10 protein-coding genes are annotated in these 44,918 nt (G+C 67.1%); 6 read left to right on the top strand and 4 right to left on the bottom strand.

The window, feature by feature from the left end:
• Positions 1–59 precede the first annotated feature (59 nt).
• Entirely contained in the window at positions 60–1,712 is a 1,653-nt protein-coding gene (gene pgi / locus AB0L57_RS23445; protein ID WP_364966496.1) for a glucose-6-phosphate isomerase, read from the top strand.
• 31 nt (positions 1,713–1,743) lie between these two features.
• Entirely contained in the window at positions 1,744–2,169 is a 426-nt protein-coding gene (locus AB0L57_RS23440; protein WP_364965892.1) for a hypothetical protein, read from the top strand.
• A gap of 122 nt (positions 2,170–2,291) precedes the next feature.
• Here AB0L57_RS23440 and AB0L57_RS23435 read toward each other — a convergent pair whose 3' ends face one another.
• The 3 genes from AB0L57_RS23435 to AB0L57_RS23425 form a co-directional block, all read right to left on the bottom strand.
• A complete protein-coding gene (locus AB0L57_RS23435) occupies positions 2,292–3,671 on the bottom strand; it encodes a DUF1731 domain-containing protein (protein WP_364965890.1) in 1,380 nt (459 codons plus the stop codon).
• 307 nt (positions 3,672–3,978) lie between these two features.
• Complete coding sequence (locus AB0L57_RS23430) at positions 3,979–5,598, bottom strand: acyl-CoA dehydrogenase family protein (RefSeq protein ID WP_364965888.1); 1,620 nt, start codon at positions 5,596–5,598, stop codon at positions 3,979–3,981.
• Positions 5,599–5,602: 4 nt separating this feature from the next.
• Positions 5,603–6,250 (bottom strand): TetR/AcrR family transcriptional regulator, encoded by a 648-nt coding sequence (locus AB0L57_RS23425; protein ID WP_364965886.1) that lies wholly within the window; start codon positions 6,248–6,250, stop codon positions 5,603–5,605.
• 53 nt (positions 6,251–6,303) lie between these two features.
• On the opposite strand from AB0L57_RS23425, the gene AB0L57_RS23420 reads away from it, so the two are divergent.
• Together AB0L57_RS23420 and AB0L57_RS23415 are read left to right on the top strand one after the other, a co-directional pair.
• Positions 6,304–7,077, top strand: a complete 774-nt coding sequence (locus AB0L57_RS23420) for a crotonase/enoyl-CoA hydratase family protein (RefSeq protein WP_364965883.1) — start codon at positions 6,304–6,306, stop codon at positions 7,075–7,077.
• Positions 7,078–7,081: 4 nt separating this feature from the next.
• Entirely contained in the window at positions 7,082–8,308 is a 1,227-nt protein-coding gene (locus tag AB0L57_RS23415; RefSeq protein WP_364965880.1) for a hypothetical protein, read from the top strand.
• Between the two features lie 111 nt (positions 8,309–8,419).
• Here AB0L57_RS23415 and AB0L57_RS23410 read toward each other — a convergent pair whose 3' ends face one another.
• Positions 8,420–9,094, bottom strand: coding sequence for a pyridoxamine 5'-phosphate oxidase family protein (locus AB0L57_RS23410; protein WP_364965877.1), 675 nt, complete (start codon positions 9,092–9,094; stop codon positions 8,420–8,422).
• Between the two features lie 85 nt (positions 9,095–9,179).
• On the opposite strand from AB0L57_RS23410, the gene AB0L57_RS23405 reads away from it, so the two are divergent.
• Both AB0L57_RS23405 and AB0L57_RS23400 read left to right on the top strand, forming a co-directional pair.
• Complete coding sequence (locus tag AB0L57_RS23405) at positions 9,180–10,550, top strand: PLP-dependent aminotransferase family protein (RefSeq protein ID WP_364965874.1); 1,371 nt, start codon at positions 9,180–9,182, stop codon at positions 10,548–10,550.
• A 133-nt stretch (positions 10,551–10,683) separates the two neighbouring features.
• Positions 10,684–44,918 (top strand): LuxR C-terminal-related transcriptional regulator (locus tag AB0L57_RS23400; protein WP_364965871.1); only part of this gene is annotated, 34,235 nt, incomplete at its 3' end.

Raw genomic sequence — 44,918 nt, 5'->3', positions numbered from 1 at the left:
CACCGCTTCATCACGCGGGTCACCTGCGCGTACTGGGCGCGGTCTGTAATCTCGGCGAAGTGAGCAGCGACATCACCGCGACGGCGGCCTGGCGGAAACTGCACGATCATCACTCGGCGGTGGCTGATAGACATCTCCGCGATTTCTTCAGCGAGGATCCCGGCCGTGGACGGGAGCTGATCGTCGAGGCGGGCGAGCTGCGCATCGACTACAGCAAGCATCGCGTCACGCGCGAAACCCTCGATCTACTACTCGATTTGGCCGATGTCGCCGGTGTCGCCCGGCGTCGGGACGCGATGTTCGCGGGCGAGCACATCAACACGTCCGAGGATCGTGCGGTGGGCCATGTGGCGCTGCGACTGCCGGCGGGCGTCCGGATGCCGATCGACGGTTCCGATGCCGGTGCGGCCGTGCACGAAGTACTGCGCCGGATGGGCGATTTCACCGATGAGGTGCGGTCCGGGCGGTGGCGCGGCGCGACCGGTGAGCGCATCACGACGGTGGTGAACATCGGTATCGGCGGTTCGGATCTCGGGCCCGCCATGCTCTTTCAGGCATTGCGGCACTATGCGGACGCGGGTATCTCGGCGCGGTACGTCTCCAACATCGATCCGGCGGATCTGACCGCGAAACTGGACGGCCTCGATCCGGCACGGACCTTGTTCGTCGTTGCGTCCAAGACCTTTTCGACGCTGGAGACGCTGACCAACGCCACCGCCGCACGGCGCTGGCTGGTCGCCGCGCTCGGCGAGGAAGCGGTCGCCAAACATTTCGTGGCGGTGTCCACGCACGCGCAGCGGGTCGCGGATTTCGGGATCGACACCGCGAACATGTTCGAGTTCTGGGATTGGGTCGGCGGCCGCTATTCGGTGGATTCGGCGATCGGACTGTCGATCATGGTGGTCATCGGCCGGGAGCGGTTCGCCGAGTTCCTCGCCGGAATGCACAGTATCGACCAACATTTCGTCTCCGCCCCGCCGGAACGCAACGCGCCGATCCTGCTCGGCCTGCTGGGCGTGTGGTATTCGAACTTCTTCGGTGCCCAGTCGCGCGCGGTCCTGCCCTATGCCGACGATCTGGCTCGTTTCCCGGCCTATCTGCAGCAGTTGACCATGGAGTCCAACGGTAAGTCGGTGCGCCTCGACGGCAGCCCGGTGACGACGTCGACCGGTGAGATCTTCTGGGGCGAGCCGGGCACCAACGGTCAGCACGCGTTCTATCAGCTGCTGCATCAGGGCACTCGGCTGGTTCCCGCCGATTTCATCGGATTCGCCCGGCCCACCGACGATCTCGCGACGCGCGACGGTTCGGGCAGTATGCACGACATCCTGATGAGCAATCTGTTCGCGCAGACCAAGGTGCTCGCCTTCGGACGTACCGCGGCCGAGATCGAGGCCGAGGACGGTGCCGCTCCCGGCTTCGATCCGGCACTGGTGCCGCATCGGGTGATGCCCGGCAACCGGCCCTCGACGACCATCCTCGCCCCGCGACTCACCCCGTCGGTCGTCGGACAGCTCATCGCGCTCTACGAACACCAGGTCTTCGTGGAGGGTGTGATCTGGGGTATCGACAGCTTCGACCAGTGGGGTGTGGAGCTCGGCAAACAGCAGGCACTGGCCCTGGAGCCGCTGTTGACCGCCGCCGAGGAGCCTGCGCCACAGTCGGATTCGTCGACCGATGCGCTGATTCGGTGGTATCGCGGACACCGCTGATGGGCACCGCATCGTTGTATTGTCGGCCGCCATGACCTCCGTCGCACAACATCTGCTGTGGTTTCTTCCGATGCTGTGGCTCGGAATGGTGCTGGCGATCTCCTTTCTCGAGGCACCACTGAAATTCCGCGCACCGGGAGTGACACTGGCTCTGGGGCTCGGGATCGGGCGGATCGTGTTCCGCGCTCTCAACATCTGCGAGGGCATCCTGGCGGTCCTGCTGCTCATCTCCGCGATCGTGGTGCGGCCGAGCGGGGCCACCTGGGGCTGGTTGATCGGGGCGACGGTGGTGCTGGTACTCCAGGTCGCCGTGGTGCGGCCGCCGCTGACCCGCCGCTCGAACCGGGTGCTGGCCGGCGAGGACGGGCCGCGCTCGACCGCGCACTACTGGTACATCGGTCTGGAACTGCTCATGGTGGTGGGGTTGATCGGGCTCGCGATCGCCGCAGCGCCCTGAGAGCGGACGAGTGCCGGTACCCCGGCCCCTGGGCGAGGCACCCGCACTCGGCCATCCCGCTCATTTCACGCCGACACCCGGCACATCGGCGGCACACTCCTTTTTCCGCGACGCGTCGGCGATCATCGCGGGAGCAGATCCGCGAGTGCGTCGTCCAGTGTCGGATGACGGAATCGGAAACCGGTGCGCGCCAGCACTTCCGAGGTCGCATGGCGGCCGGTGAGGCCCAGGGCCGGGTCGGTGCGCAGGAAGACCGCGCCGATCCGCAGCAGCGGTGCGGGCGTGGGCGGTGCCGGTGGGCGGCGAAGACGACGGCGCAGGGCGGTCATCAATTCCCGATTGCGGACCGGGTTCTCCGTTGCGGCGACGACGATTCCGTTCGGCAGATCGATCTCGGGATCGAGTCCGAGCCCGGCACGCACGATGGCCAGCCAGTCCTCGATATGGATCCAGCTGAACCACTGATCACCGCGCCCGACACTGCCGCCGAGGCCCGCCTTGGTCAATGCGATCAGCCGCCGCAGTGCGCGAGCCTGCGGATCGAGCACGATGGAGGTGCGCAGGATGATCCACCGCTGCGCGGCGGCGCCCTCGAACGCCGCCTCCCACGGCTGCGCCACCCCGGTCATCTGAGGGAGGCCCACCGGGAGCGGAGTCGTTTCGGTACAACGCATTTCACCGGCATCCGACCAGATCGCGGTGGTGCCGGCCTGGATCCAGTAGTCGATCGGGCGGTCGAGGGTTGTCGAGGCGGTGACCAGTGCCGCGGTGGAGTCCACCCGGCTGCGGCGCAGCATCTCGACATTGCGTGGTGTGGGCCGGCAGTCGACGAGCCGGCCGGCCAGATTGATCACGGCGAGCCGGCCTGGTCCGCGCAGGGCGTTCACCCACTCGCCCTGCGTCCGGCCGTCCCACCGGATCTGCGGGAACGGTAGCGCGGGATCGGGGTGGCGGGTCAGGATGGTGACGCGTTGCCCGCGGCAGGCCAGGTCCGCCGCGATATGGCGGCCGAGCGCGCCGGTACCACCGGCGATCACGACGTCGATCGCATCGGGGGCCGGTGCGAGACCGGCGGCGAAGGCCAAGCGCGCGAAGCTGATTCGTATGTCGGTCTGCAGCCTCGAACCGATCACCTGCCAGAAGACCGGCGCCGAGGCACCGTCGAGTTCCAGCCGCTGGGTCAGTTCGGATCCGCCCGGCCGGGCCCGCAGCGTCCAGCTGATCCGCAGCGCGCCCGCGGGTTCGGGTTGTTCGATACGCAGTTCACGGCCGGGTTCGCAGGCGGTGATGCGAAACGGCCGCGCCAGCCGCCCGTGTACGGCCGCACTCACCCCGCCGGCGGGCAGATAGTCGCCGGTGACGCCCACCGCGGGCGAGGCGCGCAGCGCCACCGAGGCGACGGCCGGATTCCATTCCGGCCACCGCGTGAGATCCCCCAGCACCGCCCACAGCCGTTCCGGCGGCAGGGCGATGAACTGCTTGTACACCGTTGTACGAGACATACCTCGATCCAACCCACGCGACCCGGTTCAGGGAAGCGTGGGCTTGCTCACCGCACCGCGAAGGCATTCGCTGAGCACGAACAACTCGACCGGCACGGTGATACACCCCACCCGGTCGTCCACGTTCGACCACACACCGGCCGCCACGGCTCCCCCACCAGCCGAGCGTGGCGCGGGCCGTGCACCGGTTCGAAGGCGCGCGAGCGCCATCCCGGCCACACGCCCTGCCGCCGGGGGCGACGCGGTTTCGGCCGCCGAATCCGTGCGGCGATTCGGGCAGCGGGCTCACACCGGCGCACGAAACCCGCTATACGACAGCGCGTTCCAGAATGGCTTCGGTGTCCACACCCACCGGCAACGTCCCGAACGCGATACCCCAGTCTCCACCGAATCGACTGGCGCAGAACGCATCCGCGACCGCGGCGTGACCGTGCCGCACCAGCTGCGCGCCCTGCAGCACGAGCGCCATCAGCTCGACGACCCGGCGGGCGCGGTATTCGATATCGGTGAGATCGGTCAGTTCCTTGCCGATGCGGTCGATGGCGTCGTCGAGGTGATGGTTGGCGCCGCGGGCCAGCGAGACCTCGTTGAAATAGGCCTCCACGGTTTCGGGCTGGCGGCCCATGGCGCGCAGGGCGTCCAGCGCCGCCACATTGCCCGACCCCTCCCAGATGGACATGAGCGGCGCCTCCCGGTACAGGCGCGGCATCCCACTCTCCTCGACATAGCCGTTGCCGCCGAAACATTCCAGCGCCTCGGCGGCGTGGGCGGGCGCCCGCTTGCAGACCCAGTACTTGGTGACCGCCAGGGCGATCCGGCGCAGCGCGGCCTCGGCCGGATCGGTGCCGGCGCGGTCGGTGGCACCGGCCAGTCGCATCATGACGGTGGTGGCGGCATCGGATTCGATCACCAGATCCGCCAGCACATTGCGCATCGCGGGCTGGTCGATGAGCTTGGCGCCGAACACTTCCCGGTACCGGGCGTGATGGGCCGCGTACACCACACCGGTGCGCATTCCGGTGGCGGAGCCGATCACGCAGTCCAGGCGCGTCATGTTCACCATCTCGATGATGGTCTTGACCCCGGCACCCTCGGCACCGACCAGCCAGCCCACCGCGTTCTCGTACTCGATCTCCGAGGAGGCGTTGGACTTGTTGCCCAGCTTGTCCTTCAGCCGTTGCAGCCGAAGGGTGTTGCGGGTGCCGTCGGGCAGTACTCGCGGCAGCAGGAAGCAGGACAGTCCACCCGGCGCCTGGGCGAGGGTCAGGAACATGTCCGACATGGGCGCGGAGGTGAACCACTTGTGGCCGACGATCCGGTAGGTGCCGTCGGGTTGCGGTGTGGCCGTGGTGGTGTTGGCCCGCACATCCGAGCCGCCCTGCTTCTCCGTCATCGACATTCCGGCGATCAGGCCCGCTTTCGACGACGGCTCGCGCAGGCCGAAATCATAACTGCGGGAACCGAGTAGCGGTTCGTAACGCGCGGCCAGCTCGGGGTTGTGGCGCAGCGCGGGGACGGCGGCGTAGGTCATCGAGATGGGGCACATGTGCCCGGCATCGGCGATTCCCCAGGTGTAGAACTTGGCGGCGCGCGCGGCGTGCGCGGCGGGCCGCTCGTCGAGCCAAGGGCTGCCGTGCAGACCGTGCCGTACCGCGACATCCATCAGGTTGTGCCAGTAGGGGTGGAACTCCACCTCGTCGACGCGATTGCCGTAGCGGTCGTGGGTGTGCAGCACCGGCGGATACTCGTTGGCCAGCCGGCCCCACTCCTGCACCTCGAAACTACCTGCCAGCGCGCCCAATTCGCGCACCTCGGCCTCGGCCCAGCCGGCGCCTTCGCGGCGCAGGCCCTCGAGCAGCGCGGGGTTGCGGGAGAAGTCGAACGGGGTGATCGGCGGAACCTGGTTGAACACGTCATGAGTGGACATCCGATTACTCCTGTTCGTCCGCGCCGATATCGGTGCGATGGTTGTCGATGCGTTCGGGGTCGGTGACACCGAGGGCGCGCAGTGCGAAGGCGACCAGTTCCGGCACCACCGATTCACTCTGCAGGCCCTGTGCCAGCGGTCCGACCAGTACCTCCCCGATCGCCCCCACCAGCGCCGTGGCGCTGGTACGCGGATCCTGTGCCGGTAGCCGTCCGCCGGCGACACCGTCGGCGATCGCGGACTCGAAGGTCTCGGCGAAGGCGCGGCGGAAGCGCAGGCGCTCGGTGTCCACACCGGCGTCGACCGGCTCCGCCAGCAGGACATAGGCGAGTTTGGGATTCTTCAGCGCGCGCCCGGCGAAGGTCTCCACCGCGGCGCTGACACGGTCGACCACGCCACCCTCGGCACCCGCCTGCGCGACGGCGGCGACCTCGCGGGTCACCACATCACGGAAGACAGCGGTCACCAGCTCGGCCTTACCGCCGAAGCTCTTGTAGACCGTTCCGGTCGCGACGCCGGCCTCGGCGGCAACGGCGGCCATGGACAGCCCCGCGAACCCTTGTTCGGACAGCACCTTCATCGCGGCATGCACGATGGCGCGGGCCTGCGCGTCGAGGCGGGCCTGCACAGCGGGGGTTCTGCGGTACGCCACACAAGAAGTGAACCACAGATTCATTTCTTGACGCAAGGGCCGGGAACGGCCGTATGGTCGACGGGGTGAGCGTACGAATCGAACGCACCGGACCGGTGTTCACCGTCGTCCTGGATCGTCCGCAGGCCCGCAACGCGGTCGACGGCCCGACCGCGCGGGCGCTGGCCGACGCCTTCCGTACCTTCGAGGCCGAGGACGAGGCGGCCGTAGCCGTGCTCTGGGGCGCCGGCGGCACCTTCTGCGCGGGCGCGGACCTCAAATCGCTCGGCACCCCGGAATCCAATCGTGCCGAGGCCGACGGCGACGGCCCGATGGGGCCCACCCGGATGACACTGTCCAAACCCGTGATCGCCGCGATCTCCGGCTATGCCGTGGCCGGTGGCCTGGAGCTGGCGCTGTGGTGCGATCTGCGAATCGCCGAGCAGGACAGCACCTTCGGGGTGTTCTGTCGACGCTGGGGAGTCCCGCTGATCGACGGCGGGACGGTCCGGCTGCCGCGCATCGTGGGCGCGGGGCGGGCGATGGACATGATCCTCACCGGGCGCGCGGTCGCCGCCCCCGAGGCCCTGCAGATGGGCCTGGTCAGCCAGGTCGTGGGCCCCGGCGAGGCCCGGGCCACCGCAGAGCGGCTCGCCGCCGAACTGGCCGCACTGCCACAAACCTGCCTGCGCTCGGACCGGATGTCGGCGCTGGAACAGTGGGGGCTGGACGAGGCGGACGCGATGGCGGGTGAGTTCCGCCACGGCATCACCGCCCTCACCGACGGCGCACTCGAGGGCGCCCAGCGCTTCGCCGGCGGGGCCGGGCGGCACGGGACCTCGGCCTGAGGGCATGGGCCGGCTGAGCGTCGTCGACGAGATCTTCCTGCGGGGCCATCGCGGCCTCGGCACTCCCAGCGCGTTGCAGGGACTGTGGCGCACCGCGGACCCGGTCGACCGGCGGCTGCTGGAACGGATCCACACCTCGCTGCGCACCGGCCCGCTCGGACGGCGGGTGATCCGGTCGCGCGTCCCCGGCGCGCGACCGCACTGGCGGCGCAACGACGCGGCCCATCCACTACGTATCGCCGACGGCGCGATCGCGTCCGCAAACCTGCTGAGCTGGGCCGATGATCAGGGGCACGACCTCGATCCAGAATACGGACCGGGCTGGCGGCTGTCCGCGGCGGCACTGCGCGAGGGCGGGTCGGTGGTGGTGCTGACCTGTTCGCACGCACTGACCGACGGCCGCGGTCTCGCCCTGGCGGTCGACCACGCCCTGTCCGGGGCGCCGGTCACCGAATACCCTGCCCTGCGATCGGACTGGTCGGACGCGCGCGGGCAGTGGGCGACGGTGTTGTCCGGAACCGTTCGCGCGTTACGGCACGGCGCACCCGAGCGGCCCGGCCCCGTGGCGCCCCGCAGTGCCGCCGAACTACCGAGTGCCGGTGCGGTACTACAGTTTCCGGCGGCGGACTGGGACCTGGCCGCCACCGGACGCGGGGGAACATCCAACAGCCTGTTCCTGACCGTCATGAGCCGATTGCTCTGGGACAGTGGTTTTCCCGATCCACGCATCCAGGCCGCGGTCCCCGTCGACACCCGGAACGACCGGCGGGTCGACAACGACATGGCGATGACCGAGGTGGCGGTGGAGCTCACCGACACTCCGGCGACACTGCGCGAAAAGTGCCGGACCGCATACGAATCCGGCATCTCGGCCCCAGCCGGTATGCCGCCGGAACTTCTGCAGGTCCTCCCATCGCGGGTCGCCCACCAGCTGTCCCGCGGCGCCGGTGAACGCGACATCCTGTGTTCCAATATCGGCTCCCTGCCGACCGCGCTGACCCGGCTGGGCCCCCACCACTGCACCGGTGTCGCCGCCCGCGCCATCCACCCCGGACTCGCACCCACCGCACTGCCCCGGACCCGGCTCTCGGGCTACCTGTGCCGCATCGGGCACGACTACACCCTCGCCCTGGTGAGCCTGGACCCGGACCGGATCGAATCGCCCAGGGCCCTGGGCGATCTCGCGCGGGCGGCGTTCGACCGCCTGCAGATCCCGGTCACGCTCTGGTGAGCGCCCGGCCGTCGTCCAGGCGGGTCACCGCGACGACCGCCGACAGCCAGGGCGACCTGGCGAAACTGTGGGATGGGCCAAAGGTCTACACACGACAACCGCGCCGCTCGCTCACATCGCACGCGCGCGCGCTCGGATGTGGGCCGGGACGTCGCTCTCGTGCGCGAGATCGGCCGACGGAATCGGTGCGCCGAAGGTCGTGTGCACCGGAAGTATCCCCGCCCAGGCCGGGCTGTCGAGGTCGGCCGGATCGTCGGACGGGTCGCCGGTGCGGGTCTTGACCGACGCTTCGGTCAGGTCCAGAGCCAGCACGATGGTGGCCGCCGACTCCTTCTTGTCCGGCGGGCGCACGGTGTCCCATGCCCCCGGTGCGGAGTGTTCGACCACCGCCCGCAGCGCCGCCGTGCGCTCGTCGTCGTCGGTGATCTCGACGGGGCAGCCGTGGATCACGGCGGAGCGGTAGTTCATCGAGAAGTGCATGGCCGCGCGGGCGTACACGATGGCGTCGACCAGGGTGACCGCCACCGAGATCTCACCGGTCAGCGCCGCTCGAAGATTTCCGGCGCCGGTGGATCCGTGCAGATACAGGGTGTCGCCGATGCGGCCGTAGATCGTGGGAATCACCACCGGGGCACCGCGCAGGGTGACCCCGAGATGACAGATCAGACCCTGATCCAGGATGTCGTCGAGGGTCGCGCGGTCGGTCGCGGCTCGGCCGCGGAGGCGTCCGACGGTGCTGCGTGCTGTCGGGGACAGTGGGCTTCGGGTGGCCGCGGTGTCGGTCATACTGCCAGCATCTACGCTTGAGTGGCATTACTGAATATCCAATTCAGCAGGATTTTGGAAGTCCACTTCGACAGTAGGAGGCGCGGTGCAGGAACTGCCGCTGTCCATCGATCGGAGTGCGGCACGTCCGCTGGCGGTGCAGGTCGCCGACGAGCTGCGCGCCGCGGCCACGGCCGGCCGGTTACGTGGCGGCGATCGGCTGCCGTCCTCCCGGGCCCTGGCCCGGCAACTCGGCGTCAGCCGGACCGTCGTCACCGCCGCCTATGACCAACTGCATGCCGAGGGCTGGACAGCGGGACGCCACGGCTCCGGCACCTATCTGGCAGCGGCCCCCGCGACCGTTCCGGAATCGACCGAACCACAATTACTTTCGGGCCACGACTCAGGGCTGCTGGATCTGACTCCGGGCACCCCCTGCGCCGAGGTGATCGACCGGGCCGCCTGGCGCCGGGCTTGGCGCGCTGCCGGAGATCACGCACCGTCGATCCGGAAATACCGCGCCGGTGACCCGGACTACCTCGCGGCCGTCACCGAACATCTGCTGCGGCACCGCGGCCTCACACCGGGCCGGGAGTCAGCGATATCGGCAACCGCCGGAACCGGTTCCGCGGTCTGCGAGCTCGCCCGCGCCCTGCTGCGGCCCGGCGATGCGGTGGCCATCGAGGACCCCGGATATCAGCGGGCGGCCGGTGGTCTGCGCGATGCGGGCATCCAGGTGGTACCGGTTCCGGTGGATGCCGGCGGGATCCGAGTCGACCGGATTCCCACCGGGGTGCGCGCCGTGTACTGCACTCCGGCGCACCAGTTTCCGCTCGGTGCTCGCATGCCCGCGCGGCGCCGCGTCGAACTCGTCGACTTCGCCCGGCGTATCGGCTCCTGGATCATCGAAGATGATTACGACGGCGAATTGCGCTACGACAGCGCACCTCTGCCGCTGCTCGCCACCCTGGCCCCGGATCGGGTGATCCACCTCGGAACCACCTCCAAGATCCTGTCCACCACACTCGGGGCAGGCTGGCTGGTGGCACCCGTCGATGTCGCCAAAGCGATACTGGCCCATCGGGAGTCGACCGGAACCGGGCCGGCCGCCGCGGGCCAGCTGGTGGTCGCCGAACTCGCCCGGCACGGTGATCTGTCCCGCCACCTCCGCCGGCTGCGCCGCGATATGCCGTCGCGGCGAGCACTGGTGGTCGACGAACTGCGGGCCCGCGGACTCGATGTGCTCGGTGACCACGCGGGTTCCCATGTACTGGTACGACTCGGTTCGGCAGCGGCCGAACAGCAGGCCGTCGCCGGGACGCAACAACGCGGGGTCCAGCTGGACGCACTGGCGCGCCATCACATCGGACGTCCGCACATCTTCGGCACGCCGGTGGGCTACGCGGCGCTGCCCCGCGCCGAGCTTCGGCAGGCGGTGGTCATCGCTGCGGAATGCCTGGCGACCGTAGACAATTGAAAGGCCGGTCGCACCTGTCACGCAACGGACATTCCCAACCCGGGAAAGCGGCCCTTCCGCTGGGATGATTACCCCGTCGATCGAGTTGTGAACGGGTGCGCCACCGGTTGGGAGTGGCGAGGTAAGGCTGGCGATGAGTCTCGATGTGCTACGGGGGCTCCCGCCTGTCGTGGTCGAGTGCCTCATCGGCTATGTGCCGCGCGCCGACGAGAGTGCCCTGCGAGCGGTCGGCGATCACTGGGGCCACACCGCCACCGATTGCCGGGACAAGGCCGCGCAGCTGGACACACTGGCCGACCGGACCGCCGCGACGAGTAGCGGACAGACCAGCCGATCACTGGTCCAGCAGTGCCGCAACACCGCCGACAGCTTCCGCACCCAGGCCGGGTACTGCGACAGCCTCGCCAAACAAGCACACGAACAAGCCATGCAGAGCGAACTGATGAAGCTCCAGGCGTACGCATTCGGGCTGATTCTCGCGGGTTCGCTGGCCAGTACCGCGCTGACTCTCGGCGCGACCGCGGTACCCCAGCAATACTTCGTCCGCGAGGCGACCAAGCGATCCCTGTCGAACTGCTGGAAGGGACTGCTGGAAGTCATTGCCACGCACGGCCTTCGCTCTGCCGCGGAACGTTCGGCCATGCAGTTGGCGGTACGGGCGGGCGTCGTGGGGATGTTGCAGATCGGAGTCATCGACGCCGGCGTCCAGGCGTATCAGATCCACGAGGGTCACCGCGACACGTTCGACGAGAAGTCCTTCGCGGTGGCGGCGGGCGCGGGACTGGCCGGTGGTCTCGCGGGTGGGGTGGCGGGCCATTGGCTGGGAAAACGGTTGATGCCGAAGACCATCGCGCGAGCCGAACTGGCCACCACCGCACCACGACGAACACTCATCCAGCTCGGCGGCGCCGCCACCATCGGCGCCGGAGCGGGTCTCGTGGGCGGCCTCGCCGGAACCGTCGTCTCGATCGCCGCATCGGGTGGCGAATTCACCTGGAAGACCGTGTCTCAAGGCCTGCTCCCGGCCGTCACCTCCGGATTCCTCGGATCGGCGGCGTATTCGGCGCGCCAGATCCGGGTCTCCACTCGCACACCAGAACTACTCGCCCCGCCGACCGACCGCGCGGCGGCGACGCGCGAGGCGGAAGCGATGCTGGACGAGCACGGGCTCAATCCGGAGGTGGCCACACTCCTGGAACAGATCAAGGCCGCGCACGTGGAGTCGGGCGCGGCGCCGCGGGCAAAGGATACGACCTCCTACGGCGGACGCCGGGAAGTCGCGGGCACGAAGGCCCCGGCTCTGGGCAAGCTCCCGGCCCGACCGTGGTGGGAGAGCAACCGCACCGGCGAGCACGAGGGTGCGAAGGTCGCGAAGGCCCACGCTCCGCTGGCGGATCGCCCGATCAATACCGTTACCCCCGAGGACATTCGGATCAGAAAGCCCGAGGTGGAGTCGCCCGCGCCCGTGGCACCGGCCGAGCATCCCGCACAAGGGCAATCCAAGTCTGCGGCGGCCACATCCGCTCTCCCCCCGAACCGTTCCGAAGCACCTGTTGTTCCGCGCACGGTCGAAGCGGAAAACTCTGCGGCCGAACCAATTTCGGCGCCGAAGCCGGGAGACGAGGTCGGTGCCGGACCGGATCCCGTCAGCACTCCGAAGCAAGCCGATGGTGAAACATCGGAATCCGCGAACACGTCCGCGGTACAACCGAAGTCGACAGACGAGCCGACCCTGGAGGCGGGCGAGGGCACTCAGTCGTCCGAGCCCGCTGCGCCGACGGACGTTTCCGCACAACCGAAACCGGTGCAGAAGACCGACGCCGGGGCCGATGGGCCCGTGGTGCCGCAGTCCGCCGACGAATCCGGCAGTCCCGCAGTGCAATCGGTCAACAGCACCGCACAATCGGAGCCGGCGGCACCGCCGGTCATCGCGGATTCCACCGGCCCGGCGGTAGCTCCGGACGGTCCAACGGCGAAAACCCCTGCCGCCGGATCGGAGTCGCGTATCGCCGCGGCGGCCCCGCTGGGCGAGGGCGAGCCGTCGAAAACGTCGAAGTCCGGTGTCGAGCTCGACGGGCCGCGCAATGTCACACCGGTCATGGCCGATGTGAGCCGCGTCGGTCTACCGCCGGTCCAGGCCCCAGCCTCGGGCGGCGACCTTGCGCCGGTCCCGGCCGACGCCAGTCCCGCCGAGGCGAAGAAGCACGTCGAAGAACAGATCGCGCGTGAGGAGCAGCGCGCCGCCAAGCTCCGCGAACGCGAAGTGGACCGCCTGAAAGCGTCCGAGGAGAACCGAGATGACGCCGAGCGGGCGGTGGCCGAGAAGAAAGCCGCGCTCGAGCAGGCCGGTGAGCAGGAGGTATCGGCCCGCCGCGCGGCCGAGCAGGCTCAGACTGCCCGGGAATCGCGTGCGACCGAAGCGCGCGCCGCGGAACGCGCGGTACAGGAAGCGCGCCGTCGTGTCGACACCGCCGAACAGGAGGCGCTGACCGCCAGCGAGCAGCGCGGCGCTGCCGATCAAGAAGCACGTGCGGCACAGCGCCGCGCCCGCGCCGCGCAGAGACGGTTGCTCGCGGCCGAGGAAGCGGTGAGCGCGGCGCAGGAACAGGTGAGGGTCGCCGAGGAAATGCTGACCCGAGCGCGCGAAAATGCCATCTCCGGTGAGGAATCCACCACCAGAGCGCATGAGGAGGCTCGAGCGGCGCACGAGCGGGCGCTGGCCGAGCGCGAGCGCGCGTTGAAGGCCCAGGAACGGGCCCGGACCGCCGACGAGCGGGCCCGCAGCGAACGCGACCGGGCCGTCGCCGCCCGCGAGGAGGCGCGTACCGCACAGGTGGAGGCCTTCGCGGCTCGGGACGAGGCCATCGCGGCTCGCGAGCGAGCCGCCGCCGAACACCGGGAGGCAGAGACCGCACTCGCCACCGCCGTCGCCGAGCACGACGCCGCGGTCGTCGCCCACGAACAGACCATCGATGCCCGCGATCGCGCATCCATCGCACTCACGCTCGGGCAGGACGCGTATCGGGCGGCGGTCGCGGCCCGTGAGGTCACGATCCGAGAAGCCGTGATCGCGTTGGTGAAACTGTCCGACGAGGCGGGTGTGGCACTGATGCGGGCGTTCGAATCCGGTGCACTCCCCGATCGCAAGGCCGTGTTCGATGCGGTGGCGAAGGAGCGGGTCCGTGCCCCGCTGGCCGCGGCGCGGGCAATCGGCTCCATCCGCGAATTGTCCAACGCGATAGGTGATCACGGACCGATCGGCCAGACTCGCGCGAAAGAACTGATCGTCACGATCACCAGCGGCAGAATCGACGAGCGCATCGCGGCGATGACCGAATGGATCGCCCGCGGTGACGATCGCCATCGAATCGCCCGCGAGACCCAGGTCGCGACCTTCCTGGCGCTGGAACACGGTCCGGTCGACATGAAGACCGGCGAAGGCAAGACGCTGGTGATGGTGATGAGCCTGGTCGCCGACGCCATCGACAACGGCACCGCCCACGCCTGGACGAGTAGCGATCTGCTGGCCGGCGAACTGGCCGGCGAACTGCACGACTTCGTGGTGCGGCCGGACTCCGATGTCGGTGTCGATATCGTCCGCATGGACCAGGACGGGCCGCTGCCCGAGCTGCCCGAGGGCCGGCGTCGAATCGTCGTCGGCACCAAAGAGGACTATGTGTTCCGGGCGCTGAAGGTCGCCAACGAGATGGTCGACCAGCTCGGCGCGGCGGGTGCCTCCAAGAACGAGATCGATGCCCTGCGGATGTGGCTGAACGAGAAACCACCGCTGGACGCCATCAAGAAGCAGCTCGACCTCGCGGCTGCCGATCACGGGTTGGAGCAGCGCTTCGATCCGTTCCCCGGCGGCAGGCTCACCATCGACGAATTCGACTCCATCTACGACGGCCAGGTCGAATGCGTTCTCTCACCCGAGGCGGCCAAAGACGCCGGCCCCGAGCGTCGCGCCCTGTTGGAGAAGATCTGGACGAACCTGGAAGTCGCCGAACGCGACCACGGCCTGACCGCAGCCGATTTCGGCCGTCCGGAGAACACTCGCGGGATGTGGGCGTCGCGCACCACGGAGACCGCGATGGCCAAGCTCGAAAAGGCCGCGCGCGCGCCCATCACACCCGAGGACGCGGAGCTGTTCGCACACGCCGCCAATGCCCGCTGGGGCGTCGAGCGAGGAACGCACTACATCGTCCGCGAGGAGACGGCCGACGGCGAGATCGGCAGCGGCGCCACAGCGGGTGCGAACGGCAAGCCCGAAACCGTTCGCAGAATCGGTCCCTTGGCCTCCGAGACCACCGACAAACCACAGTGGGACCGCACGAAGTCGACCGAGGTCCGCTGGCAGGGCGTGGGACAATTCGTCGAGCTCAAAGAGGGCGCTACGATCCGGGCCGAGCAGGAGCATTCCATGCGCATGTCGCCCTGGCAGCTGATCGGCAGCAAGCTGCTGTTCCGCCCGAAGGGAATGTCGGGCACGCTCAAATTCGTCGAGAACGCGCTCTACGACGATCTGGGCGTCGGCCCGGTCGCGGAGATGCCGCGTTTCTACGAATCACAACTGCAACTCCTCGAACCCATCTTGCGGAACAACACTCAGGCCAAACTCGAGCAGATGGCGCGCGACATACTCACCGACGCCGAGATCGTCTTCGACGAGAAGACCGGTACCTTCCGCCAGACCGGGCTACCCCAGTGGGTGGTCATGCTGGACAACGGCGAGATCCGCGGCGACCCGCAAGCCGGGCGGCGGGGATTGCTCGACTGGATCAACGTGGTCGGGAAGGAGCAGTACGGCGGGGACTTCCAGCTGAAGTACGAGGTCGTCGACGCGGACTTCTATGGCGAACACGGCGGCAGCAATGCCCGGGCGGAGGCTCTGGTCCGCCAGAAGATCAAAGAATTCGGCGATCTCGGCACCATCTACATCACCAACAAGGACGGCACCCGCGGCGCCGACCCGACACCATCGCAAGCGGCGATCGACCGGGCCAAGGTGCCCACCGCGGACGGCGAGCCACGCGCACGGGGCGGCGTCCTGGGCAAAACCTCCGGCGGACCGGCGTATTCGGAACGAGTGAACCAGCAGGTCGACGGACGTCCTGCCCGCAGCGGCTCCGGCGACGACCGCGAGAACGGTGGAACGCCCGGCAGCACAGTGCATTACATCTCACCCGAGGACTTCCGCAGCACGGTCGCCGACAACGGTGTCGTCCAGCAGATCGTGCTCTACCAGAAGGCCAGCGAAAACCACACAGCCGCCGAACGCGTACTGCAGACACACGACTCAGCGGAAAACCGCGAAAAGGTCGCCGCCGCCGCCAAGGCCAAGGCCGCCGCCGAAACCATCCTTCTCGAGCAAGCCGTACCCGCTTCGAAGGCAGCCGTCGAAGCGAATCTGCTGGCCTCGCGCCACGGCTCGACCTACCAAGCTCACGCACCACCGGCGGCGAACCAGGACACGGCCCAGACTCCACCGGCACAACCACCCCCACAACCACCACCCCAGTCGTCGCCGGCCACGGGCTCGGCCGACCGCACACCGGCCACGGATTCCGGCCAGAATGCCGATCGTGGCGCGGACTCGACCCCCGATGCCTGGCAGCAGGCCCGGGAAGGCAAATCCGGCGCATTCGTCACCCTGCTGGTTCAGCACGGGCAGGACCTGCAGGCGAAGATCGCGAACACCCTCGGCTGGGATCCGAAGGGCTCCGCCCCCGCACCGGTCCAGCAACTCACCGAACGCCTCGTTCTAGCCGGATTCGGTGCGGCACAACGGAATCAGTGGATCGTTCCCGCTGATGCCACACCCGATTCCTGGCTGCTCGAACAGGCACAGAACGCACTGCTCGACGGTTTCGGTCAGTTGGCCGACACCGTGCCCATCACCGATGCGCTGGCCGCCGTACGGGCCGGTGCCGAACTCACCGCCCAGCAGAACAGCGCGATCACACAGCTCACCGAGGCAGTCGCCGAGCAATTCGCCGATGTCGACTTCCAGGCGCTGATCGACCCGACCGAGACGAAACCCGCTCCGGAAGCGACCCCGGAGAGCGATGATCACGAATCATCCACGGCCCCAGCTTCTTCCAATCAGTTCGGCGCCTCGCAGGCGAAGACCGACCCGGATGCCGCCCCGCCCGGGATGGACAGCGACACGGTCTGGAATCTGCGCACCCTGCGCCCACGACTGGTGGCGGCCTACCGCGACGACGACCAATTCTCCGGTGCGATCGCCCCCCTGCTCACCGTCCTGCCTCTCGCCGCACTGCAGCAGCAGCTGGAACAGCTCACCCCCAATCAGCGCGAGGCCCTGGACCTGCGTTATCGCCGCGGTCAGCGTGGCCTCAGCAATGAGCAGGCCGCGCATTCCCACAATGCCCACGCCACCGCGGCGGACCAGTGGCAACCGGCCACCATCCATGCCCTGACCGTCGGTGCGCTCCATCGCCTCGCCCGATCCCTGACCACCGCAACGGAAGTCACGTCGAGCCAGCCGATTCTCACCGAGACCGAAGCCGCCGCCGTCCAGCTCTTCGCGACCGGGACGCCGAATTCCGTCATCGCTCCTCAACTGGGTGTGCCCCACGAACAGGTACCCGCTCTCGCCTCGGCCATCGGCACCACATTCGGCACCACCACCATTGCCGGCAGTGTCACCGAAGCCATCCGCTACGGCTACGTCGACCCGACCTCCATCGAGATGCCGAAACGTCCCAGCGCACTGGATATCTCACCGATCCAGCAGCAGGTCGTGACTCGTACCGCCCAGGGCCGTGGCGCGGCGGAGACCGCAGCCGAACTCGACATCTCCGAAACGAAGGTCCGCAACTACCTCACCGATCTCGGTCATCGGTTCGGCACCCGCACTCCCGCGGCCTCCACGGCCACCGCCATCCGCTCCGGACTCATCGACATCTACGCACCGGACTGGCCACAGCACCAGCGGGTTGTCACCGCACCGGCACCGGCACCCGCACCGGTCGCAGCGCAACCGCAGGATCGCGACACATCCAACCCGGACGTACCACCCCGCGGCGCAGGTGACGACCGAACCTTCCAGCGCGCACTCGCCGCCGCGCACGCCACCCTCGACGACTCCCCCGAAGGGGTAGCAGCCCGTAGCGCTCTCATCAACATCCCCCAGGAGATGCTGCAGCGACACCTCGATCAGCTCCATCCCAGCCAGCGCCACACCCTGCTGCTGCGCTACCAGCGCGGAATGACCGAACAACAGATCGCCGCGGCACACAACGCCGACGCCACCACCGCAGACCACTGGCAGCCGAATACGGTGCGTGCCATCGCCAACGGCGCCCTGCACCGCCTGCTGCGCTCCATCACGACGGCATTGTCGACCACCGCCACGGGACCGACCCTCACCGACGAACACACGACTCTGGCCGGGCTACTGGCTCTCGGCACCCCCAATGCCGTCATCGCCCGAACGCTTCGCGTGCCGGCGCACCTCGTGCCGGACCTCATCCGGAAGCTCGAACCCATCCTCGGCACCACCACCATCGCCGGCACCGTGACCGCGGCCATCCGTCGCGGCGATATCGATCTCACCACCATCGCACCGCCGAAAAGCTCTCGCGCGCTGAATCTCTCGCCGAACCAGACCGCCGTGCTCACCGGCACCGCGCGCGGGCTGTCGGCGACCGAACTCGCCGGCGAGCTCGACATCCCCGAGGCAAAGGTCCGCGGCTACCTCACCGATCTGCGACACCGCCTGGGCACCAGCACACCCGGGGCCACCGTCGCCACCGCCATCCGTGCGGGGCTGCTCGACGTCCACGCCCTCGACGGGGTGCGGCACCAACCCGCTGCCACCGTCCTCGACGCACCGTCGGTGGCCGAAATCGAGGTCGGCGGATCACCGGACAGGACAACGAATTCCGAGCGTTTCGCGGTCGCCGCTTCCGAATCCACCGCCCTGCCGAGCCGCCGTCATACCGGCGCCAACCGGCCCGGCTATCCGGAGCCCGGCACACCGGCGCACGCCACGTCCCTCATCACACAGGCCATCGCCGCGCAGATATTCCGCACCTTCGATATCGAAGTCGTCGGCATGGACAAGGCGGGCATGACCGTGCACACCGCGTGGTCGATCCGAAACGCGATCACCGACGCGATCGCCGAAGACCCGACCCTTCGGATCGACGCCATCGTCGTCGGGCCAGTGAATCTCGCGGCCATTGCCGAGTTCGGACAATTTCGCTGGCTGGCGAAGGCCGATGATCCCGCTACCGTGGAAGTCAAGAGCGTCGTATTTCTTAACGAGGCCTACTTCTGCAATTCGACGTTCCTGCACGATTCTTCCCGCCAGGGCATCATCCAGGGATCCAAGCAGGAAAGCACCGGGAATGCCGCGTACGACGCACTTCGCCACGAATTGGCCCACGCGCAGGCACGAACCTCGCGACCGACGGAATCCGGGCCGCCATCGAAGTCGGTCCTGGACGAACTCCGGAAACGCCGGTCCGCCGACGGGCGGGACATCGAAGAACTCCCGCCGGATTTTCGATTCGACAACAAGCGCGTCTACCGAGATTGGCTGGAGCCACGAGCATTCCCGTACCTCTACGAATACTATCGAGGCCTGCTCGAGCGCGACGATATCGCTCGTGAAATCTCCTTCGAAAATTGGCTCGAAGGGCTGGTCGACTACAGCACGCACCGCTGGCGCAGGTCCGAGGGCGACTACCTGCTGGCAGCTTTCGACTCCTGGCTCCTGGAATTCGATCGCAAGATCCTGCCGGGGCTGAACTCGCTGCTGCGGGCAGCCGGCATCGCCGCGACCACCGACGATGAAGTCGGCCGCGACGCGCTCCACAACGCATGGTTCGAACAACTCGACGGCAGGACCCGCGAGCGAATCGGCGACGATGCGACGACACGAAAAGCCTTCGACGCATGGATGAACCGTCTGAAGACGACCCCCGACGAACCACTCCCGGCGAAGGCCGACGAAGAGCTCTACAACACCCCCGGACACCTCCAATTCCAGCAATGGGTTCACCCATATGCCCGCGAAGCACTCGATGCCTGGCTCCGCGACCACGGCATCGAGCCAATCGGCGCCGAGGGCACACGAATCGGCAGAGGCGAGATCTACGCAGCCTGGCTGAACCAGCTGGACCCGGAAACGAAGAAAGACCTGGAAAGCGCGGACGCGAACCTGGAGCGGTACCTTCCAGAGCAGACACTCGCCCTGGGCGACCAACGGGTATTCAACCCGACCGAAGCCGTGGCCGAGGCACACGAACACGGAAGCCTCGACGATCCGAAACAACCCTCCTACGCGCTGTATGCACTGCGCACCGGCCACACCGTGGCGGAGGCACTGGCGCGCGAACCGGAACGCAGGTGGACGGCCGCCCTGGCCTGGAAGCCGGAGCGCACCCGGCGAGACTTCACCGACGCATCCGGCGAAATACCGGCCGCCACCGAGTTCCGACCGAGTGTGGCCGAACGCGGATTCCTCGCGAGCTTCGCGAATGCGGTACGGGCCGGGAAGTACACCCAAGAATGGACCGAGGGTGTCGACGGCAAGAAGCGCGGCGATATCGCTGACATCTCCGGTTCGGTCGACCGGCAGCTGATCGCCGTGCACGGCGAGTTGCCCGTAATACCGACAGGATTCGCCGAGTGGGATGTAGCACCCGACATCGCGGCGGCTCGGGCCCTGCATGCCGTCGCCGAACTCGCGCGCCGGCGCGCCGCACTGCTTCGATCGGTGCGAGATGTGCTCAGCGACGACAACGGGCTGGCGGCGGCGCTCGGGCTCGGATCATGGGTGGCCACCGGCGCATCCACTGCCGCACTGGATCTCGCCGACCTGGAGCAACGGATCGGGGCGGTGGCTCTCCCCGATCAGCCGGCGGCCGTTCGTGATGCGCTGACCGCACTGACGAACGAGATCGAGGAGGCACGCGACCGGTGGACCGATCTCGATGCTCGCTCGGTCGTCGCGCGGGCCGCAGCGGCAGCGCTGGTCGTGGGCGATGTCGCCGCGGCCCTGCAGGGCGAATCACTCGGCAAGAACGCACGATTCGTCAACGGCACTCGAATCGAGGTGTTCCATCCTCCGGGCCACCCGAGCGAGCTTCCCCGGCTGCTCGCCGATCTGCCCACGCAGCCCGCGGTCACGGTCCTGGCCCGGCAGGTACAGGTGGACGCCGTCGGCCGAGTGCTGGTGCAGGACCGTCCGCCATCGGTTCGGGAATCCATGAAGCGACAGCAGGAACTGCTGTGGGCCGGCCGCGATCGGATCGGCAAGACGTCGTGGACAGCGATCCGGGCCGACGACGTACGCGGCCGGGCAATGCCGCTCCGGACGCTGTGGCCGAAGCTGGTGGGCACCGAAGCCGTGGGCAGCCTGCCGATCTGGGGCCAGCTGATCGACACGGCTTCGGGTCATCTCGCCGCGACCTGCCGCGAGGTGGACGAGCAGTTCCCGCTCACGCCGGACCCGGACCTGCTGACCGGGCCTCGGCAGTCGCGGCAGGCCGGGCTCCGGACAGCTCTGGAGATACGTTCGAACGCATTGCGGACCACCCGGATACAGGCCGCGGCCGATGCGGGCCGGCAGCTGCTGGATCGATTGCCAGGCGAGCGAATCGGTAACTGGGCCATCCTCGACGGCGACCGGCTCACGGTGGTCTCACCGTACAGCGATTTCAGCACCTTCCTGCCCGAGCAGATGTTGAATACCTTGACGCAGGCCGGAATTCAGATCGATTTCCAATTCGTCTCCGTCGACAAGCGGGGCGAGGCCACCGCACACATCCTCCGATCGCCGACGCCGCCGGATCCCGCCGTCAGCGCCCGCCGCGGAGAGTTTTCCGACGCGGTACGCGAACATGCCGCCGGTGTCTCGCAGCAGCTCGATGAGCTGCTGCGGCCACATGGGTTCGGCCTCGACGCCGAAGCACCGTCGACATACGCCGAAATCGAAAGCCTGCTCGACGCGCGGGTGGCCGAACGCGAACGCACCCGATCGGCGCGGGACCGGTGGCGCGCGGAGTCGGATCGGCTGGCGGCACTGCTGAATTCCGGTGCGGAGCAGAATCACTCGGAGGCCCGGACAGCGCAGGCAGCGGCGGAGGACCGGGCTGAACAGTTCGGTCGCGAACTCGACCGGCTCGATTCCGCTGTGGCCGCGTTGATGCTGCGGATCACCCGGATCGCCGAAGCCGAGCGGACCGACGGGGAGTCGGCCCGCGGCGAACTGCCGGCCGTGTTCGGAAAGCCGGGACTCTCCGGCATCGACGTATGGAAAGACCTGCAGGCCAAGCACATCGAGCGCATGTTGGATGCCGCCAGGGCGACCCTCGAGCAATCGAGGCGAACGGGAACGCAGGAGATTCTGAGCGCGCTCGAGGAGATCGATGAGCAGCTCGCTCCCACCCCGCCGCAATCATCGGACGAGAAATCGAGGAAGGGGACCGATTCCGCCGGCACATCGGGGCGGCGGTTTGACTCCCTACCGCTGACAGTCGCCTCCTTCGCCACCGGCGGAACAGCCATCATGCCCGCGGACGCCGACCTGGTGTTCGAAGGCCCGCTGGTGGCGGGACGATCCGACCCGCAGCCACAAACCCGCTCCTTGCCGCACAGCCCCGTCGCGCTGCCGAAACAGGTGCTCGATTGTGTGCCATGGGTTTCCCGCATACTCCACGCTCTCGGCAACGACGCCGCCCGGCCGTTCGCCGAACTCGGTCGACGACTACCGGCGGACCTCGAAAACAACATCGAGGCCGGACTGAGCAAGGTCCGCAACCTCGCACCCGGCGCGAAGGACCCGGTGCGAGCCGCCTGGGAAGCCGTCGCCCACGACCCCCGTGTCGACACCGCGGTTGTCGTCGTCGGACAGGGCGACCGAGCACACGCCTACGTGCTGACCGATATCGAAGGCGCCGTCTACGTCTACGACAACCTCATCGAGGGTGGTCGGCACCGGATGCGCCCGTACGAGGATTGGACGCCGCAGTACACCCATCCGGACTACGCCTACCAAGCCACCTTCGAGAATGTCGGCGGCAGCCTCGTCGCACGAAACGAACCGCACACCAGCGAAGTCGAACCCCGGCACGCGCAACAAGAAGTCACCGGCCCGGCCGACGAGCCCGAACAACCTCAGCCGCAACAGAACCCACCCACTGTCAGCCCCAGAAACCTGACGCGCTTCCTGGGGCTGAGGGCCCTCGGAACATTCGGCCGCACTGCGGCCAACGCCACACCTGACGAACGGCCCGATACCGCCGAGGTCCCCACCACGGAGGCCGACCCCGGCTGGAAGTCGCTGCGCAAGGATGCGCTCTACCGACTGGTGACCGCGAACAAACTGTTCAGTGCCATCGGCGAAAACATCACCGATGTCGGTGTGGGGATCGTCCTCATGGACACGGCCGGACCGGAAGCGGTCGGCGCGCTCGGTGTCGCCAGGCTCTCGATGATCGGCTGGCGGCTGGTTGCCGGTGTGATGGGAGCGCAGTACGGCCCGGTGACGATGATGCGTATCGGATCGGGCCTCAATGTGGTGGCAGGCGGTGTCGCCGCCGGGGCGATCGTGGGCGACATGCCGCATCTGACCGAAGTGCTGATCGGGACCTCCATTCTGAAAACCGGAGGCTTCGAGCTGTACAGCAGCGTCGCACAGAGACTGCAACTCACTATCGCCGGCGATGATCGGAAGAGCGCACACACCTCGATCAACCAGCGCCTCGACTTGGTGCCGAATGTGGTGGGCAAGACGGTCACACCGGCGCTCGTGTCCCTCGCGGCTCCGACGATATTCGTCCTCGACGCATTGGTGGCCGCGTGGGATGTGGGGACCAACCACAAATTCCGGCACGTTGTCGACCCCAAGGCGCCGACTTCGGGTCGGACCGGCCCGCTCGACGGATTCGCCGAGGCGCTACACGGCGTGCGCAATGATCGGGTTCTCGTCCGGCACATCCCCTCCCACATGGGATGGATGCTCCTTTTCGGCGTCCAGGGGGTTACCGTCCCCCTGACAGTCGTCCAGCAGAACGACTGGCTGAACGCGGCGCTGCTCGCCACGGTGCCGGTCGGCGCTTGGGTGGGAACGAAAATCGGTGAGCGACGCCTGAACAATTCCCGGACCAAGCCAATTCGGCTCGGCCCGCTCCGTGAGCCCAGCACCGTGGATGAATGGACCGTCGCCCGAACCATCGGGACTGCGGCCGCGGCCACAGCGCCACTTGTCGTCCCAGGCACCGGCGGTCTGGCCCTCAGTGTCGGAGCATTGTGGGTTACCGGGGGCGCCGCCGGGGCGGCCTATCTGCATTACGCCAACGCGGGCATGGACCCCGCGCTGCGCGTTCGCGCCTCATCGATCATAGCGGCGCCCGGAAATACCGTCACTGCCACCGGATTCGGGCTGGGCGGCCTCGCGGTCGCGTCGCTGGGCGTCCAGGCAACCAATTCGCTGACCGCGGGTGTCCTCATCGGCGCCGCCGCCATCACTGTCGCCGCGCACCGCAAACGCACCCGTCGACGTTCGCGCGAGGAACTGCTCGACGACGGCCTCGAGCGCACCGCACGAACCCTGTCGGCCACGGGCCGAGGCGTCGCGACCACACGCCGCGACAGGAAACGAAGCCGCAAGACCCTCGCCGCGCAGATCAAAGCCAACCTCGTCGAATACGACCTGTCCACACCGACCACCGACGAGCGATTCTTCGAGACCCCGGGCCTTTTCGGCCCCCTCATCGACGAGGTCAAGAATGCGGAAGCCACCGGCGTCGACACCCTTGTCGCCGTCGTCGACGGCAACAACGCCACGCACATCTTCACCATCGTCAACACCGGCCCCGGCAAAGCCCTCATTTTCGCCACCGACAGCGAGCACAGCGAAACCAGCACCGGCAAGACCGAACACCTCCGCGTCCGCCCGGGCATCGACGCCGACGAGTTCATCCACCCCTTCGGCGCCGTCCCTCACGTCCGTGTCGCCCGACTGCCTCGGACTACAAGGGCCGCACTCGATGACACCACGCAGGCACCGGCCGGAACCGTTGCACCCCAACAACAATCGGCCATTGCCACTCGGCACGAACTCCCCACCGAAGTGCTCGAGTGCATGCCCTGGATCACGCACATGCTCCGCGCCATCGGCATCGACAACACCGACCCGGGCAACGCCACCCGACACAACCGAATCAAAGACACCGAAGCCAACCTCGGCACCCACCTCAAACCCGTCACACTCACCGACTTCGACAACCCCGCCCGCCACGCCATCGAGAAACTCGAGAAAGACTCCACCCTCGACACCGTCGTCACAATCGTCGGCCACGACAAGAACAGGAAGACCGGACGAAAAGCCAACGCCCACATCTACTTCGCCACCCGAATCGGCGACCGGATCTTCGTCGCCGACAACCTCGTCCCTGGCGGCAACCACCGGATCCGCCCGGCATCCACCGACACCCCACACCCCTGGAGGCCCACCTACACCAACGACGACATCGAATACGCCTACACCATCGAATACCAGGGGCCCGAGACCGGATACACCCCCCACGAAGCACCCACCGAATCCCAGATCCCTCGCAAACACGAAAAACAAAAGGTCACCGGCCCACCCGGCGACAACCAACTCGAGGATCGCCGAGAATTGGTGGTTGCGCCGAAACAGGGCGATGCCGGCCCGGGCGCCGATGATCCGCTCGAAGCCTGGAAGCAGGAGCTGCGCGACCAGGGAATGAACCCCGGTAAAATCCTGGAGGCAGCCGAAAAGGTCTACGAACACCTGCGTTTCGACCCCGAATGGACTCTGACGCCTGCGCGCATCGCCGAACTGCTTCCAGAACTGGAACAGGACGGCAAGATCATCGTGCTGGCCTACGGCAGCCCGGAGGACGGGACGGCGGTCTACCTCGATCAGGTCGTCCGCATGCTCGGGCCGGAAAAGGTCGTCGTGGTGACCTCCGGATGGGACCGGATCCGCGGCGCGGCGACTGCCACAGCCATCAAGGCCGGCCAGAGCGCCGAGGACACACCGCAACGGCCGCACATGACCGAGGCCGCGCGCTACCGGCTGATGGCCGAGCAAACCGGGGCGCGCCCTGTGGCCTTCTTCCTGGAGCCACAGGCATCGAATACCCAGGGCAACATCGAGGAATCGATGAAGCTGCTCGAGACGAAGCTGGGACGCTCCGCAATCAAGGCCGCGGTGATTGTCAGCTGGCCAGGTCATCTACGGCGAGCCGTCAACACGAGCAAGTTCTTCTACCGGAAACTCCGGACGCTACGTGCCATCGCTCCGGAGATTCCCTTCGAGACTTTCATCCGTTTCGGAGCTCGCTCGGCAGTGGAGCCCGATCGGTCTCCGGCGGCGCTCACCGCCGCCATCCTGAGCGAGCTGAAGGGCCTACTGGAAGCCCCGTTGGACGGCAAGATGTTCGCCGAGGACATTCCGCTCGAGATCCTCGAGGCCTATCGCTACGCGGCCACAGCTCTGAATCTCCCACTCGCGAAGAATCTGGACGAGGAGATAGCGAAGCAGGTTCGCCGGCAGCGCATCGCCGAGGCGGTCACCCGGTTCGGTGACCACGCACCACATCAGGGCCCGACAGACGCCGACGACTACCGAGATTTCGTCCGGACCGTGGGCTCACCCCGGCACGAAGGCCTTCACGCCCTGGCCCAGGCCATCCGCAACGGCGAAGTACCGGCGCATCCGAATCCGATATCCGATCTCACCGCGGTTCTGAACGACCGGGAGCGACGAGTCCTCCAACTGGCCGTGGCGCGCAGGTCTCGGCAGGAAATCGCCGAATCGCTCGGAATCGGCCGCAGTACCGTGAACGGGGTAATCCACTCCGCTGTGCGAAAACTCGGTGCGCGCAGCGATGCCGAGGCCGTCGCCATGACCCTCGGCGCGCTCGATCGTGACGGCGTACTGAGCCTGCTGGTCCGCGACATGAACAGCAAAGCTGTTGCACGGGAACTGAATCTGGCCCCAGCACAGGTGACCGGCATCCTGCGCCGCCTCGCGGATGAATTCGGTCTGGAGTTCCGGATGCCACTCATCGTGGCCGAGGCGGTCCGTCGTGGGCTGGTCACCGTCCCGGAGGTGCCCGGCCTCGACGGTCTCCTGAGCTCCGCCGAGGTGAAGCTTTTCGTGCACCTGCTGCATGGCCGCGGCAGGGCCGAAACCGGGGCCATCCTCGGCATGTCCCGGAAGGAGGTCGCGAGCCGGATCATCGCGACCGCGCGCAAGCTCGGGGTCCGCACCGAAGCCGCGGCGGTCGCACGGCTCGTCTCGATCGTCGACGCCGAGGAACCGGAAGGGTCCGCCCTACGGACCGCCCCGGCCCTTCGGGCGCTTCCCCAGGACGTACTCGATTGTGTCCCTTGGATTTCGCGCATCATGTGGGCCATCGGCAATGACGACGCGCTCGCGAACCCCAACCCGGACGAGAAACTGGCTGCACACCTCGAGAACAACATCAAGGCTGGACTGCAACGCGACCACCACCTGCTCGACGGAGATCCCGTCCGGCGAGCGGCTCGAGCCCTCGCCGAAGATCCCACAGCGGACACCGCCGTGGTCGTCGTCGGCAAAGGCGACAAAGCACACGCCTACGTACTCACCAGGATCGGCGACACCACCTACATCTACGACACCCTCATCGCCGGCGGCCGCCACCGCATGCGTGAATTCGACCCCGGCACGTGGATCCCCAGCTACCCCGAACCCGACTACGCCTACCACGCCACCTTCCGAAACGTCGTCGGCCGTCTCATCGCCGACACCACGCCCAGCGAGACCCAAGTCGCGCCCGAACACGAAAACCAGAAGATCACCGGACCACTCACCCGTCGGCACAAGAGGTCCCGGCGACAAACCCAGCACCGCAACACCCGACCCGGCCGCGAACGACCCGAGAACCCCAGCACCCCACAGCAACCGGCCGGCCAGACGCCCGGCACGAGTACCGCCCAGGCCCCCCATGGCTCAACCGACCAGCGGCTACCACAGCCCGACTCACCGGCAACGGATCCCCCCGGGAAACAGTGGATTCTGGAGCGGATCCGCGAACGCCGCGCACGCGCGCGCGCCGCCCGTTCACCCGAGGCCAAGCACCTCGCCACACTGTTGGTCTCGTCCGGAGTCGCCGGTATCGGTAGCGCCGGTGTGGCGTCCTACGTTCCGATAGCCGTGCAGCAGATGAGCGGCTCGGTCGAAACGACCGCCTTCGCGAGCGCACTGACACAGGCAGCGGTATTGGGGGTGACGCTGCCCGCGGGGTCGTGGGCCGACAAGAACCCACGTGCGGCCATCCAATCCTCCACACTGACAGCGCTGGTGACGAGTGCGGCCGCAGGTGGCTGGATGCTCTCCGGGCAGCCCGGTGCGCTGGAGGCGCTGATCGGTGCCGGCGCTGTCGCGGCCGCCGCCCGCATGGTGAGTAGCGCGGGCCTGAATGTCTACGCTGCCGAGATCGCCCAGGCCGAAGAGCTGAAACGACTGGCGAACACCGGACTTCAGATCGATGCGCATGTATCCGGCACGGTCGGCAATTTCGCCGCGCCCCTGATGGCGAACATCTCTGCCGCCCTTCCGATTGTGGCCAACGCGATCGGTAGTGCGGGCTTCTTCGCGGCGATGCGCAAACTGCCGACGGTGAAGCCGCCGAAGCGGGCCGGAGCGCTGCGCGCTGCCACTCGAACAATTCTGAATGACACCTATTTCCGTGGCAATTTCGGGATTGCGGTTCCCTGGGGTGTCGGCCTCGGTGCTTCCGGTGTCCAGCTGGCTCATCTGATCGACGCCGCGAACTATTCACCGACGACCATGGCGCTCCTGTTCGCCAGTCCCGGCATCGGAGCCGGGCTGGCCGCCCCTGTCGCGCAACGGCTCGGCCCCCGGCTCGACATTCGGTGGACGGCCCCTGCCACCTTGGCCACCTGGGTGGCGCTGATGGGCGAATACGCGCTCACCACCGATCCGTGGGTCATCATCCCGACGACCGGCATGGTGGCCGCGGCCGTGATGATCAACAACGTCAAGTTCTTCGAACGTCTCCGTCAACTCATGCCGGATACGTACGGCAGCGGCTTTTCCGTGACCCAGATGACCAATGCCCTCAGTGGCATGGCCGGGGCGGCACTGGCCGGTCCGGCGATGGCGGCGCTCGGCCCCGTCACGACCGGGCTGGCCAATACGAGCATGTTCGCGGCGGCGACGGCCTATGCGGCCGGACTGGGTTGGGCCACCAGAACGCGCACGTGGAAGGACACGCGTACTCGGGAGGAACTGCTCGACGACTGCCTGGACCGAACCTGCCGGATCATGTTCGCCCTCGGCAAGGACGATGCCACCGCACCACGCGGTAAGAAGCGGACCTACAAAACCCTCGTCAAACACATCAAATCCACACTCATCGAATACGACCTGTTCAACCAACCCTCCGATCGGCAGGACCCCCGGACGGCCGAGGGACAGCCCGCCGAAACACCCGGGGTGTTCGGCCCCCTCATCGATGAGGTCAAGCACAAGAAGAACAAGGTCGACAGCATCAACGTCGTCGCCGACGACGGCGAAACCATGCACGTGTTCACCATCGTCAACACCGGCCCCGGCCAAGCCCTCATCTTCGACACCAATATCGAGCGCACCGAATCCGACACCGGCGGCGAAGACCCGATCCGCATCCCCCGGGTCATCGAGGCCGACGACTTCACCCACGCCTTCACCACGATCCCCCGGATCCACATCGCCCGAAACCGCCGAAGCGAAAAGGACGGGAGCCTCGAAGACGCCCACAAGGAAACCCCTCGCAGGCAACTCGGCACACGCCCCCGCAAGGGAAAGATCACCGGAAAACCCACGCCACCCGACAACAACAACGACCCGGCATTCGTCTCCACACTTCGCAGCTGGCTGCGCTGGAGCCACGGGCGCAGCGCGGGTATCGGCCACCGGCTCCGCCGACGGGGCAGCGGACGCACAACCGAAGCGCGCGACAACAATTCGAGTGCGGCAAGGATCGATCCCGGTCTCACCGAGCGCCCGGGCACGGGTGCGGCGGGGGAGCCGGACGCGCGGGTCTCGAAATTCCGCACCTGGCGAACATGGTTGCGCGGCCGCAAGACCGCCACTGCGCGGCCGGAAGGCACTGATCAGCAGAAGGATTCCGCCTGGCACCTGCTGCGCACGATTGCGGATCTCCGCTGGCGCTTCCTAGGCGCCAATATCAGTATGCTCGGCGACACGATCATGAGTTCCGCCCTCGCCATCTGGTCCATCGGATTGTTCGGAGCGGGCCCGGCCGGCGCGATCATGGCGGCGTCTCAAGTCCCGCACATCCTCTTCGCCCTTTTCGGCGGATACCTCTCCGATTCCGCCAGCACGACCCAAGTGGCCAAGTACAGCCAGTTGATCGGAGCCGCCGGGTCGGCCGCAACCACTGCGGCCATCCTCGTCGGGGCCCCTTTCTTGCCCTACATCGTCGCGGCCGCTCTGTTCGCGGATGCGGTCGCCTATCAACTGCGTCTCGCCACCTCCGCGAAAATCACCCAGCTGCTGATCGGCAAGGATCACGCGCTGTCGTACAACGCGTTCAACAACATGGTCGGCCCGATCATCTCGGCTCTCGGAGCCGCGCTGGGGCCGCTCCTGCTGTCCTGGTCGCCGGCGGCGGTATTCGCGGTGAACGCGGCCACGTTCGCGTTCAATTGGTGGACATATCACCGGCTCCCCGAGATGACGACCGCGCCCCAGCGCAATCGCACGGACAAGGCGCGAGAGTCGTTCCGCCAGATATTCGACCGGTTTCGGGGCAGCTTCGCCGAGGCCCGCCGATTCGCCAAGCGGAATCCGCTCCTGGGGCGGTTGGCACGTGGCGGAAATGCCGTAAATCTATATCTGGGATTCCAGTCGCTGTATTTCGCATCGCTGCTCCACGAAATGGAATTGACCGGCGCGCAGCAGAGTATCGCCAGTCTGGGACCGGCGGTCGGCAACTTCCTGGGTGCCGCGGTCAGCAAGCCGATCATCAACTGGGGGATGCGCCGCAGAACCGGAAATACGGTCACGCCCAATCAACCTCTGCGGATCAGCGCCACCGCGGTCGAGACTGCGAACACGGCCATGCTCGCCGCGGCCGCCGCGGTCGCCGCGGTGGAGGCCGCGGTGCCCAACCCATTCGCCGCGGCATTGGGCATGGCCGGCTACACGGCAACCTCGAGCGCCACCATGACGATCAGGGGCGCCTATTACCAGCAGGGGGTACTTCCCACGTACCTGGGACGTTGGGGCGGGCGGACCGGAGCCGCAAGTCGTACCACCTTCATGCTCGGTGGAGCGATGGCCGGGTTGTTGATCCCGGTGGATCCGGCCGCGGCCGGTTGGACGGCCGCCGCGGTCGCGGGGGCGTTCGCCGGGGCCGCGATGGCCGGGCAGGGGTGGCGCAGCGCCGTCACTTCCGCTGTGACGGAACGGATTCGCGGGTGGGCGCGCCGGATCATCGGAAGAACCGACCGCGCCGGCGTCACCACGGCGACGCCGGGAATTCTCGCCAACGCATATCGCGCACTGGAAGGCGTCGGGGCCGATGATCCGATCGCGGTCAAGCTCGGCACAGTCCCGGTCGCCAGGGTCCGAGCCCACCTGCCGCAATTGTCTCCATTGCAGCAGACAGCGGTCGCGGCGCTGACGGCCCACGAGGGCGATCTGGACGCAACGGTCGCGGGCTGGTCGCACCCCGATCCCGCACAAGTACTCGGCGACACCACGATTCGTACTGTCGTCGCCGGTGCGCTGCACCGACTGGCCCACCTGGTGGCCCGCGTCGACAACCTGCCGGACGCCGACGAGTACCTCACCGAAATCGAATGGGAACTGCTGAACGGCACGGTCGCGGGCCTGCCTCTCGAAAAGCTGGCCGAAAATCTGCACATCACAACGGATTCCGCCGAGGATGTCTTCACGGCGCTGATCGGGAAACTGGGTGCCGCCGATGCCGTCACGCTGGTCGTCGAGGCCACTCGCCGTGGGTATCTCGACATCACCGATCTGCAACCGGTAGATCGGCCCGGCGCGGTCACGGTGTCCGCCGAGGACACAGCGGTGCTGCGCCTGATGGCAAAAGGCCTGTCCGACATGGAGATCGGCACCGTTCTCGGCATCTCCGAAACGGAGGTCATCGGCCACCACACCACTGTCGCCACGCAACTCGGCACACACTCCCGCGCCGCTACGGTGGCACGAGGCATCGGCGCGGGCCTACTCGACATAACCGGCGAGCGCGCGGGCAAACGCCGGCAACCGGCCGAGGACATCGAGCCGACAGAGCGCCCGGCCGGACAGGTCCCCGAAGAGCTCCGCGTGTGCCTGCCGTGGGTCGTCGACATCCTTCGACACAACGGCCTGCGCACGACCACCCTCACCGGGCTGCTGGCCCGAAACTTCGAAGAAGCCACCTCCTCCGGACTGCGGCACCAGCCGAGCACCACCCGCGACCTCTCCGACGACCCCATGAAAAAAGCCGTCGACACCCTCCGCGGCAAACCCACCGGCACCTACGCCGTCGCCATCGTCGGCACAGGCACACGCGCACACGCCTACCTCATCACCCGCAAAACCGACCCTGCCACCGGACTCACCAACACCCACATCCACGACCAACTCACCGGCAACCAACCCCGCCCCTACCTCGACTGGAAAGCCACCTACACCAACCCCGAACACACCTACATCGCCTACTTCGAACCCACCGAAAACGACACCCTCACCCCCACCACCACACCCGACCAAACCCAAATCGACCCCACCTTCACCGATATCACAATCACCGGACCACCCGGCAACAACAACGAGCCGGCACGCCGATTCACCAAGAGGTTCCGCGATTTCCAGCCGACCACCCGCAATGACGCGGCCCCCACCGAACACCCGCTCGCCGCCGAAACGCGAGCCATTCTCCGACAGTATTTCGGACCGAGTGCCGACGCAGGCTCGCTGGTACAGACCGCCGATCCCGATAATGTGGTCGCCGCGTCCCGGGCACACACCCACAAGGTCGCGCAGGTGTGGGAGTCCTTGGGCACCGATCTCCCCAAGCGTTCCGGACTTCCCCCCTTGCAGGCCGAGCTCGGGCTCTCCGATCGGCAATACCGGCTGCTCCGCGACCGTCCATTCGAGATCGGCAATGCCGACGGCATCCCATTCACGGTGCGCGACAAAGCGAATCGGCTCGCGATCGACCGCAGGATCAAGGAATTTCTGCGACTCCTGCCCGACGACGCCGCGCACACCCTCACTCCGGGCAGCAGCAGGTACGAGCGCGCGCGACTGCTGCTGCGCCGCGCATCCGCCGAGGCGAAAGCGCGGGTTCCGAATCTCACCCCCACCCTCTCCAGAGCCGAACTCGCCGAACTGAACAACCTCCTGGAGGCCAAGAAACAGCTGGCGAAGATCGAGAGAGATGCCCAGAAACTGACCGGCCGGCCCGTTGTCCAGTTGCTGGCCTTCGACGCCGCGGCCCACGACGGCAACGGGCGGGTCATCGTCTCCATCGGCGACGCGGATTCCGCCGCCATCATGAACCGAATGACGTGCGGGTTCCTGTCCCGGGTCGAGGTGCTGCACAGACGCTCGAAGGCCGCGCAGGCGGTGCACGAGATGACCACGGTGCGCGCCAAGGGCGCCAGCGTCGCCACGATCATCGACATCGGGTATCACTGCCCGACCGACCTGGCGGTCGCCACTCCCCGATTGGCCGAGGAGGGCGGTGACGTCGTGGCTTGCGACCTCACCGCCGTCAACGCGACCCGCGAGTTCTATGCCGAACGCGGCGCAGCACCGGTACCTATGCTGCGCAATGCCATCGGCCACAGCTACGGTTCGACCACCCTGTGCAACGCGATCGTGGACAGCGCGGGGAACGCACGCCTCGCCGACGAAGTCGACCAGGTGATTCTCACCGGTTCCCCCGGCGCCGGTCGGCGGGTGAACCACGCCAAGGACATCGGAGTGCCGGTGTTTGCACTGAGCGAGGCGTCGGACCCGGTCGCAAACCTCGGCTCACACATCGCCGGTAAGAAGGGGCGGTACGCCGGTTCGGGTCTCGGTACCAGTCCCGCGGCGGCCATTTTCGACGCGGTACTTCTGACCACCGAGGTCCCCGCCGACGTCGCCGCCGTCGCGCGCCGGTCGCCGCTCATCGACCGCTACTTTCTCCTCCCCCACGGTTCCTATTTCGATTGGGAGGACGAGAACAACCGTATTCCGGGCCGCGGCCTGGACAACATCAGCTTGGTCCTCGTGGGGCGCGGTGCGGAGGCAGAACGGGCCGATTACACGGTAGTGCCACAACCTCAGGGCAGGCGCCGGCAGTTGTGGCTGCGCCGGGCCTTCCGGGCGGAGACTCGGCGCGGGATCAGCGCGGAGACTGCCACCGGACAGGCATTCACCCCGACCGTCGAGCGCGGATCGACATCGGCTGAATCCGCTGTTGCCCAGGCAGATATCGACGCAACCGTCGATGCCGAGGTGCGTGCGGCACTCGCGCTCGCTGCCGCCGGGGACGGCACGGCGATACCGGCGCCGTGCGGGCTCGCCGAACTCGGCTTCATCAGAAGGTATTTCGCACGGCCGCATTTCGAAGACCGATACCCAGGTGCGGACTTCGCCGACGTCACCGAAGAATTCCTCGACCGGCACACCGTCCTCACGATGCCCGACGCCGACGCCGCGGCCATCCTGGAATACAGCGCGTTCCATCCTCGCGAACTCGCCCAGCACGCACACGGGCGATGGCAGGAGGGATCCCTCGACGAATTCGTCTCGTACGTAGCCGATCCCGAACAACCCACCGCCCTGGCACTGATCGCCGTCCGATATCGAGGCGCCGATCCGGACAAGATCGACGGCCACGTCTTCACCATCAGCACCGACAACGGCGAAGTCCGGATCCACGAACTCAGGACCGAGAAGGGCGAATTCACCGAACACCACCTGTCCCCCGAGGAAACGCGGTCACGCCTTCGTGCTCTGCGGATGCTGCCTGCCGGCACCACTTTCTTCGCCGTCACCTACGACGCCGACGGCCGAGCCGAGGACCCCCTCGGGCCCGGCGACGACTGGACCGACGCGGACTGGGAGCAGGCACGCACAACCCGCCTCGGCCGCGACCGGTCCGCCGACGATCACGGGCTGAAGCCGGCCGTTCCGGCGCAACGATCACCAACTCAGGAATCGGCGGAAATCGAACAGGGCGCAACGCCACCGGAAGGCTCCGTCGGCATTCCGCGTCAACCGGTCGATTCACCACCCGTCATCGCGCCCCGGATGCCGGCACAGCGGGGGCGGCAAAACCTCACCACGACAGCCGATTCCCGCAGCGACGGCGAGTTGCTGGCCGCGGTACGCAACGGAGACGAGGACGCCTTCGGGGTGCTGTACGAGCGCCATGTGGGTGCCGTCCGGCGGCACGCGTGGGCTCGAACCCGGCACGCCGACGCCGACGATGCGGTGTCGGAGGCGTTCGTGCGCACCCTCGCGGCCCTGTTGAACGGCACGGGACCCGATACGGCGTTCCGGGCGTATGTCATGACCGCACTGCGGCGCATCGTCGCGGAGCACGTGCGTACCCACGACAACCGGATCACTCTGGGCGAGGACATGACCGAATACGACGTGGGTGAACCCTTCGTCGATCCGGTGGTCGGGAACCTCGAGATCGAGCTCGTGCGGCGGGCGCTGGCGACATTGTCCGAACGCCATCGACTGGTCCTGCTCGAGCCCGATATGCCGTCGGCCGAACTGGCATCTCTCGTCGATGTCGACAACGCCAATGCCGTACGGGTCTTGCGGAATCGGGCACTGGAGAAGCTGCGGGCGGCCTACCTGCAAGCCCATCTCGACCAGCACCCGAATGAATCGTGCCGGGCCACCGTGGAACAGCTCGGAACGTGGGCACGAAACAAGCTCGAAGTGCGTGCCGAGACCAAAGTGCAAGCCCACCTGCAGGATTGCCCATCCTGCCGCGCCGCGGCACAGCAACTGCTCGAGATCAGCGATGGCCTCGCTCTGCGCACCCAGGTTCCGGCCGCGCGACCCCGTGGCACCACCCGACGAACTTCTCGCACCGTCCCGCCGGGTGCGGTGGAAGACTTCGATTCCACCGGGGCCGTCGCCGACGACGGCCCGGCCGTACTGCCCGGACAGCTGAACCCCTGGGTGGTCTTCGCCGACGATCCGCGTGGCGGCCGGAACATCAGTGCCGTTCGCGGACGTGAAACGACCACCACCCGCGATACCCGACGGACGATAGCCGCGCAGATCCACGACACCTATGGAATCGAGGTCCTCGGCCTGGACAAGCCAGGTATCTCGGTCGGTACGGCGGTGGCGATCCGAGACGCGATCGTCGACGAATACGACGACATCCTGCAGCTCTACACATTCGGCATCACCACCGATTCGTCACTGGCCGAACGGAAGGCGATCATCGACACGATGGCGGACCGGCCGGATATCGGGCCGGACGTCATCGCCGTCGTGCCCCTGCGGAAATCGGTGACGGCGTCCAGCACGAGGGTCTTCGGCGACGATGCGCCGTACTGCCTGTTCCTCGATGAGGCCCGCCTCACGGATCCGAGCACCGACGGTGACGTCTACCGGGCCATCCGTCACCAGATCGTGCACTCACACGATCGGAAGGCCGGCTCGCGAGATTACGCGGGCAAGCTCGATTCGCTGGAGGCCAGGGCATTCGGTGCGCTCGTCGAGTTCTTCGAGATGCTGAAGGATCCGGACGGAACACGGGCGAATTCCGGGTTCGGCGACTGGGGTGACTCCGATACCGAGCTCCTGGGCGAATTTCCCGGGTTGCCGGCCGACACCTCCTTCGCGGACTGGCTGCTGCAGCTTCCGGCATACGCCGCTGCCACGAAGAAGGAGCTGCCCATCGAGTCCACCTACGTCGCCTTCCAGCACTGGCTGACCCAGCCGAAGGACAAGCCGGGCTTCGCCGTCGATCTGACCGAACTCGAACAGCGGTACGGCGAGGAGAAATACAGTCTCCAAGCACTGTTCGAAGCGTGGAAGAGCAACGTCGACGGCAATCAGTTGTATGCGATTCTGCTGGATCGCGAGCGCGAGAACCTGTCCGGCGAAGGACCGGAAGGTCATGTTCCGACACTCGGTGCAATACCGGTGATCCTGCCCGCGGAGGCATTGGCCGAGGCGAATCTCGCGCTCGGCGCCGCCGCACCGGAACACCTGAGTCACCCTGCCTATGCCCTGCAGGCATTGCGACGCGGTATGACACCGGTGCAGGTGTGGCGCGACGCGGCTCGCCGCAATACCGTTGCGCGGCATCGTGCTACCGGCCGGTCCGCAATTCCCGCACCACATGGGTCACGCACCGCGATCCGGGCCGGCGGGCGGGCCGCGGAGTTGGCCCGGCGATGGCGCGGACTGTCGCCGTCCGAACAGGAGCAATACCGCACCCGGCGGGCCGAGCCGTCGATACGGGTCCCGGACGACGACGCGATCTTCGCGCTGGACGAGTTCGCTCGCCTGGTGGATCGCCAGCAGGGCGTCCTTCTCGGGGGCGATCCGGATATCGCCGATGGTGGCGAATCGCAATCCCGGCCCGAGTTCGCGGAGTTCGAGCATGTGCCGACCGGTGAACTGGCACAGCGAATTCAGCTCCTCGGCGATCTGGCCCGCGAGCGAGCGGCGGAGCTGGATCGCATTCGGGATCGGTTGCTGGCTGATCCCAACCTGCTCGACCGGCTCGGACTCACGGCATGGGCCGAGACAGGCGCGGCGAGTGCGGAGCTGGATCCGGCGCTGCTGCGCCGGCGCCTCGACGCCGGTGTCTTGCGCCGCGGTTTCCGCGCCCGGTCGGCGGAGGTCGGCGATGCGCTCCACGCCCTCGCTCGGATCGATGCCGAAATCGCGCGCGTCCGGGCCGAAGCCGAGAATATGGCGATCGGCGTCGTCGCCGGCGCACCCGGCGGGCAGCGATTCGACAAGCGGATCCGCGTCTCCAATCAGCACGGAATCGAACTGTTCACGAGGACGGGACAACCCGCGGAACTGCCCGAAGACGTCCGCTATCGCATCGAGCGGCTGGGACTACCGGTAATCGCCCGGCAGGTGCGTATCGATCGGTACGGCCGGATCCTGGTAGAAGCCCGACCGGCCCGCGACCACAACGCCGGTGCCGCAACAGCGACGGCACCCGTGCCCGCCGAGCCGGTCGTCGGTGACGACGCACAATCGGGCGAACGGGTGACCCGACGCGGTGGGATATCCGACCTCGACAAGATGGTCCTGCGGGAACTCGCCCAGGGCAAGACCGACGGCGCGATAGGCGCAGCGCTCGGCCTGACCTACTCCGCGGTACGGCCCCTGGTGCAGAACATCATCGAGCTTCTGCATGCCGGTACCCGCACCCGAGCCGTCGTCGAGGCCATCCGGCGCGGCATCCTGGACGCGTCCACCCTGCCGGCGCCGGATGTCGAAGACACACCGGATATTTCGCCCTACGAACTCCAGATCCTGCGACAGGTCGCCACCGGAACACCCCTGCCACGGATCGCACGCGGAATCGGCAAGACCACTGCATTCGTCGACAGGCGCTTGACCGAACTGCGCAACAGGCTCGGCGTCGACACCCCCATGGAGGCGCTGGTCGTCGCCATCCGATCCGGCCAACTCGATCTCCGGACGATTCCCGGCACCCGGATCGACAATTGTGCGGTCCAGCTGGCGCGCATACTTCGACCGCTCGTCACATCCGACGAGGAATCCGCCGACGGGAAGTCCGCGCCCGAGGTCGACGACACCGACCCAGCCTGGTACAAGGAAGGCAACTGGAGCATCCTCGAGGGTGTCCTCGGTACCCGGCTGGACGAGGTCGGCGCCCGGCCACTCGACGATCCCGATGATCCGATGGCCTCCGATGATCCGATGGCCGGTGTCGCCAAAGAACTCTTGAAGCGCGGTGACGGCGCCGCGGTCGCGATCGTCGTGGACGACGGCAACGAGGCTCACGGCTACGTCATCCGCAATGTCATGCAACACCTGATCGTCTTCGATACCGCAATCGAGTCCGCCCCCGGCGTTCCACGGGTGCGCCCCTACCCCACCAACGCCGCCGAGCGCGCCGATCCGGATACGTGGAAGCCCACGATTCGGAATATCACCGAAGACTTCCAAGGTCTCATCGCCTGGTTCCACACCGATTCCGACGACGGCGTGCTGCGACCGGACAACGGGCCGCGCACCAGTGGTGAACTCCAGCTCAACATCATTCGCCGATCCTCGGATCGAGGGGACGAGGGGACGCCGGGGACTCAGGCGCCGGGCGCCGAAGCCGCCGCCCGCACCGAAGAGCAGGCACGCGAATCGCTGCCTTTCGCCAGACTGCGGCAGGGATTGCTGGCCGCCGTGCCACCGGAGCAGACGGACCGGGCCGAGGCACTGTACCGGGCCGGCGCGGAACAGGTCGAAGACTGCCTGAGTGCCCTGGCCCCGGTGACGCGACAACTGCTGGAACTGCAATTCCGTGACGGCGCGACAGCGAAGGCAGCGGCCGAACAGCTGGGCCTGCCCCTCGAGCAAGCCCAGTCGATGACTCGCGACGGGATGAACACCCTTGTCCGAGCGCTGCCGGATCCACCGGTGGCAACGGGCTCGGCGGGCACTGCCGTTACCTTCGTCGATCCCGGTGACACGATTCCCGGGCTACCCGCAGCTTCCGAGTGCGAGTATCTCGGAGGACCGGAGGGGGTGAAGATGTCCGCGCCGGTTGCTCGCGCACTCGCCGAGCTCGCCGTGCGCAACCGCGCGAATGGATTGTCGGCCAACAACAATGACAACGTTGTCATCAGCGATGGCCAGGGCGGCTATTACATGGCCAGGCTTCCCAAGGCTGATGGCGACGGTCTGGACACCAAAGACATGGACGAGCCCCGGCTGCTCGAGGAGATCGCGCGCTCGGGCGTCGAATCAGCATCACGGGTATTCGCTGTGGTGCGTGGAGTGGTACTGCCGGACGGCAGCGAGATCGACATTCAGATCCACGATTTCGTCATGGATGCCGCCCCCGCGGATGCGGCGCCCTCGCCGTTCGATTCCGCATTCGCGGAAACCATCACCCGTCTGCACAAACGCACTGTGAGTTCACACAGTCAGCCGCGTACCGATTTTATCGAGCAGATGGTCGCCGAGGAGCTGAACAAATTTTCGGCGATGGTCACGGAGTACGCACGGGAATTCCGGGAAATCAATATCCCGGTCGACATGTTCATACAGATACTGAAAAAAATCAAATCTGCCGGTATCGCTCAGGGAATCCGTTACAGCATTCTTCACGGCGACGCCCACGATGGGAATCTGCTGATACTCGACGACGGGTCACTGGTCATGCGGGATTTCGAATTGGCCAGATTCGGAGACAGGGTCTACGACTACGCCTGGCGAGCATTCCTGACATCGGACCCGGTCAGACGAGCGGCCCTGCGCGACGATCTTTTTAATTCGCCAGATTCGAAGAAAGACAAAAAAGCATTCGATACATACCTGCTCTTCATGAATGCCCAGCGCGTATTTCACGATTGCGTCAGATTGTCCCGTCGAGCGGCGAGTGGACAACTCACCCCTGCCGACATGAAATTCATTCGCACGGAATTCCTCGACGCATTGCACACCGTGCATCGAACTCTCGGAGTCGGTGGTGCCGGCAACCCGATGACAGCCGACGATGTTTTTCGCGGACTGGGAATCTGGCGGTCCCCGCGGCGGCGGATACCTCATGCCGAGCGCGAATACATCGCCAACGCCATCAGGATCTCGAACCGCACTGCGCCGACCTCACCAGCGAGTGTCGCGGTGACCGTGCCGGAGATGTCGACCGCCACCGAAGCGGAGCTCGACACCTGGACCCGGACCCTTTCGACCGACGAGGTCTTGCGCGCGATGATCGACCTGCGTTCACGCGGTGTCGAATACCTCGGCGCGATCCGCCGTGGCGAACAGCCCGCGATGACGCACGTGATGGGGTCCGCCCGCGCGCTCAGTGCGACCATCGCGGCGCTGAGCGAGCGATTTCCGGACGCCAGATACCTCACCGACACCCGCTATGTGCACCTGCTCAGCGCGGAATCGCTGAAACGGACAGCGGCCATGATCGCCTCCTGGGCGGAGATCGCCCAGGGTATGCACGCCGCGGCGAAGGTGGTGGTCGACATTGCCGGATCGGCTTCACCCGACGGCTGGAACTCCAATATCCTGCATCCACTTGTCCCGGATCACGCGTCCATATCCGCGAAACTGAATCGGCTGGCCGCCTACCTGCGCGAGGCCGAGACATCCGCCACCGCCGAATCCCTGGACCGCATCCGCGAACAACTCCGGGTCGTCGCGCACGAACGGGTGGAATTCAACGCCGAACGTGAGTTCTGGAAAGGCATCGCCGACCGGACGCTGCACATCAGGTCACGGCGCAAACTCGATCCGCGCCTGGTCGCGGTCCGCCGGCGCCTGCCCGGTCGTACGGCTGCCCACGCGCACGCGCGCACCTCGGCCACGAGAGCCGATGCCATCACCACCGGAGTCGCCCTGGCCGGTGACCTGCTGGCCCTCGCTACGCACGAGCTCACCCAGACCACCGACCACGAATCGGGTATCGCACATCTCCACGAGATCGGCGAGATTCTCGATGACGTGTACAGCCGCGGGAACTTCCCGGCATCGTCGCGGGCGACCGTAGCGTTCATCCGAGACCTGAGCACACGGCTGACACTGGCGCAGGGTCTGGCGGATCATCGCCATGTCGAGGGCCCACGCATCAGCGAAATCGCCACTGCGGAGCTGTTGCACAACGACGAGGTCCGGGCCGCCATCGATCAATTCGCACCCGGCACTCTCGGTGCGGACCCCCTGGCGCAGGTCTACGACGCGGTCGTCGAACGGGTCCGAGTCATCGTGGGCGACGCCGCCACCGCGAACGAGATCACCGTGCGAGCGCGCGGCCGGGTGGGGGTGGCGGCAGATTTCGACACCCTTGCGGCGGCCGCGCACGAACTGGCGGTCGACCAGCTCCGGTTCGCCCGCTTCCGCCAGCGGGTGTCGTTCCGATTCCAGCGCACCGACGGTCACGGCACGGATGATCCGCTGTTGCGGGCGATGCACGCGGCGAGCCGGGAGCAGTGGGAAGCCTGCATCGGCGCGCTCGACGCCGAGGACCGCGAATACCTGCTGAACAGCGACTGGTACGGCGGGGACGGCGACCCCGATGTGGGGCCGCGAGTACGCCGCCGGCTCGCGGAGCGGCTGGCCGCCGAAGTGGCCGGGGATTCCGGCGCCGCCGCGGATCCGGTCGAGCCGACCTCGATCTACGACCGCATACAGGGGCTACTGCCACCTCGCAGTTATAAGTATCTCGGTGGCGAAACCGGCGTGGAGATGCCGGACCGGATCGCGGACGGTCTGATCGACGAGGCGCTCCGCAACACGGATAACGCGATGTCGGGAAATTATCACCTCAATGTTCCGCTGGGAAATCAAGAAGCGGGAATGTTCCTGATCCGTATCGATATCGATAACGGCGACGGACTGGATGCACGAGCCCGTGAGGAAAGCTCGATTCTCGAGCTCCTCGCGGAGCACGGTGTCGAAACCCACCGAGTCTTCAAGAAGCGACGCATCCGACTGCCCAACAACCGCTGGGCCACAGCGCAAATTCTCGGTCATATCCCCGCTGTCGCGGTCCGCGATGCTCCGGATACCTCGGTGGAGGTTGTGGCCGAGGCCGTCCGGACACTGCTCGAGCAAATGCGCGGAATTCCGGTCGAAAGTGTCGATCCGGGCGATTTCGTACGCGAGCGAATAGACGATCTCAAGTCGATTGTCGACGAACACAGGGAAGAATTCGCCGCGCTGTTCGAGCAATTCGGAATTTCCGACGAGATGTTCGAGCCGCTGCTGGCCATGTCCTGGCGAATGGACCCGGAAGCTTCCCAGCTCATCCACGGCGATCTGAACACCGGCAACCTGCTGATCAAGACCGACGACGGCAATATCGTCGCGATCGACTTCGAGTTGGCCCGGCCCGGGCCGGCCAGCTTCGACGTGGTGCGCTTCGAGTTGCTCGCGGGGCAGTTGGGGAGCGGCCCCGTGGTCTATTCGCTGTTGTTCCACACCCAGCGACTGATCTTCGACACCATCCGCCTCGGACGTGCGGCGGCCGTCGGCCTGCTCACGCCGGGTCAGATCGATTTCATGAACAACGAACTCCGGATCGCCATGCTGACGTTGAACGTGAGCCTCGGGAGCAATCCGCCACGGCCTTTTCCACACAATCCCTCCAGACCATTCGGTGTGTGGAGCCCGGCACCCGCCGAGACCACTGAACCGGCTCTCGCTCCGGCGGGATCCGGCATCCGGCACGAGCGCCGCGTTGTCCGCCACTACTCGGCCATGCCCGCCGCGCCGTCCGAATCAGTAGCCGAACCGGCTGCGGACCTGCACGGCTCAACCGTGGTGGCCGCTGATCTGCCGATCGCCGAACTTTCCGGGGCATCGTTCGAGACATTGCTCGATCGGATCCGGCGGTTGAGCGATTCCGACGCGCATGCGTGGCTGACGCGATCGAGCGACGAACTCAGCGGTCATCTGCGAACGATCCGGGACGGCCGCAACCCCGACGCCGACACCATGATCACGACCGCACGGATCCTCAACGCGCTGCTGCACGACCTCTGGACGCGGGTGGGGGCGGACCTGTCCGCGGGACGGCCCAGCGACTACACCACACTCTTTGCCGCCGCACACACAGTCGCGGCGCGGCAGCCCCTGCTTCGATCGATGTACACGGCGGCGGCACGTCTTTACGACCTCACCGGCGCGGTCCTCGATCAGGAGCGCGTGCTCCACCTCGCCGCCGACACGGCCAGATATCAGGGCAAGAAGGTCCACAACATCGCCGGGGCGCTCGCTCGTGTGCCCTGGAGCTTCGAAGACGAGCCGGGCCCCGGCACCGAACCGCCGATCGCCCATACATCACCGGTCGAACAGATGGTCGACATCTTGACCGCACACGGTGGCAATCGATACAACTCGGAGCTCGATCAGGCGTTGGTATTGCGCCGGGAACGCGGCGCGGATCCGGCGGTCGTCGACCTGTTCCGTGTTGCGAACGAACATGCCTCGGCGTTCGCACGTGTCCGGGCCGCTGCCGATTCGGTCACCGACGAGGAGTTCGCCGGTGCCGCCGCCGCCCACCTGTCCGGTGTCCTCGATGTCGCGGCGTACTACCTCACCCGGGCCGAGGATGTCGATACCGGCCTGGATTTCCTGCGCGAGGCGAACGAGATCGTCACCGCGATCGCGACCAGGTTGCCCGGCACGCCCGGGGTCGACCTCGCTGCCACCCAGATATCGACGCTGCGCGGCGAACTCGCTCGAAAGCTCCGGTCGGCACCCGAGTACGACCGCAGAGCGATCCGGCAAACGGTCGTCGCCATATCGCCGAATCAAGCGTTCCTACAGCGGATCGGCCAACTCCTGGCCCATCTCGACAACATCGTGGCCGGCTCCCCTGTCGACACGTACCACGCGCAGCGGGCCATCCCGCCGCTGTGGCGCCGATTCCGGATTCGGCGGGGTATCGAACAAGATCCTGCCGAATTCGTGGCGCCGGTCGCCGACGAGGGCGAGGGAACCGGCAACGCCGACCAAGAGATCACCGGCCGAGAGCCCACTGCCGCTTCGGCCGCACACGTCACCGAAGCCGTCGCCCGCCTGCCCTATCGCGCGAAGATGTTCGCCCACACCGGCCGGAACGGGTCCGTCCCCGACTTCGCCGATGCCACCGCCGGCTATCTGACCGACTTGATGACCGTGGCCGTCCACTCGCTCACCGACGGTGATCTCGATACCGGTACCGGCCATATGCGGGCCATGATCGATGTACTCACCGCGGTCCGTGGCCGACTCGCGGGCGCCGTGCACGGCGACGCCCTACGCAAACTCGAGCGGCTGCACTCGACCCTGATCTCGACAACCGACCCTGGCCTCGCCCGGAGACTGACCAGGGAGTTCACCGGTCGCACACATCTGCACAAACACCTCGCCGACCACATCGCCACCCTGCGGTCGATCGGGTGCATCACCCACGCCGCCCGAACCCTGTGGGCCCTCGGCAACAACCACGGCTACATACCCCACCACAACCCCGACGATCAACACTCACTCGAAGACGCGACCGCCGGCAAACTACGCCACGTACCCACCCGCACCGACCCCGAGACCGGCAAAACCATCACCCCACTGAAAACCATCACCGACACCCTGACCAC

It is taken from the genome of Nocardia sp. NPDC052254 (assembly GCF_040679495.1).
Classification (GTDB): Bacteria; Actinomycetota; Actinomycetes; order Mycobacteriales; family Mycobacteriaceae; genus Nocardia.
This window is presented reverse-complemented; position numbering and strand designations above follow the sequence as displayed.

Bases quoted from the DNA above. Each gene is read 5' to 3' on its own strand.
- AB0L57_RS23420 (WP_364965883.1), top strand. From the start codon at position 6,304: ATGGTCGACGGGGTGAGCGTACGAATCGAACGCACCGGACCGGTGTTC.
- AB0L57_RS23410 (WP_364965877.1), bottom strand. From the start codon at position 9,094: ATGACCGACACCGCGGCCACCCGAAGCCCACTGTCCCCGACAGCACGC.
- AB0L57_RS23415 (WP_364965880.1), top strand. From the start codon at position 7,082: ATGGGCCGGCTGAGCGTCGTCGACGAGATCTTCCTGCGGGGCCATCGC.
- AB0L57_RS23440 (WP_364965892.1), top strand. From the start codon at position 1,744: ATGACCTCCGTCGCACAACATCTGCTGTGGTTTCTTCCGATGCTGTGG.
- AB0L57_RS23430 (WP_364965888.1), bottom strand. From the start codon at position 5,598: ATGTCCACTCATGACGTGTTCAACCAGGTTCCGCCGATCACCCCGTTC.
- AB0L57_RS23435 (WP_364965890.1), bottom strand. From the start codon at position 3,671: ATGTCTCGTACAACGGTGTACAAGCAGTTCATCGCCCTGCCGCCGGAA.